The organism is Myroides fluvii, assembly GCF_009792295.1.
GTDB classification, from domain to species: domain Bacteria; phylum Bacteroidota; class Bacteroidia; order Flavobacteriales; family Flavobacteriaceae; genus Flavobacterium; species Flavobacterium fluvii_A.
In genome coordinates this window covers 2353333-2411003 of record NZ_CP039934.1, presented here as the reverse complement: position 1 = coordinate 2411003, position 57671 = coordinate 2353333, and the positions used below count along the sequence as shown (strand labels likewise).

Sequence of the window (57671 nt, the reverse complement as noted above, 5' to 3'; positions counted from 1 at the left end):
CTTTTTTTAGACAGAGCTAAAAATGAGCGAAAAAAAGATTGCTAAATCCCTACCTGCTTTGCTGGTTATCTATCCTTCCATGAGCACTAAAATCCACCAATAGATTGGTACACTTTCTACCCAAAACAAACTAAAGTAATTACTGCGTTTGGGCGAAGCTAGTTGAATAAAAAGTAAGGTAATACAAACAATAATCAGATTATTCCAGGCTTGAATGGGTTGAAATCCCACTTTAAAAAACTCAATGACAAAAAAGGGAATCAACAAAATAGCGAGTAACAACTTTGTTTTACGAGTACCCAACAATTGAGGAATCGTCTTTAAATACTTTTCATCATATTGTAAATCGACGATTTCAAATATTCCGATTAAGATTAATACCAAGATAAATCGCTGTAGAAATTTAATCCAAATATCTACTGAAAGTTCGATTCCCGCATTAAAAATGGGAATAATGAGTGTCACGGTTGCCCAACACAAACAGACGATATACACTTTCAATCCGGACCAATTGCGCAAATTGGGAATTCGCTTGGAGATAGGAACCGCATACAATACAGCTAAAACCAATAATGAGAGGGTTACAAACTGGGCGGTAGCGGCTAAATAGAAGAAACTGACCATGCCAACGATCAGAGCTACAAAACTCAACAGTAGAATAGCCTTCATCTTTGGTGATAAATTGCGGCGATGAGCTACAACATAATCAGCATATTTGATAAAGTTATAGGAAAACAAGGTTCCCGAAAAGGCCAAAAGCGAAACGGTCCAATCGAAGGGCAAACGACAGAAATAAAACGTCATTTGCACCAAAGCAAAAACGGCGAAAGAAACGTGAATGCTCGCTTTCAGATAAAAATCAAATACGTTACCTAAGACTTTTCTCATGCTAATTTTTTATACCGAAATCGGCTAGAAATTTACATTAACAAAATTACTAGGAATATACTTAATTTATCTCAGATTTATGGTTATTTTTGTCTGCTTATACACAACTTATTATTTTGCCCAAATGAAAACAAATGCATTTGCTTTAAGACACATTGGCCCTCGTGCTGAGGACATGGCACAAATGTTTAAAACTGTAAAAGTTGACAACATTGAACAATTAATCGACGAAACTTTTCCAACTTCAATTCGCTTAAAACAAGATTTAGATCTTGCTCCTGCAATGACGGAATATGAGTATTTATCTTATATTCAGAACTTAGGCAACAAAAACAAAATCTTTCGTTCTTATATTGGATTAGGATACAACGAATCTGTTAGCCCTGCTCCTATTATTCGCAACGTATTTGAAAACGCTGGTTGGTATACCGCTTATACGCCATACCAAGCAGAGATTGCACAAGGTCGTTTAGAGGCTTTATTAAATTTCCAAACGACAGTAATTGAATTAGCTGGAATGGAAATTGCCAATGCTTCTTTATTAGATGAAGGTACAGCAGCAGCTGAGGCGATGATGTTGTTATACGATGTTCGCACAAGAGATCAAAAGAAAAACAACGCGTTGAAATTCTTCGTTTCAGAAGAAATTTTACCTCAAACACTTTCTGTATTACAAACACGTTCAATTCCTTTCGAAATTGAATTAGTTGTAGGCGATCACCAAACGTTTGATTTCTCAGAAGATTTCTTTGGTGCAATCTTACAATATCCAGGAAAATATGGTCAAGTATACGATTATGCTGACTTCATTCATACCGCTAAATCGAAAGATATTAAAGTTGCCGTTGCAGCAGATATCTTATCTTTAGTAACTTTAACTTCTCCAGGAGAGATGGGAGCTGACGTAGTAGTGGGAACAACACAACGCTTTGGTATTCCATTAGGATTTGGAGGACCTCACGCCGGTTTCTTCACTACAAAAGAAGAATACAAACGCAGTATGCCAGGTCGTATCATCGGTGTTTCTAAAGATGCAGATGGAAACAGAGCGTTGCGTATGGCATTACAAACACGTGAGCAACACATCAAACGCGAAAAAGCAACGTCAAACATCTGTACCGCTCAAGTATTATTAGCTGTTATGGCGAGTTTCTACGCGGTTTACCACGGACCAAACGGTCTTCGTTTTATTGCAAACCAAGTACATGCAAAAGCAAATACGGTTGCTGAAAACTTAGCTAAGTTAGGAATCGAGCAAAGCAATACGGCTTACTTCGATACGATTGTGGTAAAAGCAGACGCAGCTAAGGTTAAACCTATTGCTGAAGCAAACCAAGTGAACTTCTACTATATCGATGCAAATACAATTTCTATCTCTTTAAACGAGACCGTAAATGTAAATGATATCAATACAATCATCGCTATTTTCGCTCAAGCAGTAGGTAAAGAAGCCTTTACTATTACAGCTTTAAATGAAGAAGCAGTGAATTACCCAGCAAAATTAAAACGTACTTCTAAATTCTTAGAGCATGACGTATTTAATAGCTACCACTCTGAAACAGAGTTAATGCGTTACATCAAACGTTTAGAGCGCAAAGATTTAGCGTTAAATCAATCGATGATTTCTTTGGGGTCTTGTACCATGAAGTTGAATGCGGCAGCTGAGATGCTTCCGTTAAGCAACGGTCAATGGAACAACATCCACCCTTTTGCTCCACTAGATCAAGCACAAGGTTATATCGAAATGTTGAAAGACTTAGAACACAAATTAAATATCATCACTGGATTTGCTGGAACAACCTTACAGCCAAATTCTGGTGCACAAGGGGAATATGCTGGATTAATGGCTATTCGCGCCTACCACCATGCAAGAGGTGATTTCCAACGAACTATTGCGTTAATCCCTGCTTCTGCTCACGGAACAAACCCTGCTTCTGCTGCTATGGCAGGAATGAAAGTAGTGGTTACAAAAACAACGCCTGAAGGAAATATCGATGTGGCTGACTTAAGAGAAAAAGCAGAATTACACAAAGACAACCTTTCTTGTTTGATGGTTACTTATCCTTCTACACACGGAGTATATGAATCTGCTATCATGGAAATTACACAAATTATCCACGATAACGGAGGACAAGTATATATGGATGGAGCTAATATGAACGCACAAGTTGGATTCACTAACCCAGCTTCTATTGGTGCTGACGTATGTCACTTAAACTTACACAAAACTTTTGCTATTCCTCACGGTGGTGGTGGACCTGGAGTTGGACCAATCTGTGTGGCTGAACATTTAGTAGAGTTTTTACCTTCAAACCCATTAGTGGCTGTAGGTGGTAAAAATGCAATTACATCTATTTCTTCTGCTCCTTACGGTTCTGCATTGGTGTGTTTAATCTCTTACGGTTACATCTCTATGTTGGGAACAGAAGGATTGAAAAAAGTGACGCAAACAGCTATCTTGAATGCGAACTATATGAAAGCTAGATTAGAAGAGCACTATGCGATTTTATATACAGGTGAACAAGGACGTGCTGCACACGAAATGATTGTTGACGTTCGTGAGTTCAAAGAAAAAGGAATTGAAGTGACTGATATCGCTAAGCGTTTAATCGATTACGGTTTCCACGCACCAACGGTTTCTTTCCCAGTTGCAGGTACGTTAATGATTGAACCTACAGAAAGTGAAAGCTTAGCTGAAATCGATCGTTTCTGTGATGCGATGATCGCTATTCGTCAAGAAATTGAAAATGCAACGATTGAGAACCCAGTAAACGAATTAAAGAATGCACCACATACTTTAGCTTTATTAACTGCGGATAATTGGGATTTACCCTACTCAAGACAAAGAGCTGCTTATCCATTAGCTTATGTAGCAGAGAATAAATTCTGGCCTACTGTACGTCGTATTGACGATGCTTATGGAGATAGAAACTTAGTTTGTTCTTGTGCTCCAATCGAAGCTTACCTTGAAAATTAATTCATTGTACTATAATTAAAAAACGCCATCGGAATTCGATGGCGTTTTTTTTTACCCTAAAAGTACGATAGCCTTCCGCATTGTGCTTTTCTCGGGCAAGATTTATCGGGTATGAATAGGATTAATCGTGGCGTTTACTTACACTCTGTTCATGCGTTCATTTAGGTGAACGATATATGCGGTGATTTACTCGGGGTGCAAGAAAAATACCCAAAGAAAATAAAAAATACGTTTAACAACTTAGGGATAAAAAACACTTGATATTATAATAAATAGAATAAAAATAATTGAATATTAAATATTCATGTACATCATTTAAAAACACTCAACCACAAATTGTCAACGCTTATTAAGCGCTGCTCTATTCATTTCTAAAACGATATTTTTTCACAATAAAATAGGCTCCACTTAAAATCAAGAGTGCATAACAAACTAAATCTGCATGATTATAACTAAAGAAATCAAACAAATTCAAAACAAGCCCTATTGTTGTTAACACCATCAACCCTTTAACTAATTTATCCATTTTAATACAATTTGAAATTAATTCCTCCCTCATCTGAAATAACGAATACAGTAGAAATCAATCCCGATTTCTGTTATTTTTATTCCTCGATTAAGAGAACATAATAATGTATTTTTACAACAACACACACAAAAAACATTCCACTTTTCCAACAACCAGAGGCAAACAATTCGTTAATTAATAATATTTCACAAACTTTAACATGAAATAAAACAATTCTGCCGCAATAAAAACAAGAAAACTTAACATTAATTGCAAAAAACACACAAAATGTAATTTTTTCATTTTAATCATTAAAATACAGCACACAAAAAATAAATTTATTTTTTCTTCAACCCCTTGAGTATAACTTATTTATTTTAATAGTTTTAGATGCTCTCAACAAAACACTGTTTGTACTTCTCTTTTTCACCTTCACTCCATCTGCTGTGTTTTATTTGATTTTTGTAATTTTACCACTTACAACAGAGCACCCTATGAGTAAAGATTTAGAAACCATCGCCGATTATTACAAAGAAAGATCTACGTCTTCTCTTTCTGAAAATTATGCTTTTAGCATCAACGAATACAAGACAGGAACTTCGCATTTTAACATTAATATGCGCAAGTATTGCAGTTTTACAACGCCTTATAATCGTCGTGATTTTTATAAAGTGGGACTAATAATTGGTCGTGGAGAATTGCATTACGGCTCACATACTATTACAATTGACCGACCGGCTTTATTCTTACCTTGCCCTACAACTCCGTATTCCTGGACGTGTATTGAAAAGCAACAAGAGGGGTATTTCTGCTTGTTCAATTACGAATTCTTCACAGAGAATAGAAGTTTAGAATCCTTCAAAAAAACGTCGTTATTCAAAGAATGGGGAAAACCTTTAATCTTTTTAACACCGGATCAACTGGAAATCGCACATACCTATTTTCAACAAATGTACACCATGGCTCAGTCGGATTACCCTTTAAAGTATGAGGTTATTCGCAATTTACTCGCTTTATTATTGCATCAAGCGCTACAATTAAAAGTAGAAGACATCACCTTAGAAGAGCAAAGTGCATCCATGCGTTTATTTCGTTTATTTGATCAACTATTGAACAAGCAGTTTCCATTAGATTCTCCTGCTTACCCTCTTGCTTTACGTCGTCCTATTGACTATGCAGACCAACTTAATATACACGTGAATCACTTGAATTCATCTATTAAGTCCGCAACGGGTAAAACCACGTCTCAACACATTACAGATCGCATTTTACTAGAAGCTAAAAACTTGCTCATGAACACCGATTGGGATATTGCACAAGTGGGGTATACATTGGGATTTGACCAACCCTCTCACTTCACTCATTTCTTCAAAAAACACGTAAAACAAACGCCACTTCAATTTAGAAATAAAAAATAATATTCTTTGATTTATACAAGTATACCTTTGTCTTTTTTAAGGTATAAACACCGTTGTTCTTTTACATTTGCAGCTGTAAAACAACAATTCACTTTATGCTTAGAGAAGCTACAAACCAAAGAAAAAAGCTAGCAACCATTCTCGCTTTTAGTTCAATTCCCCTATCTGGATTTGTAACGGATATCTATTTACCCTCTTTTCCTTCTATGGCTAATGACTTAGCTATTACGGAAAAAGAAGTGCAACTTACTTTAACGTGCTACCTACTGAGTTATGGTATTTCCCAACTCTTTGTCGGCAGTATTCTCGATAGTATTGGCCGTTACAAACCCCGCTTGATTGCCCTTCTTTTCATCGCTTTATCTAGTACTTTAATTGCTTTTACCAATGATATTTTCTTGATTTGCTTGTTGCGTATTGTTCAAGGAATCGCGATTTCTATTCTAGTTGTTGCTACTCGAGCCATTTTCATGGATATATACGAAGAAAAACAACGCATCCACTACCTCAGCTATTTTACAGTAGTCTGGTCTTGTGGTCCCATTCTAGCACCTTTTTTGGGTGGATACCTCGATGCTCTATTTTCGTGGCATGCTAACTTTTATTTTCTTTCCATTTACGCAGTGTTGCTCTTTATTTTAGATTTACTCATCAGTGGCGAAAGTATTGCAGAAAAGAAGAAATTTAACTTAAGTCAAACCTTACAAGTATACCAAACCATGTTGAGCAACAAAAATTTCATCACGGGTATTTTTATCTTGGGTATGAGTTATTCCATCGTCATGATTTTCAATATTTCAGGTCCTTTTCTAATTGAAAACACCTTTAATCAGAATTCAATTATCATTGGTTACTGCACGCTTCTACTAGGATTTTCATGGATGTTAGGCGGGCTCATTGGCAAGAAAAGAATGCATGTTCCCTTTAAACAGCGCATTACGCGTCCCGTATACATTCAATTGGGATTGGCTGTGCTTTTACTTTCGGCCAGTTATTATGTAGAGAACCTGTATCTACTAATGTTTGGCTTGTTTTTAATTCACATCTGTTCGGGTACGGTATTCAACAATTTCTTTACCTCCACCATGTTGTATTTCCCCAATAATTCAGGTACAGCAGGGGGATTAATGGGTGGATTAACCTATGTCATCACCTCGCTAACGAGCTTTATCATTTCTTCATCAGGAGCCATCAACACCCAATTTCAGTTAACTACGCGTTATACTGCTTTGATAGGATGTCTTGTATGCTTGATTTTGTACATGGTTCTACTAAATAAAAAAACACAATAGTCTCACGGAAAAAAGAAGTCATTTTCCGTCTAAATATGTACCTTTGCCGCCGCTTCCCTCGACTTGAGCGAAGCGGTTTTATCATCTAAATAATTTGTATTGCCTATTATGGGACTAAACAATAAGTTTCTAGGTTTTTCAGCGGCCATTTTTGCTGCTGCACTTTGGGGTGTATCAGGAGCATTTGCTCAATTCTTATTCAATGAGAAAAATTTCAATGCTGAATGGCTTGTTACCGTTCGTCTCTTAATTTCAGGTAGTATTATGCTTGCTTTGGGCATTGTAAAAGGTGATAAAGATGTATGGCATATCTGGAAAAACAAAAAATACGCTTCTCAATTGGTTGTATTTAGTTTTTTAGGGATGTTGTTAGTTCAATATTCTTATTTCATCACCATTTTTCACTCTAACGCTGCAACTGCAACTGTTCTTCAATATATAGGCCCTGTTTTTATTGCTATTTACTTAGCGCTACGTCTGAGAAAATGGCCCAAACCTATTGAAATATTGGCAATTGGATTAGCAATGTTGGGTACTTTTTTACTGGTAACACATGGCGATATCAATAGTTTAACCATTACACCTACTGCATTAATTTGGGGAATTATTTCCGCAATTGCGCTAGCTGCTTATACGATTCTACCAGTACATTTATTAAAAGAATACAGTCCGATTGTAATTATTGGATGGAGTATGTTAATCGCTGGTATAGGAATAGCTCTTGTTTATCCGCCCACACATTTTCCAGGAATATGGGACATGGAAACATTTTGGGCTGTAGCATTCATCATCCTATTTGGCACCTTAATCTCTTTCTACATATTCTTAGATGCCATCAATAATATCGGTCCTCAACGCGCAAGTTTACTTGCTTGTGCTGAACCTTTATCCGCCACATTAATCGCCGTTTTTTACTTCGGTGTTCAGTTTGAATTTTTAGATTGGCTCGGCAGTAGCTGTATTATTTTTACGATTCTCTTACTAACCAAAATGAAGAAAAAGGAAATTCCAGCCAATTAATTAAGGCCTATAGCGCTTGATCACCGTCAAAAAACGCTGTTGAATTAAAAAGACCCAAGGGGTTTTAAAGATTAGAATTCCTCCGCAAATTAAGACAAATCCCACACGCAGAACAAGAGTCAAAAATTGGCTTTGATTCACAATCGGAATATAAAAGCCGATAATCAATACCAATAGCATACAGAGAAACAATTGACCAAATTGGACGTCAAAAGGCCAAAGTTTCATTTTGAGGTAAATGTAAACCACTTTCCCAAAATTAAATAGCGTTAAGCTAATTAACGAGGCCAATCCGACCCCAAAAATCCCATAGCTTGTCTGCGTTAAGAACCAGATATTCATTCCGATATTCAATACCATTAAAAACAGAATTGAAATCAGATTAAAACGATAGTATTTGGAATAAGAGATGATTTCCGAATTAAACCCCGTAGACATATTAATTACGCCATTTATACCCAACAAATAGATGATGGGAATAGAAGGTGCTAGCTTTTCATAAGTGGGCAATAATCGAAACAAGGGATCTATTCCTACCGCTACACAAGAAAACAACAGCATACCGATAAAGAACATTACACGGGCAACTTCTTTGTACTTTTCATTTAATTTCTTGAGCTGTACATTTTTAATTAAATCAGAAATAACGGGAGCATACAAAGCAAAAACACCTGTAGCCGGAATTGCTAAAGTAGAAGCTAAAGTCACCCCAATATTGTATGTTCCATTCGCTTCATACGAAATAAAATAGGGAATCATCAAAGAATCTACGCGAAAGGCAAAAAAAGAACCAAAACTCCCAGCAAAGGCAAATAAACTATAGGCATAATACTCTTTTTTCTTCACCTTATCGAATAAATCATCATAGCTTCGATGAAGCTGATAGGGATATAATTTGTAAATATACCCTCCAATTACCACAGTAATTAGACCATAACTTAATAGGTACAAAGCTAATCCTTGATCAATCGTTGTCGTGGTATACAACGTTAATAAAAAGACCGTGGGCAATGCAATTTTGGGAATTATCTTCTCAAAAAAAGTGGGAAATGATATTTTTTGCAAATTTGTTGCCTGTCTGCGAAACAGCTCGATATAAGCCATAGCCAATGCTAATGGAAAGGCAAAGGCTACGTATTTAAAAGAAGTAGCGGTGTAAAAAAAAGAAATAACAATCAGTGAAACACCAACCCATCCAGCTAGTTTTGCTAGTGAAATTAGACTATAACTAAACAATTTCTGCTGTAATCTTTCTGTTAATTGAGGGTAGAAATTAATCAAAGCATGCGTACTTCCCAACACGATGATAGGATACATAATTTGAGCACAAGCATCAACAAAGCGAATAATCCCTAGCATCTCCTTATCTTGAGGATAAATCAAAATCGTTGAAACAACGCCAATCAAAACGCCTAGATAATTAATTAGCGTAAATAAAAAAGCTTGTTTGGTTGAAATACCATTCCCCATTGTACTTATTCCTTGATTCGTTTCTACAAATATACTGGCTATTCGATGCCTAACTACATTTTTTTATATTTTTGTGTGGCTGGATGCAGAAAGTATATACTTTCCAAGAATCTCCAATTGTAAAAATTCTTTTTCATGAAGTATATCATTATTATTCCCGCTTACAATGAAGCCTCTTATATTGCTGAGACATTACAGAGTTTAGCGGATCAAACCTTGCTTCCTGAATGGGTTTTAGTAGTTAACGATAGTTCGACAGATCAAACGGAAGCAATCGCGGAGTCCTTTACAGCACAACACGCTTGGCTGCATCTTTGCACCAAAAATTCAGCGGCCATTCATTTACCAGGAAGTAAAGTCATTCAGGCATTTAATCACGGATTAACTCTTCTTCCTGATGAGATACAGTATGACGTTATCGTCAAATTGGATGCCGATTTAATTCTTCCTCCTGATTACTTTGCTCATATAGCACATGAATTTAAACAAAATCCTAAACTAGGTATGGCTGGAGGTGTTGCACGTATTGAAAAAAACAACACTTGGGTTATCGAAAACCTAACCGATAAAGATCATATCCGCGGAGCTTTTAAAGCTTATCGCAAGGCGTGTTTTCAACAGATTGGTGGACTCAAACCCGCTATGGGATGGGATACTGTAGACGAATTACTCTGCCGTTACTACGATTGGGAAATCCTTGTCCGTCAAGATTTACAAATCAAACACCTCAAGCCTACCGGGGCTCAATACGATAAAACTGCACGCTATAAACAAGGAGAGGCTTTCTATCGTTTACACTATGGCTTGGCAATCACGCTAATCGCCAGCTTGAAGTTAGCATCAAAAAAAGGAAAACCCTTGTTGTTTCTCGATTATATTAAAGGATACTTCAGAGCGAAAGCTAAAAAAGATCCGTATTTAGTTACAGAAGAACAAGGAAAATTTATTCGCCACTACCGCTGGAAGAAAATAAAGTCGAAGTTGTTTTAATACATTTTTGGACTTATAAACCTAAAAACTCATTTGTAATTGGTAATTTAGCCGATATTTATTTTTTATGATAAAAACTGGATTAACAAATATTGGTCAGTACTTTATTATGCTAAAAGAAATCTTTAGCAAAATGACTAAGTGGAAAGTAATGAAGGAGCTAATCTTCAAAGAAATAGACGATTTAATCATTGGTTCTTTGGGTATTGTTTGCTTCTTATCTTTTTTCGTTGGAGGTGTTGTTGCAATTCAAACTGCCTTAAACTTAACCAATCCCTTAATTCCTAAATATCTTATTGGATTTGCAACCAGACAATCGGTAATCTTAGAATTTGCCCCTACGTTCATCTCCATCATTATGGCTGGTAAAATGGGGTCTTTTATCACATCGAGTATTGGTACCATGCGTGTTACAGAACAAATCGACGCTTTAGAAGTAATGGGAGTTAGCTCATTAAACTATTTGGTTTTTCCGAAAATGGTCGCTGTTTTATTATATCCTTTCGTGATTGGTATCAGTATGTTTCTAGGTGTTTTAGGCGGATGGTTTGGTGGTGTAATGGGAAATTTCGTGTCTTCTGAGCAATTCATTACTGGATTACAAGATAGCTTTATTCCGTTTCACATTACCTATGCGTTTATCAAAACTACGTTATTCGGTTTCTTATTAGCAACGGTTCCATCTTATTTTGGTTACTACATGAAAGGTGGTGCTCTAGAAGTAGGAAAAGCCAGTACAACGGCATTCGTGTGGACGAGTGTGGCTATTATTCTTACAAATTATATACTAACCTCTCTCCTTTTAAGTAACTAACAAGATGATTAAAGTAACCAACATAGAAAAGTCTTTTAATGGCACAAAGGTATTAAAGGGAATTACTACCACGTTTGAAACTGGAAAAACCAATTTAATCATAGGACAAAGTGGTTCAGGAAAAACCGTTTTCCTAAAGACACTTTTGGGTATTCACGCGCATGACAATGGTCAAATTCTTTTTGATGGTAGAGATTATGCCGATATGAATAAAAACCAACGTCGCGATTTACGTACAGAGATTGGAATGGTATTTCAAGGAAGTGCCCTTTTTGACTCCATGACAGTGGAAGAGAATATCGCTTTTCCTTTGCGTATGTTTACCAATAAAAGCGACAAAGAAATTATGCATCGCGTTAATGAGGTAATTGATCGCGTAAAATTAATCAACGCCAATAAAAAGAAACCTTCAGAAATATCGGGAGGGATGCAAAAAAGGGTTGCTATTGCTCGTGCTATTGTAAATAACCCCAAATATTTATTCTGTGATGAACCCAACTCTGGACTCGATCCAAAAACGGCGATTGTCATTGATAACTTGATTCAAGAGATTACACACGAATATGACATCACAACGGTAATCAACACACACGATATGAACTCCGTATTGGAAATTGGAGAACATATCGTATTCTTAAAGAACGGTGTGTTAGCCTGGTCGGGAAATAACAAGGAAATTATACAAACAGACAATGAAGATGTCGTGGATTTCGTTTACTCTTCTGAACTCTTTCAGATGGTTCGAGATGCCATGCGACACATTGGCTCTAGTAAAAAATAAAAAAACCGAAGCAAATGCTTCGGTTTTTTTTATGGAGGGTGTTTGGTGAGACGTTGAGACGTTGAGATTTTCATTTAAAGAAAACACCTTCTTATTTTAGAAAATCTACCGATACCTCATAACAGATCACTGATGACTTTTTGTTTGTTGCTTGTTGTGGGTTGTTTGTTGTGGGTTGTTTGTTGTGGATTGTTTGTTGTGGGTTGCTTGTGGACAAAGCAGTCAACCACTATACTAATACCAAACCATATAGTACTATATTTAATAATGAAGTTATTGTTTAAAAATGGTCAACCCTATTTAGGGACGTTCACACACTTCTCTTCTTTCCTCTCTCTTCTCTCTATTCTCTATTCTCTATTCTTGTTTTAGATTAAGTATATTCCACAGTGAATGAAGTAACTTTGAGTATAAATAAAAAGGATATGAAAACAAAGAATATTGAACAAATCGTCGCACCAAGACCTGCACATTTTGTAGGAGATGGTTTTAGAGTACACAATTTTATTCCAGGTGTACCAGGTATGAGCATGCAACGCATGGATCCCTTCATTATGTTTGACTACAACTCCAAATACCACTTCGGACCAAGTGAAATTCCAAGAGGTGTTGGCGTACATCCACACAAAGGATTTGAAACGGTAACCATTGCTTACAAAGGACGTGTTGAACATGGAGATAGCAGTGGTGGTGGTGGAATCATAGGCGAAGGCGATGTACAATGGATGACAGCGGCTTCAGGTGTTTTACACAAAGAATTTCACGAAACAGCATGGAGCAAAACAGGGGGTGAATTTCAAATGGTTCAACTGTGGGTAAATTTACCTGCTGAGGCAAAGAAAGGAGAACCAAAATATCAAGCAATTGAGAACAGCCAAATGGCGTTGTATCCGTTAGAAAACGACAAAGGTACAATTGAGGTTATAGCAGGAGAATACAACGGAATAAAAGGTCCAGCATCAACCTTTACTCCTATTCACATGTCAAATTTAAGAGCTAAAGAAGGGGCTAAAGTAGCCTATAACTTCCCAACTACATACACGACATTACTCCTAGTTTTAGAAGGTACTGTACAAGTTAATGGGGCTGAAGTGATGCAAGACCATGTCGTTTTGATGTCAAACGATGGAGAGGAATTCACTGTCGAAGTAACTGAAGATGCGGTTGTATTAGTCCTTGCTGGATTGCCTATCAAAGAACCTATTGCGCATTATGGTCCCTTTGTTATGAATACACAAGAAGAACTACTACAAGCATTCGACGATTTTAATACAGGGAAATTCGGAACTTGGAATTAAGAATAACGAAAAGGTGTTGTTGAACGACACCTTTTTTTTATGTGTTTTATTTTCTCGGCTTGTGAATTCTTTTACATTTGCAAATAAAAAATATGTGCAAAAGAATAGCATTAATGGGTTTACTTTTGGGATTGAGTATCGGATGTAATTCTAAAAATACCGCCACAGAAGAACAGCCTACTCCAGTAAATACTCCTGTTAAAAGTAAGGAAACAGCAAAAGCTGAAACTCAAACTCCTGAACAAGAAGAACTCAAACTCGTAGGTACGAATTCAGAATTATATGCCGCATCTGAAGAACAGCTGTTGAATATGCTGAATGAAATGGATCAAAAACGCCTACAAAAAGCCATTCAGATTGTATCCAATCATGTAGCAGAAACTGTTGATATCTATACTGACGAAGATGATATTGATTTTGAGAAATGGAATGCTATTTACTTCCAGAAAATTGATGGACTCACCTTTACAGCTACTATGCAATTAGCAGAGAAACTATTGGTTGAAACGAAAAAAAATACACAAGCGAGTTTGCAGGCAGATCTAGCCGCCTTGAAAGCTAATCCAGTAGAAGACCAAGAAGATTCTTTGTCATTCTTACAAGAAGAACTAAAGAAAGCAAAGAATTTACCTACTACAATTGACACTTATGTGTATAATGAAGAATGCTTTCTCTAAAATGAAAACCATTAAACTGTTTTTTTATACTTTTCAATCCATAATAAAACTATTCAATTCTAAATTGATGGTTTTTTCTTTTTTTATTTGTTAATAAAATAGTTTTTACCTATATTTGATTTGTAATTGCGCCTTATAAGGTAATTACCTCGTTAAATCTCCCGTCTCTTTGTGTTTTTAACAAGAGATATATAGACAAAAATAAATCCCTTGCGGATAAAAGATAAGTTGAAAAAAGAAAAGTGATGTTGTTAAGTGTAAAAAAAGAGTTCCAAAAAATTTTGGAACTCTTTTTCATTTTATGCTAATAAACCCGCTCTTTTCAATAAAGCTTCTGGTGTTGGTTCTTGTCCTCTAAATTTCTTGTATAAGGTCATCGGATGATCGGTGCCTCCTTGTGATAACACATAATCTTTAAATGCTGTTGCTACCTCCTTATTAAAGATTCCCTTTTCCTTAAAATACGCAAAGGCATCTGCATCTAATACTTCAGCCCATTTATAACTATAGTACCCTGAAGAATAGCCCCCTTGAAAAATATGAGAAAAAGAAGTACTCATTGCATTTTCTGCCACATCTGGATATTGCTGTGTCGAATTAAATTGTTCTAACTCGAATGCCTTTAAATTGACAATTTTTGTTGGATCTTGTCCATGCCATCCCATATCCAATAGACCAAAACTCAATTGACGTACAGTGGCCATCCCTTCTAAGAAAGAAGCACTTTCTTTAATTTTCTCTACAAATTCCATTGGAATCACTTCTCCTGTTTGATAGTGCTTCGCAAATAAAGCTAGTGTTTCTTTTTCATAGCACCAGTTTTCTAAAATCTGACTTGGCAATTCAACAAAATCCCAATATACATTTGTACCTGACAAAGAAGGATACGTTGTGTTGGCTAACATTCCGTGCAAAGCATGACCAAATTCGTGGAACAGCGTTGTCACCTCATTAAACGTCAACAAAGATGGTTTAGTTGCGGTAGGTTTTGTAAAATTACACACAATTGAAATATGAGGTCTTTCATTCACTCCATTGCGCGTATATTGATTCTTGAAAGAAGTCATCCAAGCACCGTTTCGCTTTCCTTTACGCGGAAAGAAATCGGTATAAAACACCGCGATGAATTCTTCTTTTTCATTTCTCACTTCAAACGTACGTACTTCTTCGTGGTATTTCTCAATATCAAAAACTTCTACAAAAATTAACCCATATAGCTTATTTGCTACTTGAAAGGCTCCATCCAATACATTTTCTAATTGAAAATAGGGTTTTAGAATTTCATCATCCAAATTAAAACGCTCTTGCTTTAATTTTTCTGCATAATAACTACCATCCCACTTCTCTAGGTGATCAATACCATCCAATTGCTTAGCAAAAGCCGTTAACGCTTCAAACTCTTTCTCCGCTGCAGGTTTAGCCTTTACCAATAAATCGTGTAAAAAAGCATTTACTTTAGTTGGAGATTGAGCCATACGCTCTTCTAATACAAAATCTGCATGAGTGGCGTAGCCCAAAATATTCGCTCGCTCATGTCTTAATTTCGCAAGGTTTAAAACGTGTTTTTCATTGTTGTATTCGTTGGATTTAAATGCTTTTGCCCCTGCTGCAAGTGCCAATTCTTTACGCAAAGCTCGATTCTCAGCATACGTCATAAATGGAATATAACTTGGGTAATCTAAAGTAAAAATCCATCCTTCTTTATTTTCTTGTTGTGCTAAAGCATGGGCCTCTTCCATTGCTCCTTCCGGTAATCCTTTTACTTCGTCTTCTTGCGTAAGATGCAATTGGTAATTATGCGTCTCTGCTAAAACGTTTTCTCCAAATTTCAAGGAAGTAGTGGCTAATTCAGCATCAATCGCTCGTACTCTATTTTTCTGTTCTTCTGAAAGCAACGCTCCATTGCGTACAAAATTCTTGTAATTTTTCGTCAACAACGTCTGTTGTTCTGTGGTCAATTTCAGCTGATTCAATTGTTCATAAACAGCTTTTACACGTAGAAATAACGCTTCATTCAACAAAATATCATTCCCCAATTCCGCTAACAAAGGAGCAATTTCTTGTGCTATTTGTTGCATTTCATCATTGGTTTCAGCAGCATTGAGATTGAAGAAAATACTAGCTAGAACATCTAAATCCATTCCTGAAAAAGCCAAGGCTTCTATTGTGTTCTCAAAAGTTGGAGATGCAGGATTGGTTGTAATCACATCAATATCTGATTTCGCTTGTGAAATAGCCCAATCAAAAGCAGGTTTATAATCTGTAATTTTTATCTGAGAGAATGGTGCTGTACCGTGTTTTGTCGTAAATGCTTTACCAAAAATAGCCATACTAATCAATTTTTTATTTGTTCTATAAAATTACACATTTATTAGGTGAAGACGGATAATATTCCTTCGCCTTAACATCTTCTTACCATAAAAAAAAGGAGCTCATAAGAGCCCCTTTTATATGAATCAAGCTACTATTACGCTTGTGTTTCTTGTTCCATTTGAACAGGTAAATCTGCTTTTGTTAAGAAAGAAGTTACTTCTGCATCCATTTCTGCAATTGTTTTCTTAAACAATTCAAATGCTTCAAACTTATAAATTAGCAAAGGATCTTTTTGTTCGTGAACAGCTAACTGAACAGATTGTTTCAATTCGTCCATTTTTCTAAGGTGTTTCTTCCACGCCTCATCTAAAATTGACAATACAACATTCTTTTCAAAATCGTCAATTAGACTCATTCCTTCTGTGTTGTAAGCCGTTTCTAAATTGGTAACGATATTCATTATTTTAATACCATCTGTAAATGGTACAACGATACGCTCAAAATTGTTATCCTGATTCTCGTAAACATTTTTGATTACTTTGAAGGCCTCAGCCGCACTGCGTTGTCCTTTTTCGCGGTAAGATGTAAATGCTTTTTCGTACAATCTATTTGCCAATGTAACAACATCTTCTTTATTGAACTGATCTTCTGTGATAACATCATTAATACCGAAATTGCGAATCATATCCATATCAAGATTTTTGAAGTCATTCGCCATTTTGTTACTTTCGCTAATACGCTCACATAAATCGTACATCATATTGGCGATATCCACTTTTAGACGATCTCCAAACAACGCGTGTTTTCTACGTTTGTAAATTACCTCACGTTGTGCATTCATCACGTCATCATATTCTAATAAACGCTTACGAATACCAAAGTTGTTCTCCTCTACTTTTTTCTGTGCTCTTTCGATTGATTTGGTCATCATCGAGTGTTGGATTACTTCTCCTTCTTCTAATCCCATTCTATCCATAATCTTCGCTACGCGCTCTGATCCGAATAGACGCATTAAGTTATCCTCTAAAGACACATAGAATTGTGAACTTCCTGGATCTCCTTGACGTCCTGCACGACCTCTTAACTGACGGTCAACACGTCTTGAATCATGGCGTTCTGTACCAATAATAGCTAAACCACCTTTGTCTTTTACCTCTTGAGATAGTTTAATATCCGTACCACGACCTGCCATATTCGTTGCAATGGTTACAATGCCTGGTTTTCCAGCCTCCTCTACAATTTGAGCCTCTTGTTTGTGTAATTTCGCGTTCAATACGTTGTGTTGAATACCGCGCATTTTTAACGATCTACTCAATAACTCTGAAATCTCAACGGAAGTTGTACCAATTAATACCGGACGACCTTCTTGTGATAAATCTACAACATCATCAATAACCGCTTTGTATTTTTCACGTACTGAACGGTAAATTTTATCTTCTTTATCTTTACGTGCAATTCCTCTGTTTGTAGGAATTTCAACTACGTCTAACTTATAGATTTGCAAGAACTCTCCTGCTTCTGTAACAGCCGTACCTGTCATACCTCCTAACTTCTTGTACATACGGAAGTAGTTCTGTAAGGTAATCGTTGCAAACGTTTGTGTAGCTGCTTCAATTTTTACGTTTTCTTTTGCCTCAATCGCTTGGTGTAATCCGTCTGAATAACGACGTCCATCCATAATACGACCTGTTTGCTCGTCAACGATTAAAATCTTATTGTCAATAACAACATACTCCGTGTCTTTTTCAAATACAGTATACGCTTTCAACAATTGATTTAACGTGTGAATACGCTCACTTTTTACTCCAAAATCTTGAAACAAACGCTCTTTTGCAACTGCTTCGTCTTCTCTTGATAAGTTTTTACTTTCAATACGAGCTACTTCAGTTCCAATATCGGGCAATACGAAGAAATGTTCATCTGTATCTTGCGATAAGAATTTAATTCCATTATCTGTCAATTGCACTTGGTTGTTTTTTTCTTCAATCACGAAGTACAAGGCCTCATCCACTTTATGCATTTCTCTATTATTGTCTTGCATATAATGGTTTTCTGTTTTTTGAAGCAATTGCTTCACCCCTTCTTCACTTAAGAATTTAATTAGGGCTTTATTTTTAGGCAAGCTTCGGTATGCTCTTAATAATAAGAATCCACCCTCTTTTGTATTTCCTTCTCGAATTAATTTTCTCGCATCTGCTAAGAAATTGTTCGCTAATTTGCGTTGCATTTCAACTAAGTTTGCCACTTTTGGTTTCAACTCGTTGAATTCATGGCGATCTCCTTGAGGAACAGGCCCAGAAATAATTAAAGGAGTTCTTGCATCATCGACTAATACTGAATCGACCTCATCGACAATTGCGTAATTGTGTACACGTTGTACCAATTCTTCTGGCGTATGTGCCATATTATCTCTCAAGTAATCGAAACCAAATTCGTTATTTGTTCCGTACGTGATATCTGCTGCATACGCTGCTCTTCTACCTGCCGAATTGGGTTGGTGATTGTCAATACAATCTACAGACATACCGTGAAACTCAAATAAAGGAGCTTTCCACTGACTATCCCTTTTTGCAAGGTAATCATTCACGGTAACTAAATGTACCCCATTTCCTGTTAAAGCATTTAAGTACAAAGGTAAAGTTGCCACTAATGTTTTTCCTTCCCCTGTTTGCATCTCTGCAATTTTTCCTTGGTGTAATACGATACCTCCGATTAACTGAACATCGTAGTGGATCATATCCCAGGTAACTTCCTTACCCGCAGCAGACCATTTATTTGCCCAGCTTGCTTGACCCTCAGCTACCGTTACATACGGTTTGCTTTGAGCGAATTCCATGTCTTTTTCTGAAGCTGTCACCACAACCGTTTCGCTTTCTTTGAAACGCTTTGCCGTTTCTTTTACTACAGCAAAAGCTTCTGGTAAGATGTCCATCAATACTTTTTCTGTATTGTCGTACGCTTCTTTCTCTAAGCTATCAATACTAGCGTAGATAGCTTCTCTTTTATCGATATCTTGAGTCTTCTCGATTTCTTCTTTATACGAAGCAATCTTCGCATCTTGACCGGCTCTAGATTGTTGAATTTTCTCCTTAAAATAGATAGTCTTCGCTCTTAATTCGTCATTTGACAAACCAGATAAAGACGATTCATACGTTTTAATTTTTTCAATTAGAGGTTTTATTTCTTTGATATCTCGTTCTGATTTATCGCCGACAAAAACCTTTAATATGGTATTTATAAGACTCATAAGTTTATATGTTTTTTTACTCTTTTTTACTTGCTAAAATAAACAAAAAAAAGCCTTGAAGAAGGCTTTTTTCTATATTAATACTCATCCTCGTTCCAAAGATAATCTTCGTCCGTAGGATAGTCTGGCCAAATTTCTTCCATAGATTCATAGATTTCTCCTTCATCTTCGATGGATTGTAAATTTTCTACTACTTCAAGGGGCGCACCTGTTCTAATAGCATAATCTATCAACTCATCCTTAGTAGCAGGCCATGGAGCATCACTTAAATAAGATGCTAATTCTAATGTCCAATACATCTCTTAACCTTTTTAAAATTTTATTGCAAAAATAAATTTTATTATGAAATAAGCAAGCTTTTTTTATAGTATTTCACTAATTTTAAAGAACGTCCTACTTAATCACAACAAAAAACGGCAGATTTCCATGGTTATTTTATCTTTTCAGGGATCCATTTAATTTCTTCCGCTTGTAAATCAAAAGTCAACTTTCGTGCCAACACAAATAGAAAGTCAGAAAGTCGGTTTAAATACATTAAAACTTCTGTTGCTAGCGGTTCTTCTCGATCCAATTGTACTGACAAGCGCTCGGTTCTACGACAAACACAACGTGCAATATGACAGAATGACACTGTTGTATGACCTCCAGGAAGAATAAAATGGGTCATAGGAGCTAGTCGCTCCTCCATGCGATCAATCTCTCCTTCCAAAAAGGCAATGTTTTCTGCTGTAATTTTCGGAATATTGAGGCGTTCTTGTCCATTTTTTAATATTGCTTTGGCAGGGTCTGTAGCTAAAATGGCTCCCAAAGTAAAAAGATCATGCTGAATTGCAAGCAAGGCTTGCTTTTCTAGCGCTGGGATTTCTTGATCTCGAATCAGTCCCAGATAAGAGTTTAACTCATCAACTGTACCGTAAGCCTCTATTCGAATATGGTTTTTCGGCACACGTGTACCGCCAAATAATGCGGTACTGCCCTGATCTCCTGTTTTAGTGTATATCTTCATTATTCCCTGTGTCTTCAATCTTGTTTTACTCAAGCAAAATACAATACTTTAGGCGCAATTCAACGGCTTGTTTTTATTTTATTCGCTGGTCACTTTCAATTACGCCATCGCGCAAGCGAATAATGCGATGCGCGTGCGCGGCAATATCCTCTTCGTGTGTCACGAGAATAACGGTATTGCCTTTGTGGTGAATCTCATCAAATAACCCCATAATCTCAATAGAAGTCTTGGTATCTAAATTTCCCGTAGGTTCATCCGCTAAAATAATAGAAGGAGTATTCACTAAGGCGCGAGCGACTGCCACACGTTGTCGTTGTCCTCCGGACAACTGATTGGGATGGTGATCCATGCGATCCCCTAAGCCCACCATGTGCAACACATCTGAAGCGCGTTTATTGCGATCTTCTTTGGAGCGTCCAGCGTAAATCATCGGTAAGGCTACATTGTCTAAAGCTGTGGTACGCGGCATCAAATTGAAGGTTTGAAAGACGAAACCAATGTCTTTGTTTCGAATTTCTGCCAACTGATCGTCGTTTAGCTGACTAACATCTTTGCCATTTAAGCTATAATAGCCCGAAGTAGGCGTATCCAAACAACCTAAAATATTCATCAACGTCGATTTACCCGATCCAGAAGGCCCCATCAAAGCGACGTAATCTCCTCTTTCAATTTGCAAATCCACTCCTTTTAAAACTTTTACCGTTTCGGATCCCATTTTAAAATCGCGCTTAATCGCCTTGATATCAATAATTAATTCTTTAGACATAATCTTCGTATTTTCATATAAGTGTGCCAAAGCGTTTTTTTGTTACACGCGCAAAAGGCGGAAAACGCGATCTGGTTGCAAACGCAATTGAAAATGCTGCTTCAACTGTTCTTTTCGCTTCAAAGCCACACCAAAATAATAGAAATCTAAAGTTACAATCATTTCCTCGGATGCCACGACTTCTTGCCAATATTTTTCAATGGAGGCTTCTTTTCCTCTTCGATCAATCATCCAAAGGGAATCGTTGTGCATCGTTTGTGCAACTTCTTCTACAGCAGGCCAAGCTTTTGCATCAGTCCCTTGAAAGAGAATCGCATCATAGCACTTACCCGAATCTGCTTGATACAAATCTACGGAAATCGACAGCTTTACTTCTTTGGGGAGGCTTCCATCTAAAGTAGCGAGTTGTTGGGGTTCAATATACGACAACAACCGATTGAAGAACTGCTCTTTCCTCGATTGTCCTTTCCAACGGATATCGGTAGGATAGAGTCCACGCGTCAATAGATTAAACACAAAAGGCGAATGAGTACCGTGTTCGTTATAAGCAGAAAACCAGAATTGGAGGTAATCGAGGGTCATGTATTTCATTGTTGTTTACAAAAACAAAAATACGAGAATTAAAGGTTTTATAACAGGATGCCTAAACAGAAAACCAATTGATTTATGTTTATTTATTTGTATTTTTAATAAGCGTCTCTCTTGTTGTACACTTGTTGACAAATTTAGGGATGCTTTAAAAGATTTGTCTAAACTTCAAGAAAAAGAAAAATAAATAATGATTTTGCTTAGGAGAAGCAGTGTGGTTAATAATGAAGTGTGGTTTGAATATGAGAAGTTGGTGAAGTAAGGGTTTTATTGAGTGAACGATTCTAATATATGCAAAAAAACATTTTATGTTTATGGTTTATAATTCTAATATTTAAACTATGCGAACTGAAATTGAAGACTATACAACTATAGCAAAAAAATTAAAAGGCGAGTTTCCTAAATTAAGTGATTTTGAGATCCTGACATTAGCGATTCAAATAGAGAGAAATCAAATACTTGAAAATGGATTAGTTGTTAGTACTACTGATTCAAATCCTTCGGGATTAGAAGCTTTAGCAATAGCTATTGGATATGCTGGCAGATATTCATCAACAAATATAATTAGTGTTTTACAAGAATTAGCTGATAAAGAATAATTAGAATAGGGAAAGTCAATTAATTGACTTTCCCTATTCTAATTTTGCTCTAAACAGCGTTCCAATTACGTTGAGGTTAGAAATACATTCAAATTTACTATAATTTAGTAAAGTCATTGTTTTTATTAATTAACGATATTTAACATATATCTAAATTTAGATATATTTGCTAATTAAATTCTAATTATGACAGCCAAAAAAAATACTCCAGAAAATAATATAGAAAAGACCGACCATACAGTACCTGCAGAGCAACAGGAAAAAGATAAAGAAAACGATGTTATGTGTGGAATTATTATGCCTATTTCAGATCATAATGATTACCCGAAAGGACATTGGAAAGAAGTAGAAGATATTATAAAGAGTGTATTAACATCAATTGGTTTAAAGTCTAGAATAGTAAGCGATGATGAATCTGTTGGTTTGATTCAAGAAAGGATAGTTACAAATATTTATAATGATGATATAGTAGTTTGTGATGTTAGTTCTAAAAATCCTAATGTAATGTTTGAATTAGGCTTACGATTAGCATTTGATAAACCTACAATTATTATAATAGATGATAAAACAGGATATTCGTTTGATGTAGGTTCTATAGAACATTTATCTTATCCTTCTTCTTTGAGGTTTTCAGATATAATATCGTTCAAAGAAAAACTAGCTCAAAAAGTAGAAGCAACGCTAAAGAAACACATAGAGGATGTTACTTATAGCCCTTTTTTAAAGAGTTTTGGTAGAACTATAGTTCCTGCAAAAATTCACGCAACTGAAATACCCGTAAATGAATTCTTTGTTGAGGAGTTAAAAAGAATGTCTGGTTTATTAAACACATTAGTTCATAAGGATAGAAATAGAAAAATCATCAATAAAAACACTAACACATACAGTTCTAGCGATTTGGATATTTTATTTAAAAATTTTGAAATGGAATTAGAATATTACCCAAGCATAATTGAGAAAATAGAAAAACTAAAAATAAGAGCAAGAAACAATGAGTTTTCTATGATAGAGAGAAACTTTGTTATTAATGATTTTTATAAAAAAAATTTAGATGTTTTTAGTCTTTTTAATGAAGAAGAAATTAAGCATTATTTAAATTATGCTATATTTTAAATGATAAACAAAAAAACAGCGACTATTCTTCATCGCTGTTTTTTTAAACTACTTCACTTCTATATTGAAATAACATAAATAGTAGTACATCTGCCTTTCTTCATCCCAACCTTTTTCTATAAATTTATCTGTGCTTTCTGGGTTGATGAAATCTAAGCGAACCTGAATATTTGTATCCAGGTTTGGTCATCTTTTTTAAACTTCTTGCGTGCTTCGGTTACAGCTTTGTTTGAAATTGGAAAGGAACTCACGTCTTCGATACTGTACTTCTCCCCTTTGTCAACTTTGTAGTTTTTGAATTAGGCAATTGATTTGGGGTATTGCACTTCGTTTAGGAAATTCGTTTCTTCAACATCGTCGCTCTTCGCGAAGTAATCTACTGAGCGATTCAACAACATTACTTCTTTTTTTTAGAGTTGAATATTAAAAAGGGTAGTACAAAAAAACGGAACTTATGTAAAACTAAATACTTGAAGTGCTCCTAAAAGGAAATAAACTAATTCGTTTGGAACTTTAGTAGTGATTTATTGGATGTGCTTCTTCTCCTTCCTTTGTCAGGACGACAAAAATTAAATGAATCTTTTTATTTTCAGGAGGACATACAAGCCGAATTCTGCACGACCATTGCACGACAAAGACTCTATTTACTTTTGTTAAATATAGCGTTTATACAAAATATTCCATACAATTTGGCTAAATACCATAAAAAAAGGTTATACAAATGTATAACCTTTTTCTTTTTGTGACGATGGCAGGATTCAAACCTGCAACCTTCTGAGCCGTAATCAGATGCGCTATTCAGTTGCGCCACATCGCCATTGTTTTCGTGACCGCGGCAGGATTCAAACCTGCAACCTTCTGAGCCGTAATCAGATGCGCTATTCAGTTGCGCCACGTGGCCTTATTGCTTATTGTGAGTGCAAATATAAGACGATATTCTGTAAAACCAAACTAGAATAAAGAAAAAATAGCTGTTTTTTTTCACATCATGGATTAATTGATTAATTGAGAGAGGCTTAGCCTAGAAGTTTTTTTCTGTATCAAAGGCAAATACTCCCCCCCTAACTGCTCCCTCATGTTTTTCATGATCGAAAATCACTACACTCACCCACCTAATCTCTATTTGTTTGTAGATCCCCCCATTTTCTTAAATATCAATCCTTTCATTTTCTATCAACTTCATCTAGTATATCTTTAAACTATCGTTTAAACGAAACTTATGTATAAATCCATTTTTTCTTCCGATAAACTTTTTCTTTTTTAAGTTTATCTTAGTACATTTCCTATTCCTCTTACGTTTAGATTAACAAACAACCTTAACTGTGGTTCTGTCTATGAAGAAAAAACTACTGCATTCTATTTTCCTGTTCTCCTTTTTCTTCACGCTAGTGATTAACCCATCTGTTCTAGCACAAGCTAAAAAAATAGAAGGCGATACCCTTTATTGGAACCACTACAAAAGCGACTTACAACACAGACTTGCACTTAAGGATTTTAAACAATCTACAGATGACTTCAACTTCAGACTTTGGATGCAAGGACAACTCATTGAAATAAATAAAAGAGATTCTCTTTTTGAAGGGTTTCTTATTCATTATACTTATCACACGAAGAAATTAAATAACGATAAAAAAGAAATTATTCAAACGAAAACAACACTGCCTTCAACTCAGTCCAAAGCACTATATCATTGGCTTCAGCAATCTCCCCTATTAGACCTTCCGTCTGATCATGAAATTTCCACTTGGCGGATGGGATGTGGAGGAATTACGTATGAGATTGAACAAGCGAGCCCTCAAGAATACAAGATACAAACCTATTGGAATCCCGAGCAACAAGATGCTATAGTTGAAAAGAATCAACTTTTAGAACTCATTCATCATGTCTCAAATACACTAGATTTAGAGAAACAATACACAAAATTTAAAGACAAATTACCCCGAAAAGGTTGTTATACGGATGGAGAAAGCAGTGTTTCAAGGTGTTTTATTTCGAATTCAATGAACATCGGATTAAAAACAACATCCCAACTACCTTATGGTTTTCATATTTCCTATCAAGCTTCATATTTAGGCAATAGGAAACTCAATACAAGTATAGGTTTAGACTATTCTTTTGATACCCATGGATTCTACTCTGTCTATACTCAAGTTGCGCATTGGAATGTATTTTACAAGAAATCAGATTGCTTTGATTTTTTTGTCTATACCTATCAAAATAGAAAACTCAACGATTCTAATCTGTATCACACGACTCAAAACCATCAGCTCAAATATGGAATAACACTCAAAAACAACTATAGCTTCGGAATGGGCATTGATTATTTACAGGGTTCACATGAAAAGATAGGCGCTCATTTTTATGCATTCAATTATTTTTCAAAACTTAGCATTTCTACCATTGGCACAATCTCAGTCTTTGACAACGATGCCAATTACAAACTTGAAGTTTTAAAATCAATTGCATTAAAAAGTAATTCTCTTATTCACAACCTGTCTATAGGTGCTGGATATAGCAACTATTTTAATTATAAAACACTCTCTATCAACACCATCATATCCTTGTAAAATAAAAAACACACGTCATATTGTCATCTCATGAAAACAACATTAAAATATATCGAATTAAAAACAGGATTTAGTCATAATGGCCCTGCTTGGATTGGTCTTATTTCTTTTTCCAAAAGTGGAAAAACCTTGTATTTTGATGGCAAGGCTTTTCAAAGCTTACGAGGCAATGGCGTATCAGGGAACTACTATGAACTTGAATCTGGAGATGAGTATTGGATTTCAGGTGTTAAGAAGAACCAACAAAATCGACATAGCATAGGTGGCGGTCTCATTTATCTTGAAAATAGAAGTGTGGAAGAATACGTAAAACACATCGACCCCCCTAGTTTAGATCTCAACCAGTATATTTTAATCGATGTAGAGGAAACGCTTCCTTTAGATCGAACTCACCTACTTGAAAATACTACTAAATTAGCAAACACCACTGGTATAGACGACAAAAAGCGCTTTTTACACCCCACAGAAATGACAATCCCAGAACTAGATTACTTCATCGCATATTACCGAGAAGATTCGATTTACGGTCGCTTTTTAAAAGGACGCAAATACGCGAGAACACAAATGAATACACTACTACTAGAAAAAGAAAGAAGAGTAAGTTAATTCATCTTCCGATTACTGTAACTTACTATAATACACATAAACCAAGGTAGTAATCAAAAAGACAATCAAATAAAAGTACAAAGGATTTCCTGTGAACAATCCGATGATTAAAAACAACAAAGTAGCGATAGCACCAGCCAATAGGAAATTAAAAGTTTCTTTGTCAATCAAATCATCAAATTCATCTTCTTCCTTCATCTCTCTTTCGAGTTTTTTGGTCTTTTCTTCTATTAGTGCTCGTTTTTCAGACCAGGTTTTTTGAAGTGATTTTCCTTTAAACTTTACCGTTTTACGTCGCATAGTCAGGCGAGACTTCCCGTAGCGATACCCTAGGTAGTCCAGCAGTAAAACAAGCAATATCAAGACAAATTTTATCATGTTGTATATTCGGTTCAAAGCAATCAACGGCGCAAAAATAACAAACTATCTAATTACTCCTTCATAAAAATAAAAAAAGAGATAGTTCCATAAGGTTCTATCTCTTTCAACTTATATTTGAATCACTAAATTATCCTTGAATTTCCGCGAAAAACTCTTCGTTATTTCTCGTATTTTTAATCGAATCAATAATGGAAGTCATGGCTTCGATTGAATTCATATCATCCATCACTTTGCGAACGGTCCACGTGCGTTGTAATGCATCGCGATCTAACAACTCATCATCGCGACGTGTACTTGAAGAAGTAATGTCAATTGCTGGGTAAATGCGTTTATTCGCCAATTTACGATCCAACTGAAGCTCCATATTTCCTGTTCCTTTGAACTCTTCAAAAATAACCTCATCCATTTTAGAACCTGTATCCACTAGAGCCGTAGCAATAATACTCAACGATCCTCCATTTTCGATATTACGAGCTGCACCGAAGAAGCGTTTTGGTTTTTGTAGTGCATTCGCATCCACACCTCCACTTAATACTTTTCCGGAAGCAGGTTGTACCGTGTTATAAGCACGCGCTAAACGCGTAATGGAATCCAATAAGATCACCACATCATGCCCACATTCTACCAAGCGTTTTGCTTTCTCCAACACAATATTGGCCACTTTTACATGGCGTTCTGCAGGCTCATCAAAGGTTGAAGCAATTACTTCTGCTCTCACGCTGCGTTGCATATCGGTAACCTCTTCTGGACGTTCATCGATTAATAAAACAATCAAATAAACTTCTGGATGATTCGCCGCTATAGCATTAGCAACATCTTTCAACAACATCGTTTTACCCGTTTTCGGCTGAGCAACAATCATTCCACGCTGTCCTTTACCAATTGGAGCAAACATATCCATAATACGCGTTGACGTTGTACTTCTATGTCCGTCTAATTTGAATTTTTCCGTTGGGAAAATCGGTGTTAAATGCTCAAAAGACACGCGATCTCTTACACTTTGAGGATCATGCCCATTGATTTTCAATACGCGTACCAAAGGGAAGAATTTTTCGCCTTCTTTTGGAGGACGTACTACACCTTTTACTGTATCTCCTGTTTTCAATCCGAAAAGGCGGATTTGCGATTGAGATAAATAAATATCATCCGGAGAAGACAAATAGTTATAGTCCGCAGAACGCAAGAAACCATAGCCATCAGGCATCATTTCCAACACACCTTCACTTTCAATAATACCATCGAACTCATAATCTGGTTCTCTGAAATTATTTTTTTGGTGAGCGTTATTGTTATTCGATTGGTTTTGATTTCGCTGTTGGTTTTTATTGCCTTGTTGATTGTGGTGTTGTTTCTTATTTTCTTGTTCAACAATAGGCTGGTCGCTTACAACTGGAGGCTCAGTTTCGCTTTTTGTAGTATCAGGAGCAACACCTTGACGTTGTTCGTCTCCTTGTTGTTGTCTGTTATTTTTGAAATCGCGTTTTTGAAAATCGCGCTTTGTATTGTCATTTTTCTTTTTGGGTGTGAACTCTTTTCGACTGTCACGAGGTTGAGAAGGTTGATCGCTTTTCGCTGTTTCCTTATCCTCTACTCGCTGCTCTCTCGACGGTTCGATTGCTGTTACCCTTGTTTCAGTCATCTGATCTTGTTTCCCTTCTACCGGTGTTGCTCCAACCTCCGTTGCTTGTTTATTAGCTAGCCTTGGGCGTTTAGTTTTCTCGACTGTAGTAGCTTCTGCTGGCACAGCCTGAACCGATTCAGCTTGAACTGCTTTTGTTTTTTTCGCAACAGGTTTCGGCGCTTTAGCTTCCGTTGGAGTTTGAAGCGCAATAATTCGCTCAATTAACTCTCCTTTTTTTAAAGTCGACACCTTAGTTAGCTTAGCCTGCTTCGCGATCTCCTGAAGGTCAGAAACCTTCATTTTTTCTAATTGGGAAATGTCAAACATATAAATGTTTATAGATTATAAATAAATGAGTTGTGTCTTAAAAATAAGAATGGGATTTTTGTTAGTAGAAGTGTCGTATTATGAAGTACTTACGACATAACTGTTGCAATAATACGAATTATTTTTAATATTTAATGTGTTTTTCTAAAAAAGAAACCTTACTTTTGTGTGAGTTACAGAAATCCAATCATCATGCTACAGCGAATTCAAACCGTATATATGACCCTAGCCCTTATCGTGCTTGGCGTATTACCCTTTGTTTTTCCATTATGGTACAATGTACAACAAGAGGAAATTTACTTTATGTTTGTTCCGAGTTACACCATCCTTTTTGGCGTGTGTACGGCATTGACTCTAGTAAGTATCCTGAACTACAAAAATAGACAACGACAGTTTGTATGCAACAGACTGACTATGATATTAAACGTTATACTATTAGGATTATTTGTTTATCGAACACTAACTGTATCTGGAGAAGCGACAGAAATCGTTTCTGAGAAAGGTATTGGGATGTTCCTCCCTATTGTTTCTATCGTATTGCTTGTATTAGCAAACAAAGCCATCAAGAAGGATGAAGATCTTGTAAAATCTGTGGATCGCTTACGATAAACCTAACATCTTAGTTTATTAGTGCGTAAAAAAAACCGAACAATTAGACTTGTTCGGTTTTTTTGTTTTTAGGCCATTCGATTATTTCTAAATCTTTAATCGTTCCTTGATCCAATACAAAACGCAACATCGTGCGCACTTGGTGCATTCCACTAATTCCCGCTGCACCTGGATTCAAATGCAGTACCTGATACAGCGAATCATACTGCACTTTCAGAATATGAGAATGCCCGCAAATATACAACCCTGGCTTTTCTTTCAACAATTGTTCTCTTACTTGAGTTTTATACTTGCCAGGATAGCCACCAATGTGAATCATATACACCTTCATCCCTTCACAAGTAAAAAGCTGTTCTTCCGGAAATTCTAATCGCGCCTCTTTATCATCAATATTGCCATATACCGCACGCAATGGGGCATGTTTTTTAATTTCATCTGTCACTTGAATATTCCCTATATCTCCTGCATGCCAAACCTCATCTGCTTGTTTGACATATTTTAAAATCGACTCATCCATACAGCTATGCGTATCGGATAACAATAGTATCTTTTTCAATTTTATTCCTCTTAAATCATTCCACAAAAACTAATCAATATAAAATTGAATCAACGACTCAATGGCATTTTGGCAAACAGAACAAAATTTATCATGTTGATTGGTACGCATACGACATGCTAACTCTCCTTTGTAAATGCCATTACCCGGCAATCCTTCATAAACCCCCATCGGATATTTTTTCGCTTGATCCATCGGTGTTGGAATCGGCGTTCCTTTCTTTAACTGATTTTTCCATTTCGAATCAAAATCCTTTAAGGTTGTAATATTCTGTTCCCACGGTTCGGTTTGATTGGAAATGAAATCGCTTAACACATCTTGTTCGTAAAAATATTCATCGGCCAACCCAGCAAAACTATGCCCGAATTCATGTACAACAACGGGTTTAAAATCTTTGTGACCTGTAGTTGTTAAGGTATACGAATTGTAAATTCCACCACCTCCATATACGTTTGTATTAGCTAAAATAATGATGTGTTCATACGGAATTCCCGCTAAGAGATCGTGTACTTTTTTCAGGCGATTGGTCGTTAAATAACGCTCAGAATAAAAAGTATCAAAGTTAGATTCTACTGCTGTTTTCTTCCACTCGTCTTTACGCGGAACACTCACCCCTGAATCTAATGAAGTACTCTTTACGGCAATAAAATTAAAATGAGCGGCAAATTTATCGAAAGGTTTATGCTTGAATATTTCAGCTACGGATACTTTTGCTGCTTCCATAAACTGATCCATTTCATTGGCTGTAAATCCTTCTGCCATTAAAACAACATTGATAGCCTTTGTTTGATCTGTAGCTTGATGAATATATTCATGTGGAGTTAGGTTTTGAGTTCCCTTATCGTGAATCAATACATCTGTAGGTAAAACCAGATGGGATAAAGTTGTTTTTTCCTTTCCTTTTTCATCAAAGAGCACCACTTCTACACGTGTTTTCTGCTTGGGGAAAGGAACTAAAAATACATTTTCAAAACTCTTTGTTCCTGCTGTTGCTTCTGGAGTAGATAACCACTCTTGAAATAATGTACTAAAACTAGTGGTATAAATAAGTTGATTGGTAGCTTCTTCATACAAGCGAATTTGCCCATTGCCGCGTAACGCATTTTCACCTAAATGATGTTGCCTTCCTGCCCAAGTAGGATAACGCGCTAATTCATCCAATAAAATAAACTGTTGATCTGCATTTCCGCCAAAAACATAATCCAAGCGCAACGTTTTGTTTTCAAAATAGTCATTAAATTCTTGGGCCTGCATTGCGGTACAAATCCCTCCTAGCACTAGCGCTAAGACAAGCTTTTTTATCTTTCTCATGATATTATTTCTTTTCAAAAAGTAAAAATAGGACTATTTCATTGGTTTTTTTGTGTTTTTCCAACTCCTTTTATGTCCTTTATTTTAGAGCGCAATTCAAATCCTCCTCGATGCCAATACAACGAAGAAAAAAAATATTTATCTTACGTATCCTATTTTTAAAAGTTATCTTACCTCTCTATTACAATCAAATAGTATGATGAAAAATATCAACTACATCCTTTGTTCTCTTTTACTAGGTTTTAGTGCTGTTAGTTATGGGCAATACAATACCTATATCGAAGCAAGTGATGAAATTATTTTTAACAAAATTGAAGAACAAGATTTTGAAACAGAAGCCGATTTAGATCAATACATCCTGCGATGGGACGATGAAAAAAAGGAAGATTACACCAAAATATACCTGAATCTAACACCTGAGATAAAAGCTATTGTCTACTTGTATCCTTGGGGAGAAACGAATTTTGTTTATGCCTTTTATTTAGATAAAAAGTCAAATGATTATACCCCGGTTTTATTTACAAATTATTCTTCGTCTGAAATTGAAGCGAGGCAAAAAGATATCACACTGACCCAAAATAGATGTTGTGGAGAGTCCGTAGTACGCGGAAAATTGACCATTCATTTTGATGAGGAAGGTATATCATTTATAGAGAATTATGGCGTAGTTGACCCATATAACAATGTAAAACATTTTGAGGTAGCTGACTATTCGCCTTACTATAGTACGGTCAAATGGGGAGTCATTCAAATTGAAAGTTATGATTTAAGATCTTATCCATCCACGGAAAAACATCAAGATGAAGATTTTGATTATTTTTTTAATGCAAATGGAGAATACACTATTGCAAAAATTAAAAAGAATACACGAGTAAAAATTTTAGATACAGTTGATGTAGAAGATCGCACTTGGCTTTATGTAGAAGTCAATCCTGAAAATTTTTCCGAAGACAATGTATCTGCGTATTTATACAATCCCAATCAAAACATTCGAGCTTGGGTTTCTGCTAATTTTGTAACCCTAGAATAACAATTTGCCAAATGTTTACCTCAATTTTATGTAAACTTGAACTGCCAAGTCCTTATTTTTAAAGTATATTTGTACGCTTAAAAACTGAATGAATTTTGAGATATTTTATCGAATTTGCGTATAACGGGACAGCGTATCATGGATGGCAATTACAGCCCAATGCACGTACGGTACAGCAAACGTTAACGGAGGCTATTTCGACTTTACTGCGTCAACCGATTGAATTAGTAGGTGCAGGTAGAACTGATGCAGGGGTGCATGCAAAACAAATGTTTGCTCATTTTGATTATGATTTACCTTTTGATTCTTCTACTTTAATTCAAAAAATGAATTCGTTTTTACCTCCCGATATTGTGGTGTATCAATTCCACAGTGTAACAGAGGAAGCCCATGCTCGATTTGATGCAACCTATCGCACCTATGAATATCACATGCATTTATTCAAAGATGCTTTTGCCCACCCGTTGAGTTATTACCATCACCGTCCTTTGGACATCGCATTGATGAATCAAGCGGCACAAATTCTATTTGAATACGAAGACTTCGAGTGTTTTTCAAAAACGCATACCGATGTTTTCACTTTCAACTGTACTATTTACAAAGCAGAATGGGCCTTTATCGACAACAATCAACTGATATTCACCGTAAGTGCCAATCGCTTTTTGCGCAATATGGTACGCGCTATTGTCGGTACGTTAATCAACGTGGGGCTACACAAAATCACCCTCGATGATTTCAGAACCATCATCGAAAGCAAAGACCGAGGACAAGCTGGTTTCTCAGTTCCCGGAAAAGGCTTATTTTTAACAAAAGTAGGTTACCCTTATTTATGAAAAAATTAAACTCTATATCCTTACGCAAAACCTTAGCATACGCCAAACCTTATCAAAGTAGATTTCGTTGGGTGATCTTTTTTGCTATTGCCCTGTCAATCTTTGCCGCGGCACGTCCGTATATGGTCAAAGAAACCGTGAATAGCTACGTACAACCCCAAGATCAGAACGGTTTATTGCTCTATGTGGGACTGATGGCTATTGTGCTATTTTTTGAAGTGATGTTCCAATTTTTATTTACCTATTGGGCAAGTTGGCTGGGACAAGATATCGTCAAAGATATTCGAGAAGAACTCTTTAAAAAGATTATCTCTTTCCGCATGCGTTATTTCGACAATGAACCTGTTGGTAAATTGGTTACGCGTTCGGTATCCGATATCGAATCGATTGCCAGTATATTCAGTCAAGGGCTATTTATGATTGTCAGTGATTTACTAAAAATGGTTGTTGTTCTCGGAATCATGTTCTACATGAACTGGAAATTAAGCTGTATCGTATTATTGGCTATGCCTATATTATTGTATGCCACGCGAATCTTTCAAATTAAGATGAAAGATGCCTTTCAAGAAGTGCGCACGCAAATTGCCAACCTCAATACCTTTGTACAAGAGCGCATTTCAGGGATGAAGATTGTTCAATTATTTACTCGTGAGGAAATTGAGTATGAAAAGTTCAAAGAAATTAACGAAAAACACAACCAAGCCTGGTTAAAAAATATTTTATACAACTCTATCTTTTTCCCCATTGCCGATATTGTTTCTTCCTTAACCTTAGGAATGGTCATTTGGTATGGAGGAATGTCTATCGTACAAGGAGATAACCTTACTACATTTGGGGATTTATTTGCCTATACCATGCTAATCAGTATGTTGTTTAACCCATTGCGTCAAATTGCCGATAAATTTAATGTGATGCAAATGGGAATTATTGCTGCAGAACGCGTATTCGAAGTACTGGAAATGGATGAAATAATGGAACATAATGGAACCATACAAGCACCTGCTTTTAAAGGTGATATTTCACTACACAACGTTCACTTTAGTTATATTCCAGGAGTAGAAGTTTTAAAAGGAATAGACTTGGAAATTAAAGCAGGACAGACCGTTGCTATTGTGGGGTCTTCAGGAGCAGGAAAATCCACCATTATCAATTTGCTGAATCGCTTTTACGATATCAATACAGGAACAATTAAAATTGATCATGTCGATATTCACGATTTTGAATTAGCTTCTTTGCGCAAACAAATTGCTATTGTCTTACAAGATGTTTTCTTGTTTAGCGATAGTATCTTAAACAATATTACCCTACATAATCCCGCAATCACAAAAGAATTCGTTATTGAATCTGCTCAAAAAATAGGTATCCATGATTTCATTATGAGTTTACCTGGTGGCTATGATTACGATGTAAAAGAACGCGGTGTGATGTTATCTTCAGGTCAACGACAATTAATTGCCTTTTTGCGCGCTTATGTAAGCAAACCGAGTATTCTAATCCTCGATGAAGCAACTTCATCGATTGATTCTCATTCTGAAGAATTGCTTCAAAAAGCAACCGATTACTTAACGCATAATCAGACTTCTATCATTATTGCACACCGCTTAGCTACAATTGTCAATGCGGATGTTATTATCGTAATGGACAAAGGTAAAATTGTAGAAAAAGGAACTCATCACGAGTTATTAACATACGAAAACGGATATTACAGAAACTTATACGACTCTCAGTTCAAAGTAGTTGAATCCGCCTAAATTTGAAAAATGAAATAACCAAGGATTGTGTTTTAAAACACAATCCTTTTTTTATGCCCATAAAACAGGCCCTATGGTCTCCCTATTTTCACGTCAATACTCGCCTTTTCCAACAAATCTTTCAAAACAGCAACGCCCCGCAAGTTTCACTTTTCAAATTAAATTTTAAAAAAAATTCAAAAAAGAAATAAAAAAAACACAGTTTGGTCTATTTATTGGATAAAGGATACTAGCATATACTGCGATAAGAGTACGCAGTATTTTCTATTCACTTAATTAGATTGAATATGGCCTATACTTTAGATCCAATCAAACCCGTACCCGCTGCTATTGCTGTATCCCTCACCTTGTTAATTTGGTTTGTTATTCCCGTTCCAACAGGAGTTGACCCGCATGCTTGGCATCTACTCGCCTTATTCGTAGGAACGATAGCTGCAATTATTGGAAAGGCGATGCCTATTGGAGGGGTATCCATCGTAGCTATAGCCTTGGTTGCCCTAACAGGAGTAACCAATCCCGAAAGTTCAAAAGCCGCGTTAAGCGATGCTTTAAGTGGTTTTTCAAACGATTTAATTTGGCTCATTGGTATTTCCATTATGATTTCCATTAGTTTGTGCAAAACGGGATTAGGCGCTAGAATTGGTTATTTTCTTATTTCTTTATTTGGAAAGAAAACATTGGGTATTGCATACGCTTTGGCTTTTGCAGAAACAATATTAGCGCCAGTTACTCCGAGTAATACCGCACGTGGTGGGGGTATTATTTATCCTATTATGCGTTCCATTTCTGAGAGCTTCGGATCCAGTCCAACGCCTGAATTACGCAAGCGCATTGGTCGTTACTTGGCCTTAGTCAATTACAACACCAACCCCATTACATCTGCCATGTTTATTACAGCAACTGCGCCAAATCCGTTAATTGTAAGCTTAATTTACGAAGGAACAGATGGTGATTTCAACTTAACCTGGGGCATGTGGGCTGTAGCGGCCTTTGTGCCAGCCTTATTTGCATTATTCATTATGCCTTTAGTTATATATAAGATCTGTCCTCCAGAAATAAAAGAAACCCCAGATGCACCTAATTTTGCTAAAGCACAGCTCAAAGAATTAGGCCCTTTTTCATTGCCTGAGAAAATCACATTGGGTGTATTCCTCTTATTACTGTTTTTATGGGCGGGTGTTCCCGCTATGCTCTTTGGTGATGCGTTTCTCGTTCAACCAACGACAGCTGCTTTTGTTGGATTATCTATTTTACTCCTTACGGGCGTGCTTTCTTGGAGTGATATTTTAAAAAATCACGGTGCATGGGATACCATTGTATGGTTTGCGGCTTTAGTCATGATGGCAAGCTTTCTAGGTAAACTCGGACTTGTTTCTTGGTTGGCTCAAACGGTTGGTACTGGAATAAACCATTTGGGAGTAAGTTGGATTGTAGGTACGTTATTATTACTACTTGTGTATGTCTATTCACACTATTTCTTTGCGAGTACAACAGCGCATATCACGGCCATGTTTGCGGCTTTCTTTACAGCGGGAATTGCATTAGGGGCTCCTCCCATGCTCCTCGCTTTGTTACTAGGCGCCTCTTCTTCCTTAATGATGTCACTCACCCATTATGGAACAGGTACTGCTCCTATCATATTTGGCGCAGGATATACGACCTTAGCGGAATGGTGGAAAGTGGGATTCATACTTAGTATCGTAAACTTAACAATCTGGATTACCTTAGGTGGTTTATGGTGGAAGTTTTTAGGGTATTGGTAAAATAAACGTCTTTACTATCCCTTGTCTATCATTAAGCTCCCTGCTGCTATTGTTCGAAATAAATTGCTCTTTTCTTTACTAATCAGACAATAAAAACACACGTTCACTATTGATATTCTTTGAAAGCAGACCAGAAAAGAAGTTGTATTTACAATTCTTTAATTTTCAGTCTATCAACTTTTCAAACCGAAAGTTTTAAGTACGGAAATAATTGATTATTTTCGTAGCGTAAAATATAGAAATACATACATATGAAATTCGATATTATTGTTTTAGGAAGTGGCCCTGGAGGTTACGTTACTGCAATCCGAGCATCTCAATTAGGCTTTAAAGTCGCAGTAGTTGAAAGAGAAAATTTAGGAGGTATTTGCTTAAACTGGGGATGTATTCCAACCAAAGCACTTCTAAAATCTGCACAAGTATTTGAATACTTGAAACATGCATCTGATTATGGATTGACAATTAATGGAGAAGTTGATAAAGATTTCGACGCAGTAGTTGCACGTTCACGTGGAGTTGCGGCAGGAATGAGCAAAGGTGTTCAATTCTTAATGAAAAAGAACAAAATTGAAGTTATCGATGGATTTGGAAAAGTAAAACCAGGAAAAAAAGTTGACGTAACAGATAAGGATGGAAAAGTAACAGAATATAGTGCAGACCATATTATCATCGCAACAGGAGCACGTTCTAGAGAATTGCCAAACTTACCACAAGATGGTACAAAAGTAATTGGATACCGTCAAGCTTTAACTTTGCCACAACAACCAAAGAAAATGATTGTTGTAGGTTCAGGTGCAATTGGTGTTGAGTTTGCTTATTTCTATAATGCAATGGGAACAGATGTAACTGTTGTTGAATTCATGCCAAACATCGTTCCTGTAGAAGACGAAGACATCTCTAAACAATTTGAGCGTTCGTTGAAAAAAGCTGGAATCAAAGTGATGACGAATGCTTCTGTGGAGAAAGTTGACACAACTGGCGAAGGAGTAAAAGCAACGGTAAAAACAGCAAAAGGTGAAGAAATCATCGAAGCAGATATCGTTTTATCAGCCGTTGGTATCAAAACAAATATTGAAAATATCGGTTTAGAAGAAGTTGGAATTGCTACAGATCGTGATAAAATCTTAGTGAATGATTTCTACCAAACGAATATCCCTGGTTACTACGCAATCGGAGATGTTGTTCCTGGACAAGCCTTAGCACACGTTGCTTCTGCAGAGGGAATCCTTTGTGTGGAGAAAATCGCAGGTCATCATGTTGAGCCATTAGATTACGGAAACATCCCTGGATGTACGTATGCTACTCCTGAAATTGCTTCTGTTGGTATGACAGAGAAAAAAGCAATCGAGGCGGGTTACGAAATCAAAGTTGGTAAATTCCCATTCTCTGCTTCTGGTAAAGCACAAGCAGGAGGAACACCTGATGGTTTTGTAAAAGTGATCTTCGACGCAAAATACGGCGAATGGTTAGGATGTCACATGATTGGTGCTGGTGTTACAGATATGATTGCCGAGGCAGTTGTAGCGCGTAAATTAGAAACTACAGGATATGAAATCCTAAAAGCGGTTCACCCTCACCCTACCATGAGTGAAGCAGTAATGGAAGCTGTTGCTGATGCTTACGGTGAAGTAATCCACTTATAATAGTAAACAATACTATACTAGTTGAAAACATAAAAAAAAGTCTGTCGATTATCGACGGACTTTTTTGTTTTTATACTCCTCCTCGTCGGCATGATACTAATGGTTCAAAATTTTGACTCATTTCTGTACAAACAGACACTGGAGATTGGATCACTTGCCCTTGTACTTGCCTGCATCGCCATTAGTATTCTAGGACAGCGCAAGCGCAAGAAGTCATCAAATAATTTATACTAATAAGCTACATCTAAAAATAGATCTACCTTCAAGGAATTACCTCAAGGTAGATCTAAATTATATGATTCTATTGTTGTTTCGAGAACATCCACAACTTCCATTCTTTCTTTATACCCAAGGCATAATATGCTTTTTTTCAAGGGAAATACTACAAAAAAACATCCTACAAAAAGACCTCTGCACGTTGTGATGTTGTTCAAATCATCTGAAACAGATGGTTTACTCTTTGTTTAAAAATCAATTATTATTCTCAAGAAAATTAAAACAAAAAATCACCCTGTAAAAAACGCGCTACTTTGTTACTCAATTAAAATCTGATACTTTCTACCTACTGGTATTTCAATGTTTTCTTGTAACGTTACTTTTCCCAATTCCTTTTTAACCACATGCTTTCGATTGATAATAAAGGAACGATGCACTTGTATGAAGTAATCGGGTAATTCTGTCTTAATACTAATTAACGAGCCATATACAAAATAACTTTTACTTCGATTTTCAACATAAATTTTAATGTAATTTCCCGCGCTTTCAACAAATAGAATTTCGTCAATATCCAATACGACATCCATCCCATCTTCCCTAATTTTCAACACATTATCCTTTACTATATCCGTTGAATCCTTTCGGTTCTTACAGAATATCTTTGCCTTCTCAATTGCTTTTAAAAACTTGCCAAACGAAATGGGTTTTAATAGATAATCAACAGCGTCTTTTTCATAAGATTCTAAAGCAAAATCAGAATACGCAGTTGTGATAATAGTAACCGGTTTGACAGTTAGCATATCCAAAAACTCTAATCCCGAAATTAACGGCATATTGATATCTAACAAGAGAATATCCACTTCGTTTTGTTGTAAAAAAAGCAAAGCCTCCTTACCTGAAAAAACAGTACCTACACATTCTAAATCTTCACATTGATTGATATGACTCATCAAAACCTGATGCGCCGGCTTTTCATCATCAACAATTAAACATTTGTATTTAGTCCCCATAACGTAAGTTTTGATTTATATCTATTTTTTTGATCTTCAACTTCAAATCGAGCGTGAATACCAGATACTTCTAATCTTCTTTTCAAGTTGTTTAACCCTAAGCCTGTGCCTTGTTTTTGTTTTTCAATTGGTAGACAGCTATTGATAATTTCAAAATATATCTTTCCTCCCTCTTCTTTCCACTTTATCGAAATCGACGGTTTTTCGGTTTGTAAACTAAACTTCACGGCATTCTCGACCAAACTAAAAAACAACAAAGGAGGTACGCTATATAATTCTAATTCTCCATGATACTCAATATCTACTACTAGCGAATCACTCGTAAATATATAATAATCTAAATACTCGTTGACAAAGTCAATTTCCAACTCCAACCGGACTTCCTCTTTTTTGCTGGCCTCTATTTGATAGCGAAATAAATGTGATAACTGCAAAATTCGACTGGGTGTATCACTGGGATTTGTCAAGGCCTCTCCATATAGATTATTCATGGCGTTCAACAGAAAATGCGGATTCAATTGCATCTTTAAAAAGTCTAGTTCCGCTACGGTATTCGCTAATTTTCTTTCGCGTAAAGTTATGTTTTGGAAAGCCCATTGGTGAATGAAATACGTCCCTGTACCTAAAATGGTAAAAAACAACGTGTTCGTAATCTCGAGAATCAACGACTTAAACTCCCCTACATAAATTGCATACTGACTCAAACAAAATACACCAAAAACCAAATAGACAATAAACCACAATAAAAAGGAGTCATACTTTTTCGTCAACAAAAAACGCTTGATTATAAATACATTGTTAACATAAAGCAAGCAATAAATCAAAGCTATTGCAGGAACCATTTCCACCAATACTTCACGAATTGTCTTATCTCCTAAACTAGTATATTGAATAAATCCAAAAATTAAGCACAGCGTCAGTAGCCCAAAAATATTTCGATACCATATATTAGAATACCATCTCCACATGTTAATTCATTTAAGGGTTAAAGATACTGTATCCAACACATTGACTGCAAAAAACTTATATAAAAACCATTAAGATAAAAAAATGTCCTTTTGCATATTCTTTTCTCAAAATACCCTAAAACTTGGTTACTTTCGTACTCGAATTAATTATCAAACTATGATGATACGCTATCAACTCAGAACGGTATTTTTATCCTGTATCCTGTTTTTTATAACGATGAGCACGAAAGGACAAGCTACGTACCTTTTACAAGGGACTATAAAAGACAACCACGAGCCTCTAATAGGAGCTACGATTTACATTAACGAAATCAATAATGGTGCTATTACCAATGAAAAAGGACATTATTCCATCACCTTAAAAGAAGGTAGCTATACCTTAAAAATATCCTATATTGGTTATGCTGATAAGTTTACAAAAGTAAATCTAACAAAAAACAAAACGTTAGATTTTGTATTATCCTCAGATAACGCTGAGTTATCTGAAGTAGTTATTGTACAAAATAAAAACAAAGTTGATATTCGAAAACCAGAAATGAGTGTCAACAAATTAACGACAGAAGAGATCAAGAAAATGCCAGTTGTACTTGGGGAATCGGATATTTTAAAATCTATTCTTCAACTTCCAGGGGTGACAAATGCCGGTGAAGGTGCTGCGGGATTTAATGTTCGAGGAGGTAGTGCAGGACAAAATTTAGTTCTACTAGACCATGCAAGTGTATATAGCTCTTCGCATCTTTTTGGTTTCTTTTCTATCTTTAATTCAGACGCTATTCGCGATTTAAAACTCTACAAAGGAGGAATTCCTGCACGTTTTGGTGGACGTGCGTCTTCTGTATTAGATGTATTTCAAAAAGAGGGAAACAAAAATGACTATGCCCTTGAAGGGGGGATTGGTGTTATTTCGAGTCGTTTATTAGCAGAAGGTCCTATACAAAAGGGAAAATCATCTTTCTTAGTTGCAGGACGTGGTTCTTACGCTCACCTATTTTTAAAAATGACCGATAACAAGAACTCTGCTTATTTTTACGATATCAACACCAAGGTGAGTTTTGATCTCAACAAAAAGAACAAACTATTCTTCTCCGCCTATTACGGAAAAGATATTTTTAGCTTTACAGACTTAATGAAGAACAGCTTCGGAAACTTAGCTGCTACCCTGGATTGGCGAACAATGTATAACGATGATTTAATGGGCGACCTTACCTTATCTACAAGTCAATATACCTATGACCTTGATTTGGAATTAGTTGGTTTTAATTGGACCAATGGAATCAAAAGCACACAATTGAAGTATGACTTCGTACACGATATCAACCCTGCTTTACAATTGCGTTATGGTGTTGGGCATACAGAATATATTTTCTATCCAGGAACCATGAAGCCAACAAGGAGCGATTCGTCTATCAACTATAAAAAATTAGATAACAAATACGCTTCGGAGAGTAGTGTTTATATGGAAGCTGAACAGAATTTCGGTCAACATATTAGCGTAAATTATGGTTTGCGTTTCTCTCACTTCAACGCAAAGGGAAAGGGAGTTGAACATACGTATGCCAACAACCAACCGGTGTGGTATGACCAACAATTGGGGGTTTATAAAATGGCTGATATAGTAGAGACTACCTATTATAAGAAAAATAAATCTATTGAACAATTCAATAACCTAGAGCCACGTCTTGGGATTGCTTATATTATCAACGACAACCAATCAATTAATGCGAGTTATAACCGCATGACGCAGTACATCCATTTAATGTCTAATACTGCCGCTCCAACGCCGTTAGACATCTGGACTCCTAGTGGAAAGTATTCCGATCCTGAACTAGCCGATCAAGTCGCTTTAGGGTATTTCCAAAACTTTGCAGACGGAAAATTCAGTTTAGAAACAGAGGTTTTCTACAAAAAAGTAAAAAATAGCATCGATTATATTGATGGCGCACAATTAGTAGGAAACGAAGCGATTGAACGCGTAATCCTCAATGGAGAAGCTCGTGCTTACGGATTAGAAGTACTATTTAGAAAAAACTTAGGTAAACTAACAGGATGGGTTGCTTATACTTTATCACGAGCAGAACAACGCACGCCTGGCCGAACAGCATATGAACCCGGAATTAACAACGGAAATTGGTACAGAGCATCCTATGACAAACTACACGATTTATCCATCACGGCCATGTATGACTACAATCCAAAATGGACATTCAGCGCAAGTTTCACACTACAATCTGGTCGACCAATCACCTATCCAGAAGGACAATATGAATACTTAGGTTTACGCGTACCTAAATTTGGAGACCGCTATGCGAACAATATGCCCGCTTATCACCATTTAGATGTATCTGCAACCTATACGCCAAAGCCTAATTCAACAAAACGATGGAAAGGCGAGTGGGTATTTGGAATCTACAACCTATACAGTCGATACAATGCCGCTTCTATTTCTTTTAGAGAGAATGAGGATATTCGCGGAAAGAATGAGGCGCAAAAGATGTCTATTTTTGGTTTCGTGCCAAGTGTTACGTACAATTTTAAATTCTAAGTCGATGAAAAAAATATCTTATATCCTATGCTTACTGTCTTTGTCATTCACTTCGTGTACAAAAGTGATTGATATCGATTTGCCAACTGCTGAACCAAGATTAGTTGTAGAAGGAAACTTAGACTTTGACAGAATGGGAGCTACAGACACCCTATTTGTCAAACTGAGTTTAACAACGGATTACTTTAACCTAGAAATTCCTCCTGTAAACAACGCTCTAGTTCGCATCAGCGACAAACAAGGTCATCTATTTTTATTGCGTGAATTAGCCCAAACGGGACGCTATTATACAACGGAAATTGCCAAACCTACCGATGGGGATACTTTCAAACTACAAGTGGAATACGACAACGATTTATACGAAGCAACCGAAACGTATACCTCAAGTCCAGAAATCCTTGAAATCATACAAGAACGCGAAAACTTTTTTGACACAGACTACTATGTATTACGTGTATATTTTCAAGATACACCACGTGCAAATCAAAATTTGAATTACTACTATTTCTTTTATCAATATGCCGAACGAGCACCTCATCCCCGTGTTCTATCAAATGAATACGCCAAAGGAAATAGAATGGAATCGCTTTTTATCATTCATGAAGATGCGGTTCCTGGAGAAAAAGTAGAACTTGAATTCGCTCAAATTTCACGCAATTACCATGATTTTGCCATGAGCTTTTTCGATGCTATCGACAATGGAGGCGGACCTTTCCAAGTACCTAGTGGACGAATCATCGGAAATATAAAAAATTTAACCACTCCAGAAAAAGAAGCATTAGGCTACTTTAGAGTGATTGAAAAACAAAGTGCTACGCATACGATTTTTGAACAACAAAAGAAATAGTTATACTTTGTGAGGCTTGTACTTTGTGAGGTTTGCTCATCGTTAATTCGCATTACGGTGAGAAACTGCACCAAAACAACAAAAAATAAGTGAGATAACACAACAAAAAAAACCACCCATAAAGCGGTGGTTTTTCTATTCTTGATTATATCTGTCAGCCGTAAATATCAACGTCAACTGTCAACGTCAACTGTCAACCGTAAACCGTAAACTGTCAACGATTACCCATTAAGCAACTCCTTCGCGTGTTGCAAGGCTGATTCTGTAATATCTTTTCCAGATAACATCTGTGCAATTTCTTCCACGCGATGTGTTGGATCTAACTGAATTAATTTTGAAATAGTCGAATCCCCTTGTGAAGCTTTAAAAACTTTATAATGTTGATGTCCTTTGGCAGCGATTTGCGGTAAGTGTGTAATGGCAAATACTTGCATCAGCGTACTCATATCTTTCATGATTACCCCCATTTTATCAGCTACTTCTCCAGATACACCCGTATCAATTTCGTCAAAAATAATCGTAGGCAAGTTGGAATAACGCGCTAAAATCGCTTTAATCGCCAACATAATACGCGACAATTCTCCTCCTGAAGCCACCTTCTTCAGCAAGCCGTAATCCATTCCTTTATTAGCAGAAAACTGCAACTGCATTTGATCTTTTCCGTTGTTTAAGTAATGATCTACCGTTTTAAAATCAAACTGAAAAGTAGCATATGGCATACCGACTAACGTCAATATTTCGATCAACTGTGCTTTCAAAGCAGGAATTGCTTGTTGACGTGCTTGCGACAATTGATCGGCTTGTTGATCTAACTTAACCAACAAAGAGGCAATGTGTTTTTCAACAGCTATAATTTTATCCTGAACTTCCCCAACTTTGAATACCTTGTCGGTTAATCCAGTTTCTATAGCAATTAACTCCGCTACTGAATTTACCTGGTGTTTCTTTTGCAAAGCATATAACACCTGCAAACGTTCGTTTAAAACAGTTAAGCGTTCAGGATCAGAAACGACGTGATCCACCTCACGCTCAATCTCATTGGCTAGATCAGTCAATTCGATTTCTGCACTAACCACGCGGTTGTAAAGTTCTTCGTAATCTTTAGAAACTACCGCTGTTTTTTGTAGGGTTTGACGCAATTCTTTTAACCCTTGAATCACACCTACCTGATCAGCTGTTAAAAGCTGTGTTGCAAACGCAAAACTTTCGCGTACATGCTCCACATTATTTAATTTTTCGAATTCACTTTCCAACGCTGCTTGGTCAATTGTACCCAATTGTAGTGTTTCAAGTTCTTCTAAAAGAAAAGCATTATAATCTTGTTCTTTCAGCAATTCTATTTCTTCTTCTTTGAGCTGTTTTAATTCACTAACAGAAGCTTTGTATTGTTTTAATTGCTTTTGATACTCCTCTAACGTTTCTTCGTTCTTTGCAATAGCGTCAATCACTTTAATCTGATAGGTTTCTTCGCTCAACTCACTCGTTTGATGTTGAGAGTGAATATCTAACAACACGGCACTTAACTCTTGTAAATCCGTTAAGTTAACTGGAGAATCATTGACAAAAGCTCTTGATTTTCCAGAAGGCAAAATTTCTCTTCGAATGATGGTAGTGGGTTCGTAGTCCATATCCAAGAACGAATATAGCTCTTCTAATTTATACGGATCTACGTGAAACTGCCCTTCAATCACACATTTTTCTTCTTTATTCTTGAGTGAACCCAAGTCCGCGCGTTTTCCTTGTAAAAGGCCTAAAGCACCTAAAACAATTGATTTCCCAGCACCCGTTTCACCTGTGATGATAGAAAAACCTTTAAAAAACTCAATTTCTAAATGATCTATTAAAGCGAAATTTTTTATACTCAATGACGTAAGCATAAGCTGAAACTATTAAATTAAATGAAAGATACTTATAAATTATTCCATTTAGAAGCATTTAAAGGAGATATTGCATGCAATATTTCAGTGACGCGTTTCTTGTTTCGATCTGCTACTCCACTGTATATGTTAACTAATTCTTCTGTTTTTGCATCGAAGAACACGCGAACTAAAAGAGAATTTGATCGAACCGCATTATATTGTCTTACATCTTCTAATCCCTTAAACACACCATCGCGACCACCTTCTAGATTTTCACTCATCGCATCTAATCCAACGCGGTGGTAAGTATAAAGTGCCTCGCGAAAAGGTCTACTAGCTCCAGATGTTAAATCATTAATGAAAGTATAACGCGTAGTGGTTCCATCCCCCTGTTTCCATCCCTTAGCTCCTGATTGTTGTGCCATCGAAGCAATCAGAGAAGCCTCTTGATAATAGGCATTCCCTCCCTCTTTAGCAAACGTATCTCCGTCCATCCCTAAGATAACATGAACGTAAAAAGAAACTAAAGAAATCAAATTGGACTCATAAGTTCCTGAGCTATAACGTAAAGGTTCAAACTCGGTATAATTAAAAGCGATATCCTTGTCATTAAAATTTAGTACCGGACTAGTATACGTTGTATTGTAAATAGGACGTCCATACTGTACTTGAAGTGTGCCTGAAATATTAGTTGTATTATCAAATGAATTAACTGTCAGTAAAAAAGTACAGTCAATTTTCTCGTTGGAATTTATGCGTTGAGAGGTCCATGTTGTCTGATTCAACAATTCTTTTAAAGACTTTTCTAGCGTGCGGAAATAATTTTGATGTGCATTTCCTACTTGTGCAAAATTCACACTGACATTAGCGTTTAATTCTTGTGCTTGGCATGTGCCCATCCATAGAAAAAAACAAGCGAAAAGTCCAAAAAGTTTATTCATAGTGTTGAATGATTTTATTGACAATATCTTGAGCAACGGCCTCTTTTGATTTTAGTTCCATCGGCTGAATCGTAAAATCGCGATCAATAAAGGTAACCTTATTCGTTGGTTTTCCAAAACCTGCCCCGCTATCATTAAGTGAGTTTAACACAATCAGATCGAGGTTTTTCTTGGTTATCTTCTGCTTGGCATGTTCCACTTCATTTTCCGTTTCCAGAGCAAAGCCAATGAGGTATTGTTGTTTTTTAATCGCGCCTAGAGAGGCTAATATATCAGGATTTTTATCCAGCGTTATCGTAAACGCCTCGGCATTCTTTTTAATTTTTTGCGTTGCCACATCCTTTGGACGGTAATCCGCCACAGCAGCGGCGGCAACTACTGCATCAACCTCGTCAAAATATCGATGACATACCTCGTACATTTCCAATGCGGACATTACGGAAATCACTTGTACGCGGGAATCTTCCATCTTTTGATTCGTTGGTCCGCTAACTAAAACAACCGTTGCTCCTTGTTTTGCGGCCGCTTTGGCTATATCATACCCCATTTTTCCTGAAGAGTGATTACCAATAAAACGCACGGGATCGATTGGTTCGTATGTTGGACCAGCTGTAATTAATATTTTTTTTCCTCGAAGAGGTAAATCTTGACATAAAGCATCTTGCAACACAGCAACAATCGTTTCTGGTTCTGACATTCTGCCTTGTCCAATTAATCCACTAGCTAATTCCCCTTCTTCTGCGGGAATTATGACGTGATTGTAAGAGGTTAAGGTTGCTAGATTTCTTGCTGTTGATGGATGCACGTACATATCTAAGTCCATAGCAGGCGCTATATAAACAGGACATTTAGCAGACATATATACGGCTAAAAGTAGATTATCACATAGTCCATTCGCCATTTTCGCTAACACATTGGCTGTGGCAGGAGCAATGAGCATCAGGTCTGCCCAAAGGGCTAATTCCACGTGATTATTCCATGTTCCACTTTCCTTTGAATTAAAGAACTCAGTATACACTGGTCTTTTGGATAAAGTGGATAAGGTAAACGGGGTAACAAATTGATGAGAAGCAGGTGTCATGATTACTTGAACCTCGGCACCTGCTTTAATAAGTAAACGTACTAAACCTGCCGTTTTATAAGCGGCAATTCCACCAGTTACACCTAGTAATATTTTTTTTCCGCTTAACACTGACATGTTGTAGTATATGCTATTTGTTAACTTCTTTGAATGATATTTTTTCTTCCAACCATTCTTCTACTGCTAACGCTTGTGCTTTTGGAAGTTTCTCATAGAACTTTGATACTTCAATTTGTTCTTTATTTTCAAAAACCTCATCTAAGCTATCATTGTTAGTAGCAAACTCCTCTAGCTTGTCGATCAATTCGTTTTTAATTTCAACGTTGATTTGACTTGCTCTCTTTGCAATAATAGTAATAGCTTCATAGATATTACCAGTTGGTTCTTCAATTTTACTTTTGTTGTAAGTAATTGTGTTTACTGGAGCAGTTGTTTTCTTTAAATCCATTTTACGCTTCGGTTATTTTGAAATTTTTTGTAATTCTGTGTTTATTTCTGCAAGCATTTTATCTGCTTTCTCTTTGTATTTTGTTTCATTGTTAAAACGAATCAATGCATCATACATTCCCTTTGCATTATTCAATCGTTCTTCCAATCGGCTATAAACGCTATTCATCGCTAGTTTATAAGCGGAATCCAACTTGTAATATAACGCTTCTTCTTTATATTCTGTTCCTGGATAATCGTAGATGAAATTATCTAAAGCGACAATGGCAGCACCATAGTTTCTAGTGTACGCGCCAATTGTATTCAATTGCTTGGCATTTTCAAAAGCTTTTTGTTCTAGCTTTTTATTCATCCCACTCATGATTGAATTGGCTTCAAAAATGAAATCGGACCCTGGGTATTGATCGATGAATTTTTGCAATTTACCAATGGTTGTATTGGTAATCGTTTGGTCTAAAGAATAAACAGGAGATAGTTGTACTCCACATTTGATTTCTTTTAGCAAAGCCTCTTCTCTTCGTTCCGCTCTAGGATACGTTGCTGCAAATAATTTGAATCGCTCTGCTGCTAGCATATAATCTTTTGTTACATACGTAGCTTCTGCAAAGTTAAAGTACATATCCTCATACCCTGGTCGACCTCTAAACGAAGTCTCTACTTGCTCGTATAATCGGATGGCTTTTCTGTACTTTTGTTGTTCGTAATATTGATTTGCAACCTCTTTTTTAAGTTCCAAATCTTCTGACTTCATAGCTTTTTGCAAAGGGGAACACCCTACAAAAGTCAACGCCAAAAGAGATAATCCGATGTATTTTTTCATTTCGTTTATTCGGTATTAAACAATCACCTGTTTGAGTTATAGCACTTCAAAAGCAACTGCAAATTTAGTTATATAATTGCATTATACAAAAACCTTTCTTTACTAAAAAGAAAAAAAGCTCTTTTTTGTTTTATTTTAACAAGATAATTTAGTAAACGATTGGGCAACTGAACTTAAGTTTTCTCTATTTCGCGACCAATTACTCCAATACGCTTTATCATCAATAGAGAAAAAATAATTCCTATCAGCAGTCTTTACGCACAAAAAATTACCAGAATCATTGAAAATATAAGCAGATTGATTGCGGAATTTACGGTAACCATATCCTCCGAATTTCCCCATATAATCTAAATTCTCAACGGATATTTCTTTAATATCATCAAAGGAAACAACATGCTTTTTACGCCATCCAAACACTAATGACTCAGCAGTATGTCCAATGGTGAAATCCAGAGAGCGAGTATAGAAGTGAATCGCCAATACAAGAATAGCTAGGGGTACTGAGAACACGTAATCGCCTGTCACAACACCTAAAAAAATCAGCATTACACAAACAAAAGCGACAATAAATTTAGCTGTGTTTTGTTTGTAAATATTCATTTTCTCGCTAAACATACTCCTTTATTTAAAAGGTAAAAAGATGCCAATTGGCATCTTTTATCCCTATTTTTTACAATTAAACTGTAGCAGAAGTTGCACCTGCATCTCCTCTAAAGCTCTTCATATCATTGTCGAATAAATAAAGTCCTCCTTTATCATCTCCAATTAAATTGATCTTGTCTAAAATTGTACGTGCTGTTGCTTCTTCTTCGATTTGTTCTGACACATACCACTGTAAGAAGTTGTGTGTAGCATAATCGCGTTCTTCCAAAGCAATATGTACTAAATCGTTAATGCTTTTTGAAACAAACACCTCATGTGCAAACAATTGCGTAAAAAGCGTTTTAAATGACGCATAATCTAACTCTGGCTTTGCTACTGCCGGAATTGTAGCTTCTCCTCCTCTTTGATTGATGTATTTAATCAATTTAAGCATATGGGTGCGCTCTTCATTCGATTGATCGTACATAAAAGAAGCAATTCCTTCAAAACCTTGAACTTCTGCCCAAGTTGCCATCGCTAAATAAATTTGAGATGAATCTCCTTCTATTTTAATCTGTCCGTTTAAAGCATCTTGCAATTTTTTCGATAACATAGTATTATTTTTTGAGTTTTATAAATTCTTTTTCTATTCGTTGTTCTAAATCTTGATCCACTGGTACCAAAGGCAATCTCAGCTCATTGGCAATTACTCCAGCTTGGGTTAAAACCGCTTTAATTCCCCCTGGATTTCCTTGTTCAAAAATCATGTCAATAATTGGCATCATTTGATATTGTAAATCGAACGCCTCTTTAATTTTTCCGTCTAATCCCAATCGAATCATCGTTGAAAAAGGTTGAGGAATCCCTTGTCCAATTACAGAAATAACTCCTGCTCCACCTGCTAAAGTTAAAGGTAATGCAATAGCGTCATCTCCAGAAATTACCAAGAAATCTTTGCGTGTTGATTGTCTTATCAACTCCATCCCTTGAACGATATCTCCCGCCGCTTCTTTAATCCCTACAATAATTGGAAATTCATTTGCTAAGCGGATAACCGTTTTCGGACTCATATTGCTTCCTGTACGCCCTGGTACATTGTACAATAAAATAGGCAAACTACTTTGTTCTGCAATCGCTTTGAAATGTTGATAAATCCCCTCTTGTGTTGGTTTATTGTAATAAGGAGAGACCGATAGAATAGCATCAAATCCCGCTAAATTCCCCGGATTTAACTCCTCAACAACCTGTGCGGTATTATTTCCTCCAACCCCTAAAACCAAAGGTAATTTACCTGCATTCGCCTCTATCACAGTATTTTTCACCACTTCTTTCTCTTCTTTCGTCAACGTAGCTGCTTCACCTGTAGTTCCTAAAACCACAAGATATTCTACTCCTCCTTGCGTGACATAGTCGACTAAACGCTGTAGTGCCTCAACATCAACAGATTTGTCTTTTTTAAATGGAGTAATCAAAGCGACTCCTGTACCTTTTAGCGATTGCATAGTTGTTTATTTGGTTTTAAAAATAGTTATATAATTCATTAGATGTTTAGCATATTGCGTCGCTTGGAGCTCCTGAATATCTAAACTAAAGTGATTGATTTTCGGTGTTACCGTTGCAACTCCAACCTTAAATTTCGCCTTAGATTTTGCGCTCACCCATAGTAAAGGTACACTATCTTTCGCATAAAAATTAATCAACCAATCAAAAGGTTGATCGATGAAATTTTTTACCTCTTGATTCTGTACCTCTCCCGTTAGCGTAAAATCACTCATGCTAAACGAAGGATCTAACAGCTGTTTAGCCTTAGTTAATCCCGTATAAACCAAAACATTAATCTGACTTGCCGACACACCACTTTGACGTAGCGCTTGAATTAATTCATCCACCTTCGACACTTCATTCTTCTCAATTAAAATTCCAATCGTCTTGGGATTACAATCAAAATCTGATGCTAACCCCGGTAACGTGGCTTGATTAATTGCTTTTTTTAATGTTTTCTTTTTGAAAGTACTAAACATAATTCTTTGATAAGAAGTAAAGTTAGAAAAAGCTTAATAATATTCTAACGACTTTAACAACAAATTATTTAATCATCGCTAAAAAGTCATCTTCGGTCAAAATCGTTATTCCCAACTGATTGGCTTTTTCCAATTTCGAAGGTCCCATCTTATCCCCAGCTACCACGTAATCCGTTTTTGAACTAATCGAACTTCCGTTTTTTCCGCCGTGATCTTCAATCATTTGCTTCAATTCATCTCGACTCACCTGCACAAACACTCCAGAAACCACAATCGTTTTTCCTTTCAAAAGATCTGAAACTACCGTAGATTCCTTTTCTTCCAATACCATTTGCACCCCATAAGCCTTTAATCGATCGATGATTTGCTTGTTGATATCATTGCTAAAAAAGTCAATCACACTTTGTGCAATACGCTCTCCAATTTCATCCACCATCATCATTTCTAACATCGGAGCCACTGCCAAAGCATCAATTGATTTATAATGTTGCGCTAATTTCTTCGCTACAGTTTCACCCACAAAACGAATTCCCAATGCATATAAAACGCGTTCAAAAGGAATCGCTTTCGAAGCTTCAATTCCCTTAATTAGGTTATCTGCCGACTTTTCAGCCATGCGCTCTAGAGGCAATACATCTTCTTTTTTTAATTCATACAAATCGGCATAATCTTTGACTAAACCATTTTTGTACAGCAACACCACTGTTTCTTCTCCCAATCCTTCAATATCCATGGCTTTACGCGAGATAAAGTGTTGAATTCGACCTGAAATTTGTGGCGGACATCCATATACATTTGGACAATAATGCTGTGCTTCTCCTTTGTTTCGCTTCAAGGGCGTATCACATTCTGGGCAAGTGGCAATATAAACAGTAGGTTGGGAATCTGCTGTACGAACCTCCGTATTCACTCCCACAATTTTCGGAATAATCTCTCCTCCTTTTTCAACATAGACATAATCTCCTACGCGAATATCTAGTTTTGCAATCTGATCGGCATTGTGTAAAGAGGCACGTCGAACTGTAGTTCCCGCCAATTGTACGGGTTCCAAATTCGCCACAGGAGTAATGGCTCCTGTTCGTCCTACCTGATATACAATCGATTCCAACAAAGTTTCTCCTTGTTCAGCTTTGAATTTATAGGCAATCGCCCAACGCGGTGATTTAGCGGTGAATCCCAGTTCTTCTTGATCGTGTAGGGAATTCACTTTAACCACAACACCATCTGTTTCATAGGGCAATTCATGGCGATGGATATCCCAATACGCAATAAACGCCAGGACTTCGTCCATGCTTTTGGCCAACTTAGAAACAGTCGGTACTTTAAAGCCCCATTGACGCGCTTTCTCCAATCCTTCGTATTGGGTTTCAAAACCTAAGTCAGACCCCGTTATGTTGTACAACAAACACTCTAAGGGACGCTTAGCTACTTCTGCACTGTCTTGTAACTTTAAACTACCCGAAGCTGTGTTTCTCGGATTGGCATACGGTTGCTCACCAATCTCAATCAACTCTTCGTTCATGCGTTCAAATCCAGCAAATGGCAAAACAATCTCTCCACGAATATCAAAACTCTGCGGGTAGTCATTTCCTTTTAAACGAATAGGAACTGATCTTATCGTCTTAATGTTGTTCGTCACATCATCTCCTTGCACTCCATCTCCACGCGTAATCGCACGTACTAAAACCCCATCCTCATAGGTAATGCTAATCGATGCTCCATCGTATTTCAATTCACAAGTATACTCCATCGGAACATCGCCCAACGCTTTTTGAATGCGCTTTTCCCAATCCAACAAATCTTCTTGAGAATAGGAATTGTCCAACGAATACATCCTATTGCGGTGTACAATGGTTTCAAAATTTTTCGTGATTGTTCCCCCTACACGTTGTGTGGGTGAATCGGCATCAAAAAACTCAGGGTGTTTTTGTTCTAAAGCTTCTAATTCCTTTAATTTTTGATCAAATTCAAAATCGGAAATCGTTGCATTATCTAAAACATAATAATTGTAATTATGCTCGTTTAATTCTTTTCTAAGGGCTTCAATTTTGCTTTTCACTTCCATACTATCTTTTTTACAGCTTCAACATCTCTTTAAATTGACTGTACAATACGCCATCACTCAAGATTGCTCCTTGGCGAATAATGTCAAAAATCTCAACATTGCGATCCGCACCAAAATCTCTTCCTCCGTGCTTTACCTCCACTTCGGCTGTAAACACAGCTTCAGAAAGCCACTGTAACCCTTCTTGCGTCAAGAGATCTATATCTTGTTGTAGGGCTTTAATCACAATTGTATTGATGGATTGCTCATCAAACCCAAATAAGAAAATATGATTTTTGGAATAGTGCTCCAAATATTGTGCCTTAGTCAAAACACCTTCCCAGATCAAATCCGAAAACACATCTAATTCTTGTTCAGCAACTTCTGGCTTTTCTTCTTTTAACTTGTCCCATTCATTTTTATCGATTTGCTGTGCAGCTAAAAAATTTACAAATTCCGGATGTAACTCCTCAAATTGTTCTTTTGTCAGACGAGAATACTTCATAATAATTTCTTTGAGCCACAAAAATACTAATTATAAAACGTAATTTTCAGCTTTGCCTTGTTAAGCCGATAAAAAAATTATTCGACAAACCTACTGACAAGCTGTTGTCACTTCCCTCTTTTACATTTGCGGTATAACAAAAGAAAATACACCAAAAATGAAAACAGAAACTATTTCTAAAGCACAACTTTTACAGTACTGGCAGGGACAAAGAAGTTTAACAAGACGCGTGATTGACGCTTTTCCTGAAAGTGATTTATTCAACTTTACAATCGGAGGCATGCGCCCTTTTTCAACGATGTGTGCAGAACTACTTGCCATTCCCGTACCCTCCTTACTTTCCTTTACAACAGGGAAGATTGAGGCGTTTGATGAAATACCTAAATTCACAACAAAAGAAGAGATTCTAAAGCAATGGGATGAAGATACGATGCAAATCAACACCTTATTCAATCAGCTCTCTGACGCCCAATTTCAACAGAATTTCGTTTTATTTGGTCAATACGATTTAAAAATCCATCAACATCTCTTCTATTTTATCGACAATGAGATTCACCACAGAGGGCAAGCTTATGTATATTTACGCGCTTTGGGAATTGAACCGCCTTATTTCTGGGAAACCTTCTAAAAAAATAAAGTCCTTTCATCTTACTGAAAGGACTTTATTTTTTGTGTTTCCGCAAACTCTGCTCTAATAATCGTACTACTTTTTCGTGTAATTCTACTGGTTCAATAATCTCGGCATGATCGGCAAACATTAAAAACCAACGGGGAAACCCATTGTCGAAATCTTTCATTTTGAAGTGCATCTCCACTTGATCTCCTCGATCAATTTCTTCCATAAATCCATAATATTTACGTTCCCACACCAGATAAGTTGCCATTTGCCTGGATACTATAATACGCACTTCTAAATTGCGTTCTACATTGCGACTAGGCAAATACAGCTCCAAATCTCCATGTTCTAAAGTGAATAGCTCCTCAAGCAATTCAATAGACTGAATGCGATCCGATCGAAACTGACGATAGGATTGACGCAAATGACAATACGCCATAAAATACCAAAAACTATTTTCGTGAAACACCCCAACAGGCTCTACAATTCGAATTACAGCTTCTGTATCAGCTCCCCCAATATACGCGATACGCACTTGTTGTTTGAGCGATATACTCTTAAACAAGGTCGATAAGGCAGAGGGTACTTTTTTATTAAAAACGCTTTTATCCGTACGCATTACCACAGCGGGAGAAATACCTGACACCTCAGCTTTTTGAGACGAACGCAACACGGCTTTCATCTTAAATAAAGCGGAAGTAAAGTGATCACTGAGTTCTTGATCTACATAAACCTGCATGATTTTTTCCGCAGCAACAAAGCTCAAAGCCTCTTCCCGAGTAAATAGAGTTGGTGGAATCTTATATCCATCCACAACCGCATAGCCAACTCCTGCTTCACTATAAAGCGGAACACCCGCTTGTTCTAAGGACCGTATATCGCGGTAAATGGTACGCAAGCTCACCTCAAATCGATCCGCTAATTCCTGAGCCGTTACAATAGGTTTGGATTGCAGATGAATGAATATACTGATGATGCGATCAAATCTTTTTTTAATGTCCATTTTGGTTATGAGTTATGACGATGAGACGATGAGATGATGAAACGATGAGACGATGAGACGATGAAAATATAATAAAAATACTGCTTTAATTGAATAGTTCTTCAAAAAAGCAAAGGATCAGAAATACAAAAAAGCCTCCCTGAATAGGAAGGCTTTTTATATCAGTTATATTTACATTGAACTGAAAAACAGTTCAAGTGAATTACTCTTGCTCAGCGATTACTTCGTAATCAACCTCAACAATTACGTCACGGTGTAAACGTACTGTTGCATTGTATTTACCTAAACGTTTGATAACACCTGAAGCGATAAATTTTCTATCGATTACTTGTCCGTTTTTAGCAAATACTTCAGCTAAATCTTGGTTCGTTACTGAACCAAACAATTTCTCTCCACCAGCTTTAACAACGATTTTGATTTCAATTGCTTTTAATGCATCAGCTACAACTTTAGCGTCAGCGATTAATTTAGCTTCTTTGTGCGCTCTTTGCTTTAAGTTTTCAGCTAAAACTTTCTTCGCAGAAGGAGTAGCTAAAACTGCAAGTCCTTGAGGAATTAAATAGTTACGTCCGTATCCTGGTTTAACAGTTACTACGTCATCTTTAAATCCTAATTTTTGAACGTCTTGTTTTAAGATAATTTCCATGTTGATGTCCTTTTTAATAAGAAGTTAGGTTTCTAAGTTGAAAACCAACAACTTGTTTTGTATTATATTATTTTAATAAATCCGCTACGTATGGCATTAAAGCTAAGTGACGAGCTCTTTTTACCGCTACAGAAACTTTTCTTTGGTATTTCAAAGAAGTTCCAGTTAAACGACGAGGTAAAATTTTACCTTGCTCGTTAACGAATTTTAATAAGAAATCAGCATCTTTATAATCGATGTATTTGATTCCTGATTTTTTGAAACGACAATACTTTTTAGTTTTGTTTGTTTCTATGTTTAAAGGCGTTAGATATCTGATATCTCCGTCTTTTTTCCCTTTTGCAGATTGCTCAATAGTTGACATAATAATTAAGCTTTTTTAGATTTTAATTTTTCTCTTCTTCTCTCAGCCCAAGATATCGCGTGTTTATCTAAAGCAACAGTTAAGAAACGCATAACTCTTTCGTCACGTCTGAATTCTGTTTCAAGGTTGATGATAATATCTCCAGCAACTTTGTACTCAAACAAGTGATAAAAACCACTTTTCTTGTGTTGGATTTCGTAAGCTAATTTTTTTAAGCCCCAATCCTCTTTAGCTACCATTTCAGCTCCTCTTGAAGTAAGAAATTCTTCGAATTTCTGTACTGTTTCCTTTACCTGAGTTTCAGATAAAACGGGATTCAAGATGAAAACAGTTTCGTATTGATTCATAAAATAAAAATTTATTTTGTTATAAAATTGAGTGCAAAAATAGTACTTT

At 36.5% G+C, this 57671-nt stretch carries 51 protein-coding genes, 2 tRNA genes and 2 pseudogenes; 22 read left to right on the top strand and 33 right to left on the bottom strand.

Annotation, left to right across the window (positions count from 1 at the left end):
• Positions 1–69: 69 nt before the first annotated feature.
• Complete coding sequence (locus FBR08_RS11040; RefSeq protein ID WP_158962757.1) at positions 70–888, bottom strand: UbiA prenyltransferase family protein; 819 nt, start codon at positions 886–888, stop codon at positions 70–72.
• A gap of 124 nt (positions 889–1012) precedes the next feature.
• On the opposite strand from FBR08_RS11040, the gene gcvP reads away from it, so the two are divergent.
• Positions 1013–3865, top strand: a complete 2853-nt coding sequence (gene gcvP / locus FBR08_RS11035; protein WP_158962756.1) for an aminomethyl-transferring glycine dehydrogenase — start codon at positions 1013–1015, stop codon at positions 3863–3865.
• 361 nt (positions 3866–4226) lie between these two features.
• Here gcvP and FBR08_RS16755 read toward each other — a convergent pair whose 3' ends face one another.
• On the bottom strand, positions 4227–4391 hold the full coding sequence (locus FBR08_RS16755) for a hypothetical protein (protein WP_199268594.1): 165 nt from the start codon (positions 4389–4391) through the stop codon (positions 4227–4229).
• Positions 4392–4867: 476 nt separating this feature from the next.
• On the opposite strand from FBR08_RS16755, the gene FBR08_RS11030 reads away from it, so the two are divergent.
• From FBR08_RS11030 to FBR08_RS11020, 3 genes are all read left to right on the top strand, one after another.
• On the top strand, positions 4868–5791 hold the full coding sequence (locus tag FBR08_RS11030; protein ID WP_158962755.1) for a helix-turn-helix domain-containing protein: 924 nt from the start codon (positions 4868–4870) through the stop codon (positions 5789–5791).
• Between the two features lie 95 nt (positions 5792–5886).
• On the top strand, positions 5887–7083 hold the full coding sequence (locus FBR08_RS11025) for an MFS transporter (protein WP_158962754.1): 1197 nt from the start codon (positions 5887–5889) through the stop codon (positions 7081–7083).
• 108 nt (positions 7084–7191) lie between these two features.
• Entirely contained in the window at positions 7192–8103 is a 912-nt protein-coding gene (locus tag FBR08_RS11020) for a DMT family transporter (RefSeq protein ID WP_158962753.1), read from the top strand.
• On the opposite strand, the gene FBR08_RS11015 is transcribed toward FBR08_RS11020, so the two are convergent.
• On the bottom strand, positions 8104–9573 hold the full coding sequence (locus tag FBR08_RS11015; protein ID WP_158962752.1) for a lipopolysaccharide biosynthesis protein: 1470 nt from the start codon (positions 9571–9573) through the stop codon (positions 8104–8106). It abuts the gene before it with no gap.
• Positions 9574–9708: 135 nt separating this feature from the next.
• On the opposite strand from FBR08_RS11015, the gene FBR08_RS11010 reads away from it, so the two are divergent.
• The 5 genes from FBR08_RS11010 (at position 9709) to FBR08_RS10990 (ending at position 14133) form a co-directional block, all read left to right on the top strand.
• Entirely contained in the window at positions 9709–10563 is an 855-nt protein-coding gene (locus FBR08_RS11010) for a glycosyltransferase family 2 protein (protein ID WP_158962751.1), read from the top strand.
• 67 nt (positions 10564–10630) lie between these two features.
• On the top strand, positions 10631–11377 hold the full coding sequence (locus tag FBR08_RS11005) for an MlaE family ABC transporter permease (protein ID WP_158962750.1): 747 nt from the start codon (positions 10631–10633) through the stop codon (positions 11375–11377).
• A 4-nt stretch (positions 11378–11381) separates the two neighbouring features.
• Entirely contained in the window at positions 11382–12158 is a 777-nt protein-coding gene (locus tag FBR08_RS11000) for an ABC transporter ATP-binding protein (protein WP_158962749.1), read from the top strand.
• 425 nt (positions 12159–12583) lie between these two features.
• Positions 12584–13456: a pirin family protein gene (locus FBR08_RS10995; RefSeq protein WP_158962748.1), complete on the top strand. Its 873-nt coding sequence runs from the start codon at positions 12584–12586 to the stop codon at positions 13454–13456.
• Between the two features lie 92 nt (positions 13457–13548).
• Complete coding sequence (locus tag FBR08_RS10990) at positions 13549–14133, top strand: hypothetical protein (protein ID WP_158962747.1); 585 nt, start codon at positions 13549–13551, stop codon at positions 14131–14133.
• A 299-nt stretch (positions 14134–14432) separates the two neighbouring features.
• Here FBR08_RS10990 and FBR08_RS10985 read toward each other — a convergent pair whose 3' ends face one another.
• The 6 genes and pseudogenes from FBR08_RS10985 to FBR08_RS10960 form a co-directional block, all read right to left on the bottom strand.
• A complete protein-coding gene (locus tag FBR08_RS10985) occupies positions 14433–16463 on the bottom strand; it encodes a M3 family metallopeptidase (protein WP_158962746.1) in 2031 nt (676 codons plus the stop codon).
• 161 nt (positions 16464–16624) lie between these two features.
• Positions 16625–19693, bottom strand: a pseudogene (gene secA / locus FBR08_RS10980) (preprotein translocase subunit SecA); the annotation flags it as partial.
• A gap of 77 nt (positions 19694–19770) precedes the next feature.
• Positions 19771–19992, bottom strand: coding sequence for a DUF2795 domain-containing protein (locus FBR08_RS10975; protein ID WP_002986941.1), 222 nt, complete (start codon positions 19990–19992; stop codon positions 19771–19773).
• 131 nt (positions 19993–20123) lie between these two features.
• Positions 20124–20699, bottom strand: coding sequence for a cob(I)yrinic acid a,c-diamide adenosyltransferase (locus tag FBR08_RS10970; protein ID WP_158962744.1), 576 nt, complete (start codon positions 20697–20699; stop codon positions 20124–20126).
• A gap of 73 nt (positions 20700–20772) precedes the next feature.
• Positions 20773–21465: an ABC transporter ATP-binding protein gene (locus FBR08_RS10965; protein WP_158962743.1), complete on the bottom strand. Its 693-nt coding sequence runs from the start codon at positions 21463–21465 to the stop codon at positions 20773–20775.
• A gap of 42 nt (positions 21466–21507) precedes the next feature.
• Positions 21508–22056 carry a hypothetical protein gene (locus tag FBR08_RS10960; RefSeq protein ID WP_233266100.1) on the bottom strand — a complete coding sequence of 183 codons (549 nt, stop codon included), beginning with the start codon at positions 22054–22056 and terminating at the stop codon, positions 21508–21510.
• Positions 22057–22394: 338 nt separating this feature from the next.
• On the opposite strand from FBR08_RS10960, the gene FBR08_RS10955 reads away from it, so the two are divergent.
• Positions 22395–22652 (top strand): histidine kinase, encoded by a 258-nt coding sequence (locus FBR08_RS10955; RefSeq protein WP_158962742.1) that lies wholly within the window; start codon positions 22395–22397, stop codon positions 22650–22652.
• A gap of 186 nt (positions 22653–22838) precedes the next feature.
• The gene (locus FBR08_RS10950) at positions 22839–23765 is read left to right on the top strand and encodes a hypothetical protein (RefSeq protein WP_158962741.1); all 927 of its coding nucleotides are present in this window, start codon (positions 22839–22841) and stop codon (positions 23763–23765) included.
• 48 nt (positions 23766–23813) lie between these two features.
• On the opposite strand, the pseudogene FBR08_RS16930 reads toward FBR08_RS10950, so the two are convergent.
• From FBR08_RS16930 to FBR08_RS10935, 3 genes and pseudogenes are all read right to left on the bottom strand, one after another.
• Positions 23814–24175, bottom strand: a pseudogene (locus tag FBR08_RS16930) (nucleoid-associated protein); the annotation flags it as partial.
• Between the two features lie 333 nt (positions 24176–24508).
• Positions 24509–24582, bottom strand: a tRNA-Arg gene (locus FBR08_RS10940).
• A 10-nt stretch (positions 24583–24592) separates the two neighbouring features.
• Positions 24593–24666 (bottom strand) — tRNA-Arg (locus tag FBR08_RS10935).
• A 433-nt stretch (positions 24667–25099) separates the two neighbouring features.
• Here FBR08_RS10935 and FBR08_RS10930 point away from each other — a divergent pair.
• Positions 25100–26332 carry a hypothetical protein gene (locus tag FBR08_RS10930; RefSeq protein ID WP_158962740.1) on the top strand — a complete coding sequence of 411 codons (1233 nt, stop codon included), beginning with the start codon at positions 25100–25102 and terminating at the stop codon, positions 26330–26332.
• 30 nt (positions 26333–26362) lie between these two features.
• Positions 26363–26938: a hypothetical protein gene (locus tag FBR08_RS16750; RefSeq protein ID WP_199268593.1), complete on the top strand. Its 576-nt coding sequence runs from the start codon at positions 26363–26365 to the stop codon at positions 26936–26938.
• Positions 26939–26950: 12 nt separating this feature from the next.
• On the opposite strand, the gene FBR08_RS10920 is transcribed toward FBR08_RS16750, so the two are convergent.
• Together FBR08_RS10920 and rho are read right to left on the bottom strand one after the other, a co-directional pair.
• Complete coding sequence (locus FBR08_RS10920) at positions 26951–27316, bottom strand: hypothetical protein (RefSeq protein ID WP_158962739.1); 366 nt, start codon at positions 27314–27316, stop codon at positions 26951–26953.
• Between the two features lie 130 nt (positions 27317–27446).
• A complete protein-coding gene (gene rho, locus FBR08_RS10915; protein WP_158962738.1) occupies positions 27447–29267 on the bottom strand; it encodes a transcription termination factor Rho in 1821 nt (606 codons plus the stop codon).
• A 192-nt stretch (positions 29268–29459) separates the two neighbouring features.
• Between rho and FBR08_RS10910 the strand changes: the two genes are divergently transcribed.
• Positions 29460–29876: a DUF4293 domain-containing protein gene (locus FBR08_RS10910; protein ID WP_199268592.1), complete on the top strand. Its 417-nt coding sequence runs from the start codon at positions 29460–29462 to the stop codon at positions 29874–29876.
• Positions 29877–29919: 43 nt separating this feature from the next.
• On the opposite strand, the gene FBR08_RS10905 is transcribed toward FBR08_RS10910, so the two are convergent.
• Both FBR08_RS10905 and FBR08_RS10900 read right to left on the bottom strand, forming a co-directional pair.
• On the bottom strand, positions 29920–30432 hold the full coding sequence (locus FBR08_RS10905) for a metallophosphoesterase family protein (RefSeq protein WP_158962736.1): 513 nt from the start codon (positions 30430–30432) through the stop codon (positions 29920–29922).
• Between the two features lie 30 nt (positions 30433–30462).
• Complete coding sequence (locus FBR08_RS10900) at positions 30463–31743, bottom strand: M64 family metallopeptidase (RefSeq protein WP_158962735.1); 1281 nt, start codon at positions 31741–31743, stop codon at positions 30463–30465.
• A 196-nt stretch (positions 31744–31939) separates the two neighbouring features.
• Here FBR08_RS10900 and FBR08_RS10895 point away from each other — a divergent pair, with 196 nt between their 5' ends.
• The 5 genes from FBR08_RS10895 (at position 31940) to lpdA (ending at position 38763) form a co-directional block, all read left to right on the top strand.
• A complete protein-coding gene (locus FBR08_RS10895) occupies positions 31940–32773 on the top strand; it encodes a hypothetical protein (RefSeq protein WP_233266099.1) in 834 nt (277 codons plus the stop codon).
• A 95-nt stretch (positions 32774–32868) separates the two neighbouring features.
• On the top strand, positions 32869–33606 hold the full coding sequence (gene truA / locus FBR08_RS10890; protein WP_158962734.1) for a tRNA pseudouridine(38-40) synthase TruA: 738 nt from the start codon (positions 32869–32871) through the stop codon (positions 33604–33606).
• Entirely contained in the window at positions 33603–35357 is a 1755-nt protein-coding gene (locus FBR08_RS10885; RefSeq protein WP_158962733.1) for an ABC transporter ATP-binding protein, read from the top strand. The genes truA and FBR08_RS10885 overlap by 4 nt, the downstream gene beginning before the upstream one ends.
• Before the next feature lie 287 nt (positions 35358–35644).
• A complete protein-coding gene (locus FBR08_RS10880; protein WP_158962732.1) occupies positions 35645–37120 on the top strand; it encodes a DASS family sodium-coupled anion symporter in 1476 nt (491 codons plus the stop codon).
• Positions 37121–37371: 251 nt separating this feature from the next.
• Positions 37372–38763, top strand: coding sequence for a dihydrolipoyl dehydrogenase (gene lpdA / locus FBR08_RS10875; RefSeq protein WP_158962731.1), 1392 nt, complete (start codon positions 37372–37374; stop codon positions 38761–38763).
• Between the two features lie 533 nt (positions 38764–39296).
• On the opposite strand, the gene FBR08_RS10870 is transcribed toward lpdA, so the two are convergent.
• Both FBR08_RS10870 and FBR08_RS10865 read right to left on the bottom strand, forming a co-directional pair.
• Positions 39297–39989, bottom strand: coding sequence for a LytR/AlgR family response regulator transcription factor (locus FBR08_RS10870; RefSeq protein WP_158962730.1), 693 nt, complete (start codon positions 39987–39989; stop codon positions 39297–39299).
• Positions 39965–40957, bottom strand: coding sequence for a sensor histidine kinase (locus FBR08_RS10865; RefSeq protein WP_233266098.1), 993 nt, complete (start codon positions 40955–40957; stop codon positions 39965–39967). The genes FBR08_RS10870 and FBR08_RS10865 overlap by 25 nt, the downstream gene beginning before the upstream one ends.
• A 217-nt stretch (positions 40958–41174) precedes the next feature.
• Here FBR08_RS10865 and FBR08_RS10860 point away from each other — a divergent pair, with 217 nt between their 5' ends.
• Together FBR08_RS10860 and FBR08_RS10855 are read left to right on the top strand one after the other, a co-directional pair.
• A complete protein-coding gene (locus tag FBR08_RS10860) occupies positions 41175–43499 on the top strand; it encodes a TonB-dependent receptor (RefSeq protein WP_233266097.1) in 2325 nt (774 codons plus the stop codon).
• 4 nt (positions 43500–43503) lie between these two features.
• The gene (locus FBR08_RS10855; RefSeq protein ID WP_158962729.1) at positions 43504–44346 is read left to right on the top strand and encodes a DUF4249 family protein; all 843 of its coding nucleotides are present in this window, start codon (positions 43504–43506) and stop codon (positions 44344–44346) included.
• Between the two features lie 221 nt (positions 44347–44567).
• Here FBR08_RS10855 and recN read toward each other — a convergent pair whose 3' ends face one another.
• The 11 genes from recN to FBR08_RS10800 form a co-directional block, all read right to left on the bottom strand.
• Positions 44568–46223, bottom strand: coding sequence for a DNA repair protein RecN (gene recN / locus FBR08_RS10850; RefSeq protein WP_158962728.1), 1656 nt, complete (start codon positions 46221–46223; stop codon positions 44568–44570).
• Between the two features lie 32 nt (positions 46224–46255).
• Positions 46256–47146: a type IX secretion system protein PorD gene (gene porD / locus FBR08_RS10845; protein WP_158962727.1), complete on the bottom strand. Its 891-nt coding sequence runs from the start codon at positions 47144–47146 to the stop codon at positions 46256–46258.
• Positions 47139–48344 (bottom strand): bifunctional phosphopantothenoylcysteine decarboxylase/phosphopantothenate--cysteine ligase CoaBC, encoded by a 1206-nt coding sequence (gene coaBC, locus FBR08_RS10840; RefSeq protein ID WP_158962726.1) that lies wholly within the window; start codon positions 48342–48344, stop codon positions 47139–47141. Before coaBC ends, porD begins: the two co-directional genes overlap by 8 nt.
• Positions 48345–48357: 13 nt before the next feature.
• Entirely contained in the window at positions 48358–48675 is a 318-nt protein-coding gene (locus FBR08_RS10835; protein ID WP_158962725.1) for a DNA-directed RNA polymerase subunit omega, read from the bottom strand.
• Positions 48676–48687: 12 nt separating this feature from the next.
• Positions 48688–49494 (bottom strand): outer membrane protein assembly factor BamD, encoded by an 807-nt coding sequence (locus FBR08_RS10830; protein ID WP_158962724.1) that lies wholly within the window; start codon positions 49492–49494, stop codon positions 48688–48690.
• A 135-nt stretch (positions 49495–49629) separates the two neighbouring features.
• Complete coding sequence (locus FBR08_RS10825) at positions 49630–50109, bottom strand: hypothetical protein (protein WP_233266096.1); 480 nt, start codon at positions 50107–50109, stop codon at positions 49630–49632.
• A 61-nt stretch (positions 50110–50170) separates the two neighbouring features.
• Positions 50171–50689, bottom strand: a complete 519-nt coding sequence (locus FBR08_RS10820; RefSeq protein WP_158962723.1) for a ferritin — start codon at positions 50687–50689, stop codon at positions 50171–50173.
• A gap of 4 nt (positions 50690–50693) precedes the next feature.
• Positions 50694–51578: a 4-hydroxy-tetrahydrodipicolinate synthase gene (dapA, locus tag FBR08_RS10815; RefSeq protein ID WP_158962722.1), complete on the bottom strand. Its 885-nt coding sequence runs from the start codon at positions 51576–51578 to the stop codon at positions 50694–50696.
• A gap of 6 nt (positions 51579–51584) precedes the next feature.
• Positions 51585–52097, bottom strand: coding sequence for a DUF6913 domain-containing protein (locus FBR08_RS10810; protein ID WP_158962721.1), 513 nt, complete (start codon positions 52095–52097; stop codon positions 51585–51587).
• 64 nt (positions 52098–52161) lie between these two features.
• A complete protein-coding gene (gene ligA / locus FBR08_RS10805) occupies positions 52162–54162 on the bottom strand; it encodes an NAD-dependent DNA ligase LigA (RefSeq protein WP_158962720.1) in 2001 nt (666 codons plus the stop codon).
• A gap of 10 nt (positions 54163–54172) precedes the next feature.
• The gene (locus tag FBR08_RS10800; protein ID WP_158962719.1) at positions 54173–54646 is read right to left on the bottom strand and encodes a DUF6495 family protein; all 474 of its coding nucleotides are present in this window, start codon (positions 54644–54646) and stop codon (positions 54173–54175) included.
• Between the two features lie 157 nt (positions 54647–54803).
• Here FBR08_RS10800 and FBR08_RS10795 point away from each other — a divergent pair, with 157 nt between their 5' ends.
• Entirely contained in the window at positions 54804–55274 is a 471-nt protein-coding gene (locus FBR08_RS10795; protein WP_158962718.1) for a DinB family protein, read from the top strand.
• A 34-nt stretch (positions 55275–55308) separates the two neighbouring features.
• On the opposite strand, the gene FBR08_RS10790 is transcribed toward FBR08_RS10795, so the two are convergent.
• From FBR08_RS10790 to rpsF, 4 genes are all read right to left on the bottom strand, one after another.
• Positions 55309–56265, bottom strand: coding sequence for a helix-turn-helix transcriptional regulator (locus tag FBR08_RS10790; protein WP_158962717.1), 957 nt, complete (start codon positions 56263–56265; stop codon positions 55309–55311).
• Positions 56266–56467: 202 nt separating this feature from the next.
• Positions 56468–56911 (bottom strand): 50S ribosomal protein L9, encoded by a 444-nt coding sequence (gene rplI / locus FBR08_RS10785; RefSeq protein ID WP_158962716.1) that lies wholly within the window; start codon positions 56909–56911, stop codon positions 56468–56470.
• Positions 56912–56978: 67 nt separating this feature from the next.
• Positions 56979–57275, bottom strand: coding sequence for a 30S ribosomal protein S18 (rpsR, locus tag FBR08_RS10780; protein WP_002987043.1), 297 nt, complete (start codon positions 57273–57275; stop codon positions 56979–56981).
• A gap of 5 nt (positions 57276–57280) precedes the next feature.
• On the bottom strand, positions 57281–57622 hold the full coding sequence (gene rpsF, locus FBR08_RS10775) for a 30S ribosomal protein S6 (RefSeq protein WP_158962715.1): 342 nt from the start codon (positions 57620–57622) through the stop codon (positions 57281–57283).
• Positions 57623–57671: the final 49 nt, after the last annotated feature.

Coding starts and splice junctions, on each gene's coding strand:
- FBR08_RS11040 (WP_158962757.1), bottom strand. CDS start 888: ATGAGAAAAGTCTTAGGTAACGTATTTGATTTTTATCTGAAAGCGAGC.
- gcvP (WP_158962756.1), top strand. CDS start 1,013: ATGAAAACAAATGCATTTGCTTTAAGACACATTGGCCCTCGTGCTGAG.
- FBR08_RS16755 (WP_199268594.1), bottom strand. CDS start 4,391: ATGGATAAATTAGTTAAAGGGTTGATGGTGTTAACAACAATAGGGCTT.
- FBR08_RS11030 (WP_158962755.1), top strand. CDS start 4,868: ATGAGTAAAGATTTAGAAACCATCGCCGATTATTACAAAGAAAGATCT.
- FBR08_RS11025 (WP_158962754.1), top strand. CDS start 5,887: ATGCTTAGAGAAGCTACAAACCAAAGAAAAAAGCTAGCAACCATTCTC.
- FBR08_RS11020 (WP_158962753.1), top strand. CDS start 7,192: ATGGGACTAAACAATAAGTTTCTAGGTTTTTCAGCGGCCATTTTTGCT.
- FBR08_RS11015 (WP_158962752.1), bottom strand. CDS start 9,573: ATGGGGAATGGTATTTCAACCAAACAAGCTTTTTTATTTACGCTAATT.
- FBR08_RS11010 (WP_158962751.1), top strand. CDS start 9,709: ATGAAGTATATCATTATTATTCCCGCTTACAATGAAGCCTCTTATATT.
- FBR08_RS11005 (WP_158962750.1), top strand. CDS start 10,631: ATGATAAAAACTGGATTAACAAATATTGGTCAGTACTTTATTATGCTA.
- FBR08_RS11000 (WP_158962749.1), top strand. CDS start 11,382: ATGATTAAAGTAACCAACATAGAAAAGTCTTTTAATGGCACAAAGGTA.
- FBR08_RS10995 (WP_158962748.1), top strand. CDS start 12,584: ATGAAAACAAAGAATATTGAACAAATCGTCGCACCAAGACCTGCACAT.
- FBR08_RS10990 (WP_158962747.1), top strand. CDS start 13,549: ATGTGCAAAAGAATAGCATTAATGGGTTTACTTTTGGGATTGAGTATC.
- FBR08_RS10985 (WP_158962746.1), bottom strand. CDS start 16,463: ATGGCTATTTTTGGTAAAGCATTTACGACAAAACACGGTACAGCACCA.
- FBR08_RS10975 (WP_002986941.1), bottom strand. CDS start 19,992: ATGTATTGGACATTAGAATTAGCATCTTATTTAAGTGATGCTCCATGG.
- FBR08_RS10970 (WP_158962744.1), bottom strand. CDS start 20,699: ATGAAGATATACACTAAAACAGGAGATCAGGGCAGTACCGCATTATTT.
- FBR08_RS10965 (WP_158962743.1), bottom strand. CDS start 21,465: ATGTCTAAAGAATTAATTATTGATATCAAGGCGATTAAGCGCGATTTT.
- FBR08_RS10960 (WP_233266100.1), bottom strand. CDS start 22,056: ATGAAATACATGACCCTCGATTACCTCCAATTCTGGTTTTCTGCTTAT.
- FBR08_RS10955 (WP_158962742.1), top strand. CDS start 22,395: ATGCGAACTGAAATTGAAGACTATACAACTATAGCAAAAAAATTAAAA.
- FBR08_RS10950 (WP_158962741.1), top strand. CDS start 22,839: ATGACAGCCAAAAAAAATACTCCAGAAAATAATATAGAAAAGACCGAC.
- FBR08_RS10930 (WP_158962740.1), top strand. CDS start 25,100: ATGAAGAAAAAACTACTGCATTCTATTTTCCTGTTCTCCTTTTTCTTC.
- FBR08_RS16750 (WP_199268593.1), top strand. CDS start 26,363: ATGAAAACAACATTAAAATATATCGAATTAAAAACAGGATTTAGTCAT.
- FBR08_RS10920 (WP_158962739.1), bottom strand. CDS start 27,316: ATGATAAAATTTGTCTTGATATTGCTTGTTTTACTGCTGGACTACCTA.
- rho (WP_158962738.1), bottom strand. CDS start 29,267: ATGTTTGACATTTCCCAATTAGAAAAAATGAAGGTTTCTGACCTTCAG.
- FBR08_RS10910 (WP_199268592.1), top strand. CDS start 29,460: ATGCTACAGCGAATTCAAACCGTATATATGACCCTAGCCCTTATCGTG.
- FBR08_RS10900 (WP_158962735.1), bottom strand. CDS start 31,743: ATGAGAAAGATAAAAAAGCTTGTCTTAGCGCTAGTGCTAGGAGGGATT.
- FBR08_RS10895 (WP_233266099.1), top strand. CDS start 31,940: ATGATGAAAAATATCAACTACATCCTTTGTTCTCTTTTACTAGGTTTT.
- FBR08_RS10885 (WP_158962733.1), top strand. CDS start 33,603: ATGAAAAAATTAAACTCTATATCCTTACGCAAAACCTTAGCATACGCC.
- FBR08_RS10880 (WP_158962732.1), top strand. CDS start 35,645: ATGGCCTATACTTTAGATCCAATCAAACCCGTACCCGCTGCTATTGCT.
- lpdA (WP_158962731.1), top strand. CDS start 37,372: ATGAAATTCGATATTATTGTTTTAGGAAGTGGCCCTGGAGGTTACGTT.
- FBR08_RS10870 (WP_158962730.1), bottom strand. CDS start 39,989: ATGGGGACTAAATACAAATGTTTAATTGTTGATGATGAAAAGCCGGCG.
- FBR08_RS10865 (WP_233266098.1), bottom strand. CDS start 40,957: ATGTGGAGATGGTATTCTAATATATGGTATCGAAATATTTTTGGGCTA.
- FBR08_RS10860 (WP_233266097.1), top strand. CDS start 41,175: ATGAGCACGAAAGGACAAGCTACGTACCTTTTACAAGGGACTATAAAA.
- FBR08_RS10855 (WP_158962729.1), top strand. CDS start 43,504: ATGAAAAAAATATCTTATATCCTATGCTTACTGTCTTTGTCATTCACT.
- recN (WP_158962728.1), bottom strand. CDS start 46,223: ATGCTTACGTCATTGAGTATAAAAAATTTCGCTTTAATAGATCATTTA.
- porD (WP_158962727.1), bottom strand. CDS start 47,146: ATGAATAAACTTTTTGGACTTTTCGCTTGTTTTTTTCTATGGATGGGC.
- coaBC (WP_158962726.1), bottom strand. CDS start 48,344: ATGTCAGTGTTAAGCGGAAAAAAAATATTACTAGGTGTAACTGGTGGA.
- FBR08_RS10835 (WP_158962725.1), bottom strand. CDS start 48,675: ATGGATTTAAAGAAAACAACTGCTCCAGTAAACACAATTACTTACAAC.
- FBR08_RS10830 (WP_158962724.1), bottom strand. CDS start 49,494: ATGAAAAAATACATCGGATTATCTCTTTTGGCGTTGACTTTTGTAGGG.
- FBR08_RS10825 (WP_233266096.1), bottom strand. CDS start 50,109: ATGTTTAGCGAGAAAATGAATATTTACAAACAAAACACAGCTAAATTT.
- FBR08_RS10820 (WP_158962723.1), bottom strand. CDS start 50,689: ATGTTATCGAAAAAATTGCAAGATGCTTTAAACGGACAGATTAAAATA.
- dapA (WP_158962722.1), bottom strand. CDS start 51,578: ATGCAATCGCTAAAAGGTACAGGAGTCGCTTTGATTACTCCATTTAAA.
- FBR08_RS10810 (WP_158962721.1), bottom strand. CDS start 52,097: ATGTTTAGTACTTTCAAAAAGAAAACATTAAAAAAAGCAATTAATCAA.
- ligA (WP_158962720.1), bottom strand. CDS start 54,162: ATGGAAGTGAAAAGCAAAATTGAAGCCCTTAGAAAAGAATTAAACGAG.
- FBR08_RS10800 (WP_158962719.1), bottom strand. CDS start 54,646: ATGAAGTATTCTCGTCTGACAAAAGAACAATTTGAGGAGTTACATCCG.
- FBR08_RS10795 (WP_158962718.1), top strand. CDS start 54,804: ATGAAAACAGAAACTATTTCTAAAGCACAACTTTTACAGTACTGGCAG.
- FBR08_RS10790 (WP_158962717.1), bottom strand. CDS start 56,265: ATGGACATTAAAAAAAGATTTGATCGCATCATCAGTATATTCATTCAT.
- rplI (WP_158962716.1), bottom strand. CDS start 56,911: ATGGAAATTATCTTAAAACAAGACGTTCAAAAATTAGGATTTAAAGAT.
- rpsR (WP_002987043.1), bottom strand. CDS start 57,275: ATGTCAACTATTGAGCAATCTGCAAAAGGGAAAAAAGACGGAGATATC.
- rpsF (WP_158962715.1), bottom strand. CDS start 57,622: ATGAATCAATACGAAACTGTTTTCATCTTGAATCCCGTTTTATCTGAA.